This is a genomic window from Virgibacillus salarius, assembly GCF_039521925.1.
In the GTDB taxonomy this organism is placed as follows: Bacteria; Bacillota; Bacilli; order Bacillales; family Amphibacillaceae; genus Virgibacillus; species Virgibacillus salarius.
Genome location: NZ_BAAACY010000011.1, coordinates 1 through 57,671, shown reverse-complemented (window position 1 = coordinate 57,671; position 57,671 = coordinate 1). Strand labels below are relative to the sequence as shown.

Genomic DNA, 57,671 nt, shown 5'->3' with positions numbered 1-57,671 from the left:
ACGATTAGTGACTTTGTTGCAGATCTGCGAGCTCCCACTCCTACAGGTGCTGCAGAGTTAGCGGTTCCGTCAAGACAAGAATTAAAGGATAAGGTTTCCACATTAAAGCGAATGCTCATCAAAGACTTAAATCAGCAGTTAAAGCAACATAAGCAACATCTAAGTAGACTTCGACAGTCATATGCTTTTCGATATCCAGTGCAATTGCTCAAACAAAAAGAACAGGAATTGGATACAAGAACGGATCAATTGAATAAATCAATGACTAATCATTTAGGAGAGGGTCATCAGAACTACCAGCATTTGTATATACGTTTTATTTATCAACAGCCAGTCAAGCAGTTGGAGAGATCTAAACAGCAATTAAAACAACTAATGAAGCAACAGCAAAACATAATGCAACAGACTATCACACAAAAATCAGAAAGATTAGCAAATAATCTGGATAAGTTAAGTTTACTAAATCCTTTAGAAATTATGAAAAGAGGTTTTTCCATTTCTTATTCTGAAGATGGAACTATTATTAAATCAGTAAGTCAGGTAAAGAAAGCTGATCGAGTTACTGTAAAGATGATGGATGGAGATATTACTTGTGATGTTGTAAGGGTAGAGGAGGAATAATAAAAATGTCGGACAATGAACTTTCCTTTGAGGAAGCAATGGCACAGCTGGAGAAAATAGTAGAAAAGCTGGAAACAGGGGACGTACCTTTAGAAAAAGCGATTGATTACTATCAAGATGGAATGAAGCTATCTAAACTATGTAATGTTAAGCTAATCCACGTAGAAGAAAAGATGACAAAGATTATGAATGAGCAAGGGGAACTTGAACCTTTTCATATCCAGGAGGAAGAATGACAGTGTTGCGTAATATGAAAGATTATTTACAGGAATACAGACAATTGATTGATAAAACCCTTCTGGAAAAATTGGATACCATCCAAATTCCTGAAACGTTAAAACAATCAATGATTTATTCTGTTAAAGCTGGCGGAAAACGATTAAGACCAATTTTATTATTAGCAAGCTATGAGGTTTATGGAAAGAAAACGGCTATTACACTGACAACTGCGGCAGCTTTAGAGATGATCCACACTTATTCACTCATTCATGACGATCTACCCGCGATGGATGATGATGACTATCGACGAGGAATGTTGACAAATCATAAAGCTTTTGATGAGGCAACAGCAATTTTAGCTGGTGATGCATTGCTTACATACAGCTTCGAACTAATAGCTAATGATTCTCAATTGACTGCTGATCAAAAGGTAGAAATACTCCAGGTATTAACAGAAGCAAGTGGGCCTAAAGGTATGGTAGCTGGGCAAATTTTAGATATGCAAGCAGAGAATCAACCGGTAACCCTAGAGGAGCTTGAACAAATTCATGCACATAAAACAGGTGAACTATTACGGTTTGCGGTCTATGCTGGGGCATTTCTTGGAGGAGCATCAAGGACAGAACTCATGCATCTAAAAGAATTCTCTTATTATTTGGGATTAATTTTTCAAGTTCAGGATGATATTCTAGATATAATGGGAGATGAAACAAAGCTTGGTAAACCTGTCGGTAGTGATGAATCAAATCAGAAAAGTACCTATCCAAAATTGCTAGGGCTTGAAGGTGCTATCGAAAAGAAAACGTGGTATGTAGATAAGGCTAAAGCGGCATTACAAAAAGCTAATGCACAAGAATCGGTGTTAATGGATTTAACGGAGTATTTTAGTCAACGAGACCATTAAAATCAGAAATAGAACTTTCCTTTTAAATATGCTATAATTAAACTAACAAAGGAATGGTGCAGTATTCTAGTCAGTTCTCCGTACCTGAAGGCGGGCCTAAAAATCCGCCAAAGGGCACATCGATGAAGTTCCTTGTGTAGGCTTGAGGCGCCCAGCCTTGGGTCTATGCTGGGAGTTAAGGTTTTCGGGCGATCCACAAAGGCATGTGGGCGTTGACCCGATTACCGCGGAGGCCCATCTCTGTAGTGATAGCTAAGCCTAGTTATCATTATGGAATGGGGTATGAACCTGCAGATATGGTAAGGGACACCTAATATGCAGCGTAGCCTGCCTTGAGTGGTGCCTGAGGGGATTAGAGTCTTAAAATAACAAATTAGATGGCCACTAGTTTGCTTATTTTCATCTCTATGAAATCAGCACTGCAAAAGAGGCTAGGGAGCGGTTAAGAACTGTTGAGGAAATCTCCTAGACTGTTCGTATGACATATAAAAGGGATTATAGTGTGGACTAAGTGGTAATCCAGTCTAGCTTTTGGCGACGAAGCTAAGTTGATTTTAAAGGGGAACCGCCTTTCGTGGCAACACGGGGTAGTCAACTGGGAAAACCTACTGGACCTAAGCCACAGTTTTTACCTTTTACATGACCATTCCTTCTCTTACATAAAAAGAATGAATATCTTATATAATAGAGGTATGAAATGAAATCACACGTAAAACGATCGATTAAATTTAGTCTAACTATTGCCGTTATCACTTTTGTGTTAGCGGCTATTTTTTCAATTATCTCGTCATCTATATTGAGTGGAGTTATTTGGATAATTGGTTTACTTCTTGTATTTATGATAGTATTTGTCGGCGTTGTATTTGATATGTTAGGTATTGCTTCTACAGCTGCTGATGAGGCACCGTTTCATGCAATGGCCGCAGAAAAAGTAACAGGCGCTAAAGAAGCGGTTATCATTATCCGAAATGCTGATAGGTTTGCTAGCTTTTGTAATGATGTGATAGGAGATATTTCAGGTATAGTGAGTGGAACAGCTTCAGCCATTGTTGTATTACAAATGGCAAATTTATTAGGACATGGAGAAGGATCGACCGTTCAAATAACGATTTCTGTTCTACTGACAAGTGTAGTTGCTGCTATTACTGTTGGAGGTAAGGCGCTAGGCAAATTTTTTGCGATAAATGCCTCAACCTCGATTATTTTCTTCGCTGGAAAAGTAATATCTGTTATAGAAAATAAATTAAAAATAAGAATACTACCCAAAAATTAGTAATAAAGGAAACGACTAATGAGTAAAAAAAAACGATTAGATGTATTATTAGTAGAAAAAAACTTAGTGGAATCGAGAGAACGAGCAAAACGTATGATCATGGCTGGCCTTGTATTTAATGAACATGAACGATTGGACAAGCCAGGAATGAAGATTGATGAAGAAACTCCGTTAACCGTTAAGGGTAAATTACTACCGTACGTTGGTAGGGGAGGACTGAAGCTAGAAAAAGCATTGCAAACATTTGATATCTCTACTGAAAATAAAATTATGGTGGATGTTGGTTCATCAACCGGAGGATTTACTGATTGTGCTTTGCAAAATGGGGCACAACTATGTTATGCCATTGATGTTGGTTATAATCAGCTCGATTGGAAGTTACGAAATGATGATCGTGTAGTAGTTATGGAACGTACAAACTTTCGATATGTCACCCCTGAAATGTTAACACAGGGTAAACCAAATTTTGCTACAATTGATGTTTCATTCATATCTTTAAAGCTTATTTTACCAGTCTTAAAACGATTACTTACTGACAACAGTGATATTGTTGCTTTAATTAAACCTCAATTTGAAGCTGGGAAAGAACAAGTAGGAAAAAAAGGTATTGTTCGAGATGAAAATGTACATCAGTCTGTATTGTCAACCATTGTTGATTTTGCTATGAGTGAATCATATGATCTATTTGATATAACTCACTCACCGATTACTGGCGGTGATGGCAACATAGAATTTCTGGCACACTTTGGCTGGCAAAAAGAAAAAAAAGGAATTACAGTTACGGATGTCGAAATAGAAGATGTAGTTAAAAAGGCACATGCTGAACTACAAAAAGCAGAGAGAAAGTAAATGAGCTTGAAATGGGAAATGGGGGCGCCCTATGAGTAAGGTACAACGTCATATAAAGATTCGTGCATTAATTACAGAAAATGAAATAGAGACACAGGATGAACTTGTCGATCACTTAAAACGCTTAGGTTATAATATTACACAGGCGACTGTTTCACGTGACATAAAAGAATTGCACTTAGTAAAGGTTCCAGCAACGAACGGGAAATACAAGTATAGCTTACCTGCTGATCAAAGATTTAATCCGTTAGATAAGTTAAAGCGATTAATTATGGATGCATTTGTGAAAATTGAACATGCTAGCCATTTTATTGTGTTAAAAACGTTGCCTGGAAATGCCCATGCTGTTGGTGTGTTAATTGATAATTTGGATTGGGAAGAGATCATGGGGACAATTTGTGGAGACGATACATGTTTAATCATTTGCAGAACAGAAGCAGACTCGGAAATTATTAAAGAACGTTTTATAGAGATGCTGTAGAGTTGGGATGAGGTGAGTGATGGCGTGCTAACAGAGTTATCTATACAGGATTTTGCTATAATTAATAAAATTTCAATTACCTTCCATGATGGTCTCACTGTATTAACCGGAGAGACAGGTGCTGGGAAATCCATTATTATAGATGCAGTGCAATTACTTGCGGGTGGAAGAGGTTCCGTTGAGTTTGTCAGGTATGGAACGAAAAAAGCTGATATTGAAGGTTTGTTTACAATAGATGATAAGTCGCATGCTATTTATGAAATCGGAAGACAGTATGGTATTGAAATTCAAGATGAGCAAATTGTTCTTCGGCGTACGATAACTGCGAATGGGAAGAGTATTTGTCGCGTAAATAGCAAGCTAGTTACATTGGCAATACTACGTGAATTTGGAAAAGCGCTAATTGATATTCATAGCCAGCATGAAACACAATCACTAATGGACCCAGATAATCATATTGATTTATTGGATCAGTATAATGCTGCACAAATAGGACGAGCTAAAGAAGAGTATATTCGCTTATATGAGGAATTAAGTAATTTAAAAACTCGTTATCGCAAACTAAGCGAAAACGAGCAAGAAACAGCACAGCGGCTTGACTTGCTTGAATTTCAAATGACGGAACTGGCATCTGCGGATTTGGAGCCTAACGAGGATCAAAGGTTAGAAGAGGAAAGAAGCTCTTTAGCCAATTATGAACGCATTTACGCTGCGTTACAAATAGCCTATAACGCTCTATATGGTGATCAAAAAGGGCTTGAATGGGTTACAACTGCACAAACAGCTTTACAGGATAATGGTAGGTACGACACATTTATTGCTGGAAAAGCAGAGGAAATTGGGAATTATTTCTTTGGCTTAGAAGAGCTAACCCATGATTTAGGAAATTATCTAGAGTCTATGCAGTATGATCCAGAGCGGTTAAATGAAATAGAAGCTCGACTTAGCGAAATTAACCGCTTAAAGAAAAAGTATGGCTCAAGCGTTGATGAAATATTAGAGTACATGGCTAAAATTGAAGAGGAAATGGAAGAAATAAAAAATAAGGATTCCCATTTATCAAAATTAGAAAAACAAATAAATGAAAAAGCAAAGGATGCTTATTTAGAAGCGGAAGAATTACACGCGCTTCGTTTAAAGGCAGCGAATGCTTTAACGAAAGAAATTCATGATGAATTAAAAGGACTATATTTAGATAAAGCTGCATTTTCTGTATCATTCGAACATGAAAACATGGATCAATATATCCGTAGTGATGAATATCATGCAATAAATCTCCATCAAAAAGGATATGATCAGGTTAAATTCATGATTTCTACGAATCCGGGCGAGCCATTAAAAGAACTAAGTAAAGTTGCTTCTGGTGGCGAACTGTCACGAATTATGTTAGCACTTAAAAAGATATTCGCTAGAAATCAAGGTGTTACGAGTGTTATATTTGATGAGGTAGATACAGGTGTGAGTGGCAGAGTAGCACAAGCTATAGCAGAGAAAATTCATCATATTTCTAAGGAATCACAGGTGCTTTGTATCACACATCTCCCACAAGTAGCTGCAATGGCTGATACGCATAAATTAATTGAAAAGCAGACACAGAACGATCGAACGCATACGATGGTTAGTGAATTATCAATCGATTATCAAATAAATGAATTAGCAAGAATGATTACGGGAACCAAACTTACAGATACAGCCGTAGAGCATGCACGTGAAATGTTGGAAATGGCTGTGAATTATAAATCAAAAAAGAAGCATAATATGAAGGATAAAGCCAGAAAATAGAATATCTGGCTTTTTTATATGCATTGGTATTTACTTTATTCCATCGTTAGTAATATCATACATGTATTTTTGTTACCCTCCGCAAGAAGTCTACATATACATACGAAAGCTTCTTAAACAAAGGTAATGTTAGGTAGCACACTTATGTTTCACCAGTTTAAAACAAATGCTAGTAGGTCAAATTAGGAGTACAGAAAAACACAAGTGGTTTTGGGTTGGAACGAGGAGAGTGAAATAATTTGAACGGGAAACAGACAAGAAAATTTCGATTTTGGATAGGTTTTGTGCTCCTTATTATTGTGTTTGCATTTCCTTTTTTTGCCCCGATTCAGAAGTATTTATCGATCCCTAGCGAGATTATCACGCTAAATAATAATGCTCCAATTACGTTGCCGACGCTAGGAGAAAATGTCGACCTAAAAGGCTCAACAAAAACAATACAAACTACAAATTCAAATAAAGTTTATGCCAATGATTACGAGAAAAGTCAAGCATTTTATGAATTTGCAGGTTTACCAATAAAGAATGTTGATGTAAATGTTTTAGACGATTTAAAGGTTATTCCTGGTGGACAATCCATAGGTGTACAGCTACACACAAAGGGTGTTTTAGTTGTTGGACACCATTTAGTTAATGGTAAGCAAGGAGAAACTTCCCCAGGAGAAAATGCAAATATAAAAGTAGGGGACGTTATCTTAGAGATAAATGGAAATGAGATAAAAAAGATGAAGGATGTTAAACCATATGTAGAAAAAGCAGGTGAAGAAAGCAATTCACTTGATATCAAGTTAAAAAGAGGAAAAGAAACGATAACAACAAAGCTAAAGCCTACGCTAGATAGTATGGAAAACGACTATAAAATCGGGCTCTATATTCGAGATTCGGCAGCAGGTATTGGAACAATGACGTTTTATGAACCTAAATCAAAAAAATACGGTGCATTAGGACATGTGATTTCAGATATGGATACAAAAAAACCGATTGAGATCTATAATGGTTCTATCGTTCGTTCATCAGTAACGTCGATTGAAAAAGGAAATAACGGAATTCCGGGAGAAAAACAAGCAAAATTTTCTGCGGAAGATCATAAAATAGGGTCGATTACAAAGAATAGCCCTTTTGGAATATTTGGCAAATTAAACGATGAAATGTCTAATGGAAAGTGGGATGAGCCTATGCCTGTTGCTTTATCTCATGAAGTAAAAGAAGGCCCTGCAAAAATCTTGACTGTTGTTGAGGGTGAACAGGTTCAAGAGTATGACATTGAAATTGTAAGTAGCGTGCCGCAAAAATTTCCTGCAACCAAAGGAATGGTTATACAAATTACAGATGAAGAATTGCTTAATGAAACTGGGGGAATAGTACAAGGGATGAGCGGAAGTCCAATCATTCAAAACGGAAAAATTATCGGTGCTGTTACCCATGTTTTCGTAAATGACCCTACATCTGGTTATGGTGTTCATCTTGAGTGGATGTTACAAGATGCGGGTATTGATATTTATAAAAAAGAAAAACAAACAAATAAAGCTAGTTAAAGGCTTGACTTGTATGGAGTATTCCATTACAAGTCTTTTTCTTTTTTGTCTTAACATATAGCAATATTATTTCTAATAATCCGAAAACTTTTGTCCAATCTTTATTAAATGTGGTATAATTAGGTAAATATTTTTCGACATGAGTGTCTATAAATATCGAATCATATCGTAAAAAGGAGAAAACATGAGTAAATTAAAGAAAATATTAAAAAAACCAAAGTTTTTTAAATAAAAAAAGGATATTTAGCAATTGTGTAGAATATGTAAAATAGTGAAAAGTTTTGTACTACATAAAAGGAGGAGCTTTTGTGGAAAAAATTTCAGTATGTTTGGTCGACGACAATCGGGAATTAATTCAATTAATGGAGGATTATTTCGAAGAACAGGGAGATATTGAGGTGATCGGAACGGCATATAATGGGAGAGACTGTCTAACAATGCTAGAGGAATTAGAACCGGATGTATTAGTGTTAGATATTATTATGCCACATGTAGATGGTCTTGCTGTATTAAATACGATACGTTCTTCATCTGGAAAAGTACCTCATGTTATTATGCTTACAGCGTTTGGACAGGAAGAGGTAATGAAGAAAGCCGTAGACTTAGGAGCATCTTATTTCATTTTAAAGCCATTTGATCTAGATAATTTATCAGAGCAAATCAGGCAAGTACAAGGTCATAATGCAATATCTACTGGTGTGTCAAAAGTGAATCGTAAAGAGAAGAAAAAACAGGATTTAGAAGCAAGTATTACCAATATTATTCATGAAATTGGTGTCCCTGCTCACATAAAAGGCTACATGTATTTACGAGAAGCGATAACGATGGTGTATAATGATATTGAATTATTAGGTTCAATTACCAAGGTACTATACCCTGATATTGCAAAAAAATATAATACAACAGCATCCCGAGTAGAACGAGCTATTCGCCATGCTATCGAAGTGGCTTGGAGTCGTGGGAATATTGATTCCATTTCCGCTCTATTTGGTTATACCATAAGTATTACAAAGGCAAAACCTACCAATTCTGAGTTTATTGCGATGGTTGCCGATCACTTACGACTTGAGCATAAAGCCAGTTGAACGATTTATTATAATAAATTGTAAGCATACTTTAGGGTAGTCCAAAATAACCGTAGACTCCTTTAGGCAGAAGAGTGTTTTTTACGTGCGAGGTATTGTTGCTGAAGGCTTTCCTATCCAGAGAGACAGTACGAGTCCGAAAGAAATTGCTAACTGAGGAGGCTATGGGTCATTCTCGCGGAAAGCGAAGCATGTTGACGAGGGATGAATGAACTATCTGTCACCACAAAATCCACAAACCAAAAACCCGAACTTTATCTATAAAGTTCGGGTTTTATATCGCTAAAAATGCTTTCGACCCATTCTTTTGTTAGTGTTTTTATTCAAAAAAGACATGGTACAGTGACTTTACAGCTTTATCTAAGTCTTCAGCTTTGATACCGAACATCATCGATACCTCAGATGAACCCTGGTTAATCATTTCGATATTTACATTAGCACTTGCAATAGCTGTTGTTGCTTTTTGTGCAAGGCCAATGGTTCTAACAAGACCCTCTCCAACAATCATAATCATAGCTAAGTTTCGATGAATGGAAATTAAATCTGGATGTAAGTCTGCTTGAATTCTTTGTAATATTTTTTTTTCTTTTGCAATTGGCAGCCCACTTTCACGAAGAATGATAGACATATCATCAATACCTGAAGGTGCATGTTCAAAAGAGATACCCTCATCCTCAAGAATATGAAAAAGCTTTCTACCAAAGCCAATTTCTCTGTTCATCAAATACTTGCTAATATAAATACTACAGAAGCCTGTATCACTAGCAATTCCAACAACACACTTCTCGCTTGGTTTCTTTTCAGAAACAATATATGTACCAGGTGCTTCTGGGTTATTCGTATTTTTTATACATACAGGTATTTCATCTTTGTATGCAGGAATTAATGCTTCATCATGGAAAACAGAAAAGCCAGCATAGCTTAACTCACGCATTTCTTTATAAGTTAATGTAGTGATCTTTTGAGGATCTTTCACGAACGCCGGATTGACGGAAAATACAGAATCAACATCAGTAAAATTTTCATAAAGACCCGCTTTGACTCCTGCAGCTACAATGGATCCAGTTATATCTGAACCTCCACGAGAGAAGGTTATTAATTTTCCATTTTTCGTATACCCGAAGAAACCTGGTATTACTAAAACTTCTTCGCTGTCTCTAAGATTGTAAATTTTTTCATAACTTTCAGGTAATATTTTTGCATTTCCTGGTTCATTACTTACTAAGATACCTGCATCTTGGGGGTTTACATATTTAGCTGAAATACCAATATGATTAAGGTAAGCACTTAAAATTTTTGCCGAACTATCTTCACCTATCGATTTCAATGCATCCATTTTTTCTGGGTCTGAATTTTTACTATGCAAAATAGATTGGATGGACTGAGAAATACTTTCAAGAATTTCTCCTGATATATTTAATTCCTCGACAATTTCATTGAAGCGTTGCATGATAGGGTAGACATATTCATCTGTTTGTCCATTATTACAATGCACTTCACCTAATTCAATCAGCATGTCAGTTATCTTCCTATCTGATTTGAATCTTTTTCCTGGAGCTGACACTACAATAAATCTTCTTTGAGGATCAGCTTTTATAATATTCCCTACTTTCCTTAATTGTTCTGCATTTGCTACAGAACTCCCCCCAAATTTTGCTACTTTCACGCTAATTCCTCCCGATGATATTTTTAATTAAAATCATAACATAAATTCAGTTTTTTTTGCACATTGCGAAAGGTGAAAGAATTTGTTTATTTAGGATGAAAAAATAAAAGATGGGAAAAATATCCCATCTCATGTTACTTATTCATCCTCTATTATTTTTTTCTGCTCTTGCTTTAAGCGTTGCCTTTTACGGTCTCGATGTATAATAAATCCGCCGATAAAGGCAATTCCAGCAAGAAATAAAATAAATCCAACAAAAAATTGCACACCTGTATAAATGAAAATCGGATAAAAGGAATCAAATAATGCATCTCGCATAAGCTTTATTCCGATTGCAGATATGACTCCAGGAATGAATAATGTGAGTGCGGCGATGATTCTAATCATTATATTTCCCCTTATGTATGCTCTTTCTTAAGTATAGCAGAAGATTATATAAAAAGGAATTAGTGGAGAGAATCGGTTTGCTAAATCGTGCAGACTGACGTATCATAGTACTATGCAAAAAAATGCAAGGTGGGATGAAATGAAGCGGGTACTAATTGTTGGTGCTGGTAAAGGTGGGAGTATCCTTCTAAATATCTTATATGCTACACAGACAATGAAAATAGTAGCAGTAATTGATACAAACAAAGATGCGCCTGGCTTAAAGTTAGCTAGAAAATATAACATCCCAGTAGGCGTGGAGTGGACAAGTTGGATTCATCAGGATATTGATATAATAATTGAAGCAACTGGTGACGATCAGGTATTAGACAAATTAATTGAGCTACGAAATCGAAAAACGGTAGTTATTCCTGGAAGTGTCGCATATATTATTTCCGAATTATTTGATGAGAAGGAAACATTGTTGGAGAAAGTGAAGCTTCAGATGCGTAATCAAGCACTCATTTTAAATAATATAAGAGACGGCATGATTGTTATTAATAATGAAGGAATCGTTACGTTTGTCAACAAAGGCGCTGAAAAAATTGTAGGGAAAGAGAAACGAGAATTTGAAGGTAAGTCGATCGAGAGTGTAATTGCAAATACAAGGTTGCCGAAGGTATTACGTAATCGACGTAGAGAGGTTAATCAAAAATTAACGCTGGAAAATAAAAAACAAGTTATTACAACGCGAATACCGATTATTAATGCAGATGACTTATTAGTTGGTGCTTTTGCAGTATTTAAAGATATTACGGAAGTCATGAATTTGGCTGAAGAAAACACAGACCTAAAAGAAATTAAAACGATGTTGGAGGCGATTATTCATTCTTCTGATGAGGCAATTAGTGTAGTAGATGAAAATGGCTTTGGGATTATGATCAATCCAGCATATACAAGAATCACTGGATTAGAAGAATCAGATGTTATAGGCAAACCAGCTACTACAGATATTTCTGAGGGAGAAAGCATGCATATGAGAGTACTTCAGACTCGAAGAGCTGTCCGAGGTGCTACGATGAAAGTTGGCCCTAAAAAGAAAGAGGTATATGTGAATGTAGCTCCAATTATTGTGGATGGAAAAATGAAAGGTAGCGTTGGTGTACTTCATGATGTTTCCGAAATACACGCACTGACAACTGAGTTAAAGCGAGCAAGACAAATTATTCGGAATTTGGAAGCGAAATATACCTTTGATGATATTATCGGAACCTCTTCTGAAATGAAATTAGCCCTAGAGCAAGCTAAAGTAGGGGCAAAAACACCAGCAACTGTTTTACTTCGTGGTGAATCAGGAACAGGTAAAGAGTTATTTGCCCATGCTATACATAATGAGAGTGACCGCAAGCACCATAAATTTATAAGAGTCAATTGTGCCGCCATTGCAGAATCCATTTTAGAAAGTGAATTATTTGGATATGAAGAAGGGGCTTTTTCAGGAGCTAAGCATGGTGGCAAAAAAGGCTTATTTGAGGAAGCGAATTATGGAAGTATATTCCTAGATGAGATTGGCGAACTTTCTTTAAATATGCAAGCAAAATTATTACGAGTACTTCAAGAAAATGAAATTGTAAGAGTAGGTGGCACACAACCAATATCAATTAACGTTAGAATAATTACCGCCACAAATGTAAATTTAGAGAAAGCGATCATGGCGAAAACATTTCGTGAGGATCTTTATTATCGCTTAAATCGATTACCCATTTTCATTCCCTCCTTAGAGGAAAGATTGTCTGATTTACCGGTCTTAACGGAGCATATTATTTTGAAGATTAATCAAGATTATGGGAGAAATGTTCGGTTTGTCTCAGATGAAGTATTAGCTGAATTAAAGAGATACCATTGGCCAGGTAATATCCGAGAGCTCGAGAATGTGCTTGGACGAGCAATGATATACATGGATATGAATGAAGAAATCATTAAGCTAAAGCACCTTCCAGAATTAGCAACAAAGACGGAGAGTATTTCCCATCATAGCGAACAGCTTACGACTGATTTACCGTTACAAAAAGCTGTTGAACATTATGAAAAACAATATATACAACACGTTTTTGAAAAAAATCATTACAATAAAACGAAAACAGCAAAAGATCTCCATATTTCGATAAGAAATTTATACTATAAAATGGATAAGTATAAAATTGAAAGAAATAACCTGCAATAATTTGCATTGTTGCAATAATTTGCAAGGTGGTTGCACTACAAATTGAAGCGTTTTCATTGTTTGTAGGTTGGCACGGTTTTTGCTTAATTATATTTGGGGCAGAGATAGGAGGTATGTATGGAATCGTTAAACGAATTAAAAGCTAAAGTAAAAAAAGGAAGAAAGCGAACCGTATCGGTGGTAAATGCGGCTGATAAGGAAGTGCTTCTGGCAGTGAAAAAAGCACTCGAAGAAGATTTATGTACTTTCTTGCTATTTGGGGATGAATCGAAAATAACCGAATTAGCAACTGATATAGGTTTAATACCTAGTCAATGGAATAGCGACATGACTATTCGTCATGTAGAAAATAATCATGAGGCTGCTAAGCAAGCAGTTCTCTCTATAAATGATAAGGCATCAGATATCCTTATGAAGGGGAAAATAACTACAAAAGATATCTTGAAAGCTGTATTAAATAAAGCATATGGCCTTCGTGCAGGAAAAGTATTATCTCATGTCGCGCTTTTTGAAATCCCTAATCAGCAAAAAGTAGTGTTTCTAACAGATGCAGCTATGAATATTGCGCCAGATTTACAACAAAAGGTTGAGATTATTCAAAACGCAGTTCAAGTTGCTAGCGCTGTTGGTATTAATGTCCCGAAAGTTGCTGCTATCACTCCTGTTGAGGTGGTAAACGAGGCTATGCAGTCGACGATGGATGCTGCTGTATTAACCCAAATGCAACAAAGAGGCCAAATAAAAGGATGTCTGATTGACGGTCCATTAGCTTTTGATAATGCAGTGTCGTATCAAGCAGCTCAGCAAAAAGGGATCAAATCAGAGGTAGCTGGTAATGCAGATATACTATTAGCACCATCTATAGAAGCGGGAAATGCACTATACAAGTCTTTTGTTTATTATGCTAATGCAAAAGTGGCAGCTATTATCAGTGGTGCAAAAGCACCGATTATACTTACATCACGAGCAGATTCAGCTGAAAGTAAAGTATATTCACTTTCTTTAGCTCTTGTATCAGCTCATACATTTTAGGAGGAATAAACATGGAACTATTTACTTATATGGAAAAATATGATTATGAACAATTAGTATTTTGTCAAGATAAAAATTCTGGTTTAAAGGCTATTATCGCTATTCATGATACAACTTTAGGGCCAGCTCTTGGTGGAACAAGAATGTGGACATATAAATCGGAAGAAGAAGCGATTGAAGATGCATTACGCTTAGCTAAAGGTATGACATATAAAAATGCTGCAGCTGGATTAAATTTGGGCGGTGGAAAAACAGTAATTATTGGTGATCCAAAAAAAGATAAGAATCCAGAAATGTTTCGGGCATTTGGAAGATATATTCAAGGATTAAATGGAAGATATATTACGGCGGAAGATGTAGGAACTACTGTTCATGACATGGATTTAATTCATATGGAAACAGATTTTGTAACAGGTATTTCTCCAGAATCAGGTTCATCTGGTAATCCATCTCCGGTAACAGCGTATGGTGTTTACAAAGGAATGAAAGCTGCTGCAAAAGAGGCATATGGTGATGATTCTTTAGAAGGTAAAACCATTGCAATCCAAGGAATTGGTAATGTAGCTTATGCACTTTGCGAATTTTTACATGAAGAAGGGGCTCAATTAATTGTTACAGATATAAATAAAGAAGCAATTAATCGAGCTGTTGAAGCTTTCGACGCAACAGCTGTTGATCCGGACGATATCTATGATGTTGACTGTGATATTTACGCTCCATGTGCATTAGGAGCTACAATTAATGATGATACAATCTCTAGATTAAAAGCGAAAGTCATTGCAGGCTCAGCCAATAACCAATTAAAGTCTTCAAAGCATGGAGATATTATTCATGAACAAGGAATCGTTTATGCTCCTGATTATGTCATTAATTCTGGTGGTGTAATAAATGTAGCGGATGAATTACATGGTTATAATCATGATCGCGCAATGAAAAAAGTGGAAACCATTTACGACAGTCTACAAAAAGTATTTGCTATTTCCAAAAGAGATAACATTCCAACCTATGTAGCGGCTGATCGGATGGCTGAGGAGAGAATTGAGTCTGAACGTAATTCTAGAAGTCAATTCTTGCTGAATGGACATCATATTCTTAGTAGAAGATAAGGTACAACTTAGACAACGGAGGTAAAATGTATTGCTAGCTAAGTTTAGAAATCTTGTGATAAACCCTGGCTCTACTTCTACAAAGATAGGGGTTTTTGATAATGAAACATGTATTTTTGAAAAAACAATTCGTCATCAATCCGATGAATTAAACCAATTTCCATCCATTATCGAACAGCATATGTATCGAAAACATATCATTCTTAATCAGCTTGATTATGAAGGGATAAATATATCTAAATTAAGTGCTGTCTGTGCTCGCGGCGGATTACTTCAGCCGATCGAGGGTGGAACATATGAAGTGAACGAGCAAATGCTAACTGATTTGCGAATTGGCTATAATGGTGAACATGCCTCCAATTTAGGGGGCATCATAGCAAATGAAATTGCTCTAAACCTTAATATTCCTGCATATATTGTTGATCCAGTCGTAGTCGATGAACTTGCGGAAATTGCTAGGTATTCTGGTTTTTCTGAAATACCAAGAAAGAGTATTTTCCATGCTTTAAATCAGAAGGCAGTTGCTAGAAAAGTCGCAAATGATATGAATAAACAATATGAGGATTTGAATTTCATAGTAACGCATATGGGTGGTGGCATAACTGTCGGAGCACATCAACGTGGGAAAGTAGTTGATGTAAATAATGGGTTACACGGAGAGGGACCATTTTCACCGGAACGCGCAGGTACTGTACCAGCAGGGGATTTAATTGCACTTTGTTTTTCAGGGCAATATTATAGAGAAGAAGTAATGAAAAAGATTGTAGGGCAAGGTGGAATGATGGGTTATCTTCATACAAGTGATGCCATCGAGGTAGAACGACGGATTGCTTCAGGCGATGAAAAGGCAAAGGAAATATATGAAGCAATGGCTTATCAGGTAGCTAAGGAAATAGGTTCCATGAGTGCAGTGTTATCAGGGGACGTTGATCGAATTGTTTTAACTGGAGGCCTTGCACATGGAAAATCGTTTACTGAGTCGATTATTCGACGGATCAATTGGATAGCTGATACGGTTGTCTACCCAGGCGAAGATGAGCTACAAGCTTTAAATGCTGGTGTTATTCGGATACTCAGAGGGGAAGAAATAGCAAAAACGTACCCTAATTAGAATTTGATAGAGGAGTGTTGAAAAATGGCTAAGGATTACGATTTGGTAATACTTGGAGGTGGTACTGGCGGCTATGTAGCAGCCATAAGAGCCTCTCAGCTAGGGATGCAAGTAGCAGTTGTTGAAAAGGGAGAATTGGGTGGTACATGTCTCCATCGTGGTTGTATTCCGTCAAAATCATTATTGCGAAGTGCTGAAGTCTATAAACAAACTAAAAACGCTTATGAATTCGGTGTGGAAACGAAGGACACAAAGCTTGATTTCACGAGAGTTCAAAAAAGAAAAGGAGCTATTGTCGATCAGCTTCATCAGGGTGTCCAAGGGTTAATGAAGAAGGGGAAGATTGATGTTTATAATGGATACGGAAGAATACTAGGACCAAGTATATTTTCTCCGATGCCCGGAACGATTTCTATTGAATATGCGAATGGTGATGAGAACACCATGCTAGTTCCAAAAAATGTTTTGATTGCAACTGGATCTACTCCAAAAACGTTGCCTGGTTTAGATATTGATCATAAAACGGTATTAAACTCTGATGACGCATTACAGTTAGAAGAGCTACCAAAATCAATTATTATTGTTGGTGGAGGCGTTATTGGCATAGAATGGGCGTCGATGCTGGCGGATTTTGATGTGGAAGTAACTGTCATTGAATACTTAGAAGATATTCTACCTTCTGAGGACACTGCTGTTGCCAAAGAAGTAGAAAGATTATTGAAGAAAAAAGGAATTAATTTTGTCAAAGGTGCAAAAGTACTAGCTGATACACTTTTAAAAGAAGATGGAGTTCAAATTGAAGCAGAAATCAATGAAAAACATCAACGCTTTCATGCAGAGAAAATGCTTGTTTCTGTAGGTAGGAAAGCAAATACAAATAACATTGGCTTGGAAAATACAGATATTATTGTAGAGAACGGATTTGTCCAAACGAATTCATTCTATCAAACAAAGGAAGCACATATTTACGCAATTGGTGATGTGATTGGTGGTATGCAGCTAGCGCATGTTGCTTCCCATGAGGGAATTGTCGCTGTGGAGCATATGGCTGATCAGAACCCAATGCCAATTGATTATTCACAGGTAGCGTCATGTATCTATTCTAGTCCAGAAGCAGCAAGTGTAGGTTTAACTGAGAAACAAGCAAAAGAAAATGGATATGAAGTTAAAATAGGCAAATTTCCTTTCCAGGCAGTTGGTAAAGCACTGGTTTATGGTGAAGCTGATGGCTTTGTAAAGATAATTGCAGATAAGCAAACGGATGATATTTTAGGTGTACATATGGTAGGTCCTCATGTGACTGATATGATTTCAGAAGCTGGCCTTGCTAAAGTGCTGGACGCTACACCTTGGGAAGTGGGACACACCATCCATCCACATCCAACTTTAGCAGAAGTGATTGGTGAAGCTGCACTTGCAGTAGATGGTAAACAAATACATGGTTAATTTATAAAAGGAGGGACTAAGTGATGGCACAAAATCGCCACAAAGCTTTAGGGCTTACAGATGAAATGGTATTAGAAATGTATAAAACAATGCTCTTAGCAAGGAAAATTGATGAAAGAATGTGGTTGTTAAATCGAGCCGGTAAAATCCCATTTGTTATATCATGTCAGGGACAAGAGGCAGCACAAGTAGGGGCTTCTTTTGCATTAGATCGGAAAAGTGATTATGTTGCACCTTATTATCGTGATATGGGCGTTGTATTGGCCTTTGGGATGACAACGAAGGAATTGATGCTATCTGGGTTTGCCAAGGCTGAAGATCCCAATTCTGGTGGTCGTCAAATGCCAGGTCATTTTGGGCAGAAGAAAAATCGAATTCTGACAGGCTCGTCTCCTGTTACGACTCAACTTCCCCATGCAGTTGGCGTAGCCCTTGCTGCTAAAATGAAAAAAGAACCGATTGTTTCATTTGTTACACTAGGAGAAGGCTCATCTAACCAGGGGGATTTCCATGAAGGTTTAAATTTCGCAGGAGTTCACGACTTACCTGTTATTACAATGGTAGAAAATAATAAATATGCTATTTCGGTTCCGATTGAAAAACAAATCGCAAGTAAAAATGTAGCTGACCGGGCACAAGGCTATGGAATGCCTGGATATACTGTAGATGGTAATGATCCACTTGCTGTTTATGAGGCTGTGAAAGCTGCACGGGACAGGGCTTTAGCTGGAGAAGGTCCAACGTTAATTGAAGCGGTGTCCTATCGGTTAACTGCACATTCAAGTGATGATGATGATAGATTATATCGTGAAAGTGAAGAAGTAGATGAAGCAAGAAAGAAAGATTCTGTTATTACCTTTGCTAAGTATTTGAAAGATGAGGGCATATTAACAGAGGAAGTAGAAAAACAAATAAATGATGCAATTAATGCGGAGGTTAATGAGGCTACAGATTATGCTGAGAATGCGGACTATGCGCCTGCCGAAGATGCTTTAAAATACGTGTACGAAGAGTAGAAAGGGGGAAATTGTCATGCCAGTAATGTCATATATCCAGGCAGTAACAACTGCTTTGAAAGAAGAAATGAAACGAGATGAAAATGTATTTGTTTTAGGTGAAGATGTAGGTAAAAAAGGTGGCGTATTTCGTGCTACTGATGGACTATTTGAAGAATTTGGAGAGGAACGTGTTTTAGATACACCATTAGCGGAATCTGCTATTGCAGGTGTTGGAATTGGTGCTGCAATGTACGGGATGAGGCCTGTAGCTGAAATGCAATTTGCTGATTTTATCATGCCAGCTGTAAACCAAATAATATCAGAGGCAGCTAAAATTCGCTATCGCTCAAATAATGATTGGAATGTACCAATGACGATTCGTGCTCCCTATGGAGGCGGCGTGCATGGAGCATTATACCATTCCCAATCAGTTGAATCGGTATTTGCCAATCAGCCTGGGCTAAAAATAGTGATGCCATCAACACCATATGATGCTAAAGGATTATTAAAGGCTTCTATTCGTGATAACGATCCAGTATTGTTCTTTGAACACAAACGTGCATATCGTTTATTAAAAGGAGAAGTACCCGAGGATGACTATGTATTACCGATTGGTAAAGCTGATGTGAAACGTGAAGGCTCAGATATTACCATTATTACGTATGGGTTATGTGTTCATTTTGCGCTTCAAGCGGCTGAAAAGCTAGCGGAAGAGGGTATTGATGCTCATATTCTAGATTTAAGGACAGTATACCCACTGGATAAAGAAGCCATTATTGAAGCTGCTAAAAAGACAGGCAAGGTTTTACTTATAACCGAGGATAATAAAGAAGGTAGTATTATCGGTGAGGTAGCAGCAATTATAGCAGAAAATTGCCTGTTTGATTTGGATGCGCCAGTTCAACGACTTGCTGGACCGGACGTACCAGCAATGCCATATGCGCCAACAATGGAAAAATATTTTATGATTAATCCAGACAAAGTGGAAAAAGCAATGCGGGAACTTGCAGAATTTTAATTAAAGGAGGTAGACCACAAATGGCGAAAGAAAAAATTAATATGCCACAATTGGGTGAGAGTGTTACAGAGGGGACGATTAGTTCTTGGCTCGTTAATGTTGGAGATAAAGTGAATAAGTATGATCCTATTGCTGAAGTAATGACAGATAAAGTAAATGCAGAAGTGCCATCCTCCTTTACTGGAACAATTAAGGAATTAGTTGCTCAAGAAGGGGACACCATTGCAGTTGGAGATTTAATGTGTTATATCGATACGGAAGCAAGTAGTGCTGGTGCCGCAAAAGGTTCAGAACCGAGCAAGGAGAATAAGCAGCAAACCGATATGGACAGCTCTAATGATGCAAAAGATCAGTCTATGAAAAAACGTTATTCTCCAGCTGTATTACGAATGGCGCAAGAAAATAATATAGATCTTGAACAGGTAGAAGGCACAGGTAAAGCAGGTAGAATTACTAGAAAGGATATCGAAAAGCTAATTTCTTCTGGTAAGATACCAGCTCCTACAGAACATGACAATAAAGCTGTAACACCAACTGTTGAAAATAAACAAGCAAAAGAATCTCCGTCGAAACCACAGCCGACTATGCAAACAGGTGATATCGAAATCCCAGTTACAGGAGTGCGTAAAGCGATCGCCCAAAATATGGTTCGATCTAAACAAGAAATTCCTCATGCTTGGATGACTGTTGAAGTAGATGTAACAGATCTTGTTACATACAGAAATAAAATAAAGGATTCGTTCAAGCAAAAAGAAGGCTACGGATTAACATTTTTTGCATTTTTTGTGAAAGCTGTAGCTCAAAGCTTAAAAGAATTCCCACAACTAAATAGTACATGGGCAGAAGATAAGATTATTCAGCGTAAGGATATTAATTTATCGATCGCGGTAGCGAAAGACGAAGAATTATTCGTGCCTGTGATTCATCATGCAGACGATAAAAGTATAAAAGGAATTGCTAAGCAAATTCATGAACTAGCAATAAAGGCAAGAACTAACAAATTAACTGGCGATGATATGAAGGGCGGTACATTTACCGTTAATAATACTGGTTCCTTTGGTTCTATCCACTCCATGGGCGTTATCAATCATCCACAGGCAGCAATTTTGCAGGTTGAATCTATTGTGAAGCGACCAATGATCGTTAATGATATGTTTGCAGCTCGTGACATGGTTAATTTATCCTTATCTTTAGATCATCGTATATTGGATGGTCTTGTTTGCGGCAACTTCCTCGCACGTGTGAAAGAAATTTTAGAGAATATGAATGAAAATACAATTAATGTGTATTAGAACAATATAATTCCTTGTTCGGAGAACGTATTTAATTGAAATATCAAACTGATGCTGGTATCCTATCTATAGTATAAAAGTTACTTCAAGTGAGGGGTTTGATTTTTAATGGATTTTAACATATTTATGAATGATGTTGTAGATGCTGCGCGTAAGGATATTAGAGAGGCTGGTTATCAAGAACTAACAACACCTGAAGAAGTGGATCAAGCACTTACTAAAGAGGGTACAACGTTAGTAATGGTTAATTCAGTATGTGGATGTGCTGGTGGAATCGCAAGACCAGCTGCTGCTAATTCCATACATTATGATAAACGCCCAGATCAATTAGTGACAGTATTTGCTGGCCAAGATAAAGAAGCAACAGAAAAAGCAAGACAATATTTTGAAGGTTATCCACCTTCTTCACCTTCATTTGCCTTTTTGAAAGATGGTAAAATAGTAACCATGTTAGAACGACATGATATTGAAGGACATAGTGCTATGGATGTCATAAGTAAGCTTCAAACGATATTTGATAAGCATTGTGAAGAAGTCTAAAAATTGTTTGATTAGATATGAAATGAGGGCTGTCTCTATGTTATCGTAGGTCAGCCTTTTTTTCCGGTAACCTGAGTGGAACGGTAAAGGAGAATGGAACGTGAAGATAGGCTATCGAACTATTAAAACAGCTATAGGAACACCTATTGCTATTTGGATAGCTCAATTATTAGGAGTAACAAATTTTGTATCAGCTGGTATTCTTACCATTTTATGTATCCAACCATCACGAAAACAATCTTTTTTAAGTGCATGGAATCGCTTTTTAGCATGTATTATTGCATCTATTCTGTCCATTCTATTTTTTCATTATATAGGCTATCATCCAGCAGTGGTTGGCTTATTACTAGCAATCTTTATCCCAATAACGGTGTATTTAAATATTACACAGGGTATTGCAACAAGCTCAGTTATTATTTTAAATTTATACGGTGCACATTATTTAGATTATGATTTCTTAGTTGATCAATTTCTATTAATAATCATTGGTATTGGAACTGGATTATTACTAAACTTATATATGCCAAGCCTAGATAAAAAGTTAAAAGAAAAGCAACGAGAATTGGAAGAAAATTTTCAGTCCGTGCTATATGAAATCGCATTATATGTACGCAATAGGAATATTGTATGGGATGGAAATGAAATAACAAGAATTGAACAGCTACTGGTCGAAGCAGCGGACTTAGTAGAGCGTGATAAAGAAAATCATATATTACGCAATAAGCACCCATATCGTGATTATTTTCGTATGCGATCAAGACAATTTGAATTATTACAGCGAATGCTTCCACTTGTAACTAAATTGCCCAAAAAAGACTCGATAACGGAAAAAATTGCCTCCTTCTTTGAAGGGCTATCGAAAGCTGTACATCCTGGGAATACAGCAATTATCTACCTAGAGGAATTAGAGCAATTGCGAAAGGATTTCGATAGAGAGGACCTTCCATGTTCGAGAGAAGAATTTGAAACGAGAGCAAACCTTTTTCGATTATTACATGATATTGAAGACTATCTATTATTGAAAAAAAGGTTTAAAGAAAGTGATGTTAGACCTAAGAGAAGAACAAGCAAAGAAGCATAAAGACTGGACCCATGTGTGGTACAGTCTTTTTTAATAGTCTAGGAAAACCGTGTAGATAAATATGAGCGCGTTGAGCTGCGACTAGCTCCAGCGCCCAGAATCTAGCCGACTTCACGAATCGTCCTAATCTAAGTCATCAGCGGTTCGCAAAATCACCGTGATTCCTTTAACTCCGCTGACTCGCTCCAGTCGCTACGTTTCTATTTGGGCGCTTGCGCTTTTGTTCATTTTATGACGTAATTCGTTATGGACAAACATTAGTAAGCGGTATAAGTTCAGGAAATTCTGAGCTAGTGTCCTTCTTAATGATATCCCATAGTTAATATTCTTATATAAACAATGCTAGACCTGCTGTCAAAGTGGATAGGAGCATTGCAATTATCATAATATATACAATAATTTTCGTTCTTCGAGCACGCTTTGATTTTTGGGACATACAAATCCTCCTTCACTCCTAAAATACTACGTTTATTTTACCTTGAAAACTACTTTTGGACAAGTGGTAATAAACATTTATCTCACTATTTAAGCGTTTTTCAGCTCCAATGTTCTTTCTCGTGAAAATGATCAATAAGCTAGTATAGGTGATTGCTTATTGATGAATCAACATACGAATGTATTTCACATGTAACTTGTCGTAAAACCCTCACATCAAGCAATAAAATGAAATCACTAATGATAAGTGAGGAAACGACTGCCAGTAAATGTCCGATTGGTTCGGGCCTACATGGAAGTAGGTCACAAAGGCGTTGCCACAGGACGTGGCGATTTAAGCCTTTGTACGTATTTGTTTTAGTAAAAGCTGGATGGAAGTTTCACTTTATATAAACATACAAATAGGGGGCTGAAAATGAATTCGTCTGATACGAAAGCTGTCAATCACATTACGCATATTGGAATAGCAGTTAAGAATATAGAGGAATCTTTGCCTTTTTACATGATGTGTTTAGGTCTTAAGTTGACACAAATGGAAACAATCGATTCGCAATCCATTAGAGTGGCCTTTTTAAAAGTGGGAGAAGCTTATTTAGAATTAATCGAACCAATCACCACAACTTCTACAGTAGCTGAATTTATTAACAAACGAGGAGAAGGCTTGCACCATATTGCACTAGCAGTCGACGATATCCAGCAACGGGTAGACCTTTTGAAGCAGAAAGGTATTCAGGCAATAGATGAAGAAATACAAATAGGAGCTGATGGGCAACAAATAGCATTTCTTCATCCAAGTGTAGCAAATGGTGTATTATTTGAATTATGTCAGGAGAAGTGAACATCGTGGATATGTATGATAAAATCACGGAATTATATGAAAAGAGAAAGCAAATAAAGCTTGGTGGTGGAGAAGAGCGGATTCGTAAACAACATGAAAAAGGGAAATTAACAGCAAGGGAAAGAATTAAAGTGTTACTAGATAAGCAATCTTTTGTAGAAATAAATCCTTTCATGAAACAGAGAGTTTGTTCTTCGTGTAACAGCATAGCCGTTGATAGTAATGGTGAGGGTGTCGTAACTGGCTACGGAAAAGTTAATGGTAGATCTATTTACCTATTTGCTCAAGATTTTACCGTTTATGGTGGAGCACTAGGAGAAATGCACGCGAAGAAGATTACTGCTGTTATGGACTTAGCTGCAAAAAATAGAATTCCGATTGTAGGATTAATTGATTCTGGTGGTGCTCGTATACAGGAAGGTGTATCTTCTTTAGATGGATATGGTCAAGTTTTTTACAGAAATGTTAAGTATTCTGGTTTAATACCTCAAATATCGGTAATTATGGGACCAAGTGCAGGTGGAGCAGTTTATTCACCAGCGCTTACTGATTTCATTATAATGGTTAAACAAACATCACAAATGTTTATTACGGGTCCGAAAGTAATAGAGAAAGCTACTGGAGAGCAAATAGCAGGAGAGGAACTGGGGGGAGCTTCCAGTCCACAATAAACAGAGTGGAAATGCTCACTTTCAAACAAATACGGAAGAAGAAGCATTGGAAACCGTTCGTCAATTAATTCATTATTTGCCTGCTTTTGATCAAGAAAAAGCAGAAGATATTGCAAATTACTGTGAATTATCCAATGGAAGTGATTTAATAGAGATAGTTCCTTTTGATAGCAGATCACCTTATGATGTAAAAAAAGTAATAAACAATATAGTTGATTCAGGTAGTTTCTTTGAGGTGCATCAACATTTTGCTAAAAATATTGTTGTTGGATTTGCAAAAATTAATGGGCAAACGGTTGGGATGATTTGTAATCAACCAAAGTATTTAGCTGGTGGATTAGATATCAATTCAAGTGATAAAGCGGCTCGGTTTATTCGTTTTTGTGATGCATTTGATATAGCCTTGGTAACCATAGAAGACGTTACTGGATTTATCCCAGGTATTAAACAGGAACATGATGGAATTATACGTCATGGCGCTAAGCTACTTTACGCATATGCAGAAGCAACGGTTCCAAAAGTAACAGTGATTCTGCGAAAAGCATATGGTGGTGCCTTTGTGGCATTAAATAGTAAATCACTTGGAGCAGACATTGTCTATGCATGGCCGAATGCAGAAATCGCTGTTATGGGGGCCGAGGGAGCTGTCCCTATTATGTTTGCTAACGAAGTTGATACGAGTCATGATCCGGATCAGTTACAAGCAGAAAAAATACGTACATATCTGCAACGTTTTGCAAATCCTTATGAGGCTGCTAGTTTAGGAATGGTGGATGATATTATTGATCCTCGTGACACCAGATTAAAGCTAATTGAAGCTTTGGAAATGCTCCAAAATAAAACAGAGGATCGTCCTAGTAAGAAACACGGTAATATCCCAATATAATTGATGTATAGGAGGATTTGTTTTGCTAATTAATGAAGAACGTCTTTTAGAAGAATTTTTTGAACTAGTTAAAATTGATTCTGAGACAGGACAAGAAACAGAAATAGCAAAAGTGTTAAAGGAGAAGTTCTCTAATTTAGGATTAGAGGTTATAGAGGATGCCAGTAAATCAACAACAGGGCATGGTGCTGGTAACTTAATTTGTAATTGGAAAGGCACCAAAGATAGTGTAGACCCAATCTACTTTACCTCACATATGGATACTGTAGTTCCTGGTAAAGCCATTAACCCTAGTATTAAAGATGGTTACATTATTTCGGATGGAACCACCATTTTAGGTGCGGACGATAAAGCGGGTTTGGCCGCAATTCTAGAGACTATCCGTACAGTTAATGAAAATAATTTAGAGCATGGTGATGTTCAATTTGTAATAACTGTAGGTGAAGAATCTGGTTTAGTAGGAGCGAAGGCACTGGATCCATCCATGCTCCATGCAAAATACGGTTATGCAATAGACAGTAATGGAGATGTAGGTGATATCGTTGTAGCCGCACCTACCCAAGCAAAGGTATTTGCCGTAATTAAAGGAAAAACAGCTCATGCTGGCGTAGCTCCTGAAAAAGGAGTGTCAGCTATAACCTTAGCTGCGAAGGCAATAGCTAAAATGCCACTCGGAAGAATTGATGATGAAACAACAGCTAATATTGGTCGATTTGAAGGCGGTAAGCAAACGAATATCGTTGTAGATCATGTCGAGATCTTAGCTGAGGCCCGGTCATTGGATCCGAAAAAAATGGAAGTACAAGTTAAAAAAATGAAGGATGCTTTTGAAAATACTGCTAAAGAATTTGGTGGTACCGCTGAAGTATCGGTTAAGGTCATGTATCCTGGATATAAACAACAGGAAGGCGATTTAGTAGTTGAAGTTGCACGTAATGCTGCCAAGGCCATTGGTCGAGAAAGTAAATTGCTAAAAAGTGGTGGGGGTAGTGATGCAAATGTTATAGCAGGTCACGGAATCCCGACTGTCAATCTTGCTGTTGGTTATGAAGAAATCCACACAACAAATGAACGGATCAAAGTAGAAGATTTGGTTAAAGTAACAGAGTTAGTTACAGCAATTATCCAGGAAGCAGCAAAAAATTAACAAAGTAAACCCTTTAAGTGCAACGCTTAAAGGGTTTTTTCTTTGGTATGTTATAATGGATTAAAAGTGATATTAAATTGTCCGTATTAAGGAGCAGTATATGTATGACGAATCAAGCTACGAAGCGAAGAGTTATCTTCCATATTGATATGAATTGCTTCTATGCTTCAGTTGAGATGGCGTATAACCCGAAACTTAAGGGCAGGCCTGTAGCCATTGCTGGTAATCCTGAAGAGAGACGAGGAATTGTTGTAACAAGCAGTTATGAAGCAAGGGCTAAAGGGGTAAAAACGACAATGAATCTATGGGAGGCTAAAAAACTATGTCCTGAATTAATTGTCCTACGCCCTAATTTTGAACGCTATCGAACAGCCTCTAGAGAGATTTTCAAAATGCTTTCAGAAATAACTCCATTTGTACAACCCGTATCTATCGATGAAGGCTATATGGATGTAACGGAAAGTAAAGGAATGGGTACACCTTTAGATATAGCAGCCAATTTACAGAAAAGAATAGCTAGAGAGCTCGATTTGCCATGCAGTATTGGGATAGCACCAAATAAATTTCTTGCAAAAATGGCATCCGACATGAAGAAGCCAATGGGAATTACAGTATTAAGAAAGCGTGAGATGCCCTCAATGCTGTGGCCGTTACCAATTGAAGAAATGTATGGAGTAGGAGGGAAAACAGCCACTAAATTAAAAGGAATAGGGATAGAGACAATAGGTGATCTTGCGCGTGGGAATGTCTACGAATTAAAACAAATACTTGGAATTAATGGTGAACGACTAAAAAATCGAGCAAATGGTGTGGATCAACGTCCTGTAGATCCTGATGCTGTCTATGAATTTAAAAGTATTGGTAACTCAAAAACACTACCGCAGGATACTACAGATGAAACAGAAATTAGAGCATTGATGCATTACCTCGCCGAAAATGTAGCACGTCGATTAAAGCGAAAACAAGCAGTTGGACGTAGCATACAAGTAATGATTCGCTATCATGATCGGAGGACTATTACACGAAGCAAAAAATTAAGAAACTATATTGAGTCAAAAGAAGATATCTTAATAATCGCAAATGAATTATTGCAAAAGCATTGGAATCTAGAACCAATTAGACTATTGGGAATTACTGTACAGGATGTAGAAGAGAAGCAAAATATTGCACAGCAACTCGATCTATTTTCATATGAAAAAGTGGCGGGAAAAGAAAAGTTATATAAAACGATTAATGAGCTATCTGAGAAATACGGAAAAAATCCGTTTATCTCATGGAATACTACCAATACGGATAATCAAAGTCCAAGTACGAGCTTTCAAAAAGATTTCTTGGATGATTTTAAGCGTTAAAATGAGGCAGGTACATATTGAGCTAAATACTTGTCTTAACAAGATAGTAGGCTATAGAAAGCACCATTTTATATGAAATGATGAAATTAACAATGTAGTGGAAATCAGCTATATTTCAATATTTCTACACAGATTGCTGATTTAAATAGTATAGTTGAATAATGAATAATATACAAGATGATCCAATTAAAAGCCGAACTAATTCGATTTCTCCAGTGGTGATTATCCCTAGATGTTAGATTTTTACTCTAACTACCAGGGCCCGCACCAGTGTGTTTCGAATTTAAGTTCGGCTTTTTCTTTAATGTATATTACTCGAGATTTTTACATTGTCATTATTTCATAATTTTATTTATAATTGTTTGTGACAGTTTTCCACCGGGATAACGGAATGGAATATCAAATTTTGTTGTTTGTTTTAAGATGCTCTTCTTATGAGAAAACGTATTAAAGCTATATTTTCCATGATATGCTCCCATGCCACTTGCACCAACACCACCAAACGGAAGATGTGGATTAGCTAGATGGTAAAGTGTATCATTTATACTACCACCACCGAATGATAAGTACTGCATAATTTGTTGTTGCGTATTTTCATTTTCTCCAAAGTAATATAAAGCTAGAGGTTTTTCTTGCATTTTAACTACTCCAACTGCATCTTCTATATCCTTAAACGTAAGTACCGGAAGGATTGGTCCAAATATTTCTTCCTGCATAATTGGATCGTCCCACGTGATTTTGTCAAGAATCGTAGGTTCAATTTTTAATAGGTTTCGATTCGATTCACCGCCATGTAGAATAGTTCCTGTAGATAAATAAGTATGTAACCGATCGAAATGCTTTTCGTTGATGATTCGGATATAGTCTTTATTTGATAAAGGGCTTTTACCATAGAAGCTCTTCATATATTTCTTCATGGCTTTTAATAATTTAAATTTAACCTTTTCGTGTACATATAAGTAATCTGGAGCAACACAAGTTTGGCCAGCATTCGTAAATTTACCCCAGACAATACGCTTTGCTGCTAGATTAATATTAGCATCTTTATCAACGATAACGGGGCTTTTACCTCCCAATTCAAGTGTTACAGGAGTTAAGTGATTACTTGCTTCTCTCATAATAATTTTCCCAGTCTGGGTACTACCAGTAAAGAAGATATAATCAAAACGCTGTTGTAAAAGCTCCTGAGCAATTTCTTTTGCGCCTTCAATGACTGTTAAATAAGATGGATCAAAGTATTCCCTAATCATTTCACGCAATAATGCTGAAGTAGCTGGTGCATCTTCAGAAGGTTTAATTACAGCACAATTACCTGCAGCTAGTGCACCAATTACTGGTGCGAGCGCTAACTGTAAAGGATAATTCCAAGGTGCCATGATCAGACAAACTCCGTAAGGCTCCTTCATAATAAAGTTTTTTGTTCCTTTATGGGTGATTGGAGCAGAAACCTTAATAGGTTCCATCCAATCTCTTAAATGCTTCAGTGTATGATCTAATTCGGTTATTAAAAATCCTAATTCAGTTGTTAGTGTTTCATGTTTGGATTTATTTAGATCTGTTTTTAATGCTTTATATATAGCAGGTTCATTTTCCTTTAGCATACTTTTAAGTTTCTGAAGTTGTTCTTTGCGGCTATTAAAATTCATCGTATTGCCATTTAAGAAAAATGCTCGTTGGTCAGCAATAATCGATTCAATTTGTGACATAGAAAGCCCTCCTTTAATTAATCAAAAAACTAGAGAAGTCATATGCAATTTCTGTATGTGGGAAGATCATTTGGGCCTCCTGTAAAAGTTGCTCATTTTCTTCCTTTTGGTATCTTGATGAGATATGAGTAAGTATTAGGCGCTTGCAGTTGCCTTTTTTGGCAAGTTCTGCAGCTTGCGTCGTTGTTGAGTGGAAATATCGCTTAGCAAGAATAGACTTATCATGGCTAAATGTGGCTTCATGAACTAGAACGTCAGCATCTTTAACCAAAGATATGTAATTTGTTGAATACCTTGTATCACCTAATATAGCTACTACTCTCCCTTTTTTATCCTGTCCAATAACATCTTTTCGATAAATTTTCCTACCAGCTTCCGTTACCACAACTTCATTTTCTTTTATTTGTTTGTAAATAGGTCCAGGTTTAATCCCTATGTCTTTTAATTTATTTACTAGTAATTCTCCAGGTTTATCCTGCTCCATAATACGAAATCCAAAACTAGGAATTGCGTGATCTAACGCTTGTATATGGACTGAAAAGTGACTATCTTTCACTACCATATTATTCTCAATTTCCACAAACAATAATGAATAATTAAGATGAGTATCACTTACACCTAAACTCGTTTCAACAAATTGCTGAATTCCCTTAGGACCATAAATAGTTAACGGATCTTCACCACCTTGAAAAGATCGACTACTTAAGAAGCCAGGTAGACCAAAGATATGGTCACCATGCAAATGAGTGATAAAAATTTTATTAATTTTTCTTGGCTTAATTGATGTATGGAGAATTTGATGTTGGGTTGCTTCTCCACAGTCAAATAACCAAACACTATTTAATTCTTGTAGCATGGAAAGTGCTACGGATGACACGTTTCTTTGTTTGGAGGGTACACCTGCTCCTGTTCCAAGAAAAATCAACTCCATCGTATAACCTCCAGTATTATTTCCAGCCTCTGATATATTGCTTAGGTGCCTTTAAGTCATAGTTTAATTCAGCAGCTGCTTCTTTAGCCCAATAAGGATTTTTCAGTAATGACCTACCGATAAAGACTAAGTCTGCTCGTTTGTTTTGAATAATCTCTTCAGCTTGTTTTCCTGAGGTAATTAAACCAACTGCTCCAGTAGCAATAGAGACATCTTGTTTAATTGTTTCACAGCGTCTAAGTTGGTAACCCGGGTAAGTATTGATCGTTGCAGGGACGACTCCACCAGAGCTGCAATCAATTAAGTCGACACCGTCCTCTTTTAACTGAGAACAAAAGTAGAGTATATCTTCTAGGCTATTTCCGTTGTTATCGTACTCATCTGTGGAAATTCGTACAAAAATTGGCCCATTCCAAACAGTTTTGATCGAAGCAATAATCTCTTTTAAAAAGCGGTATCGATTCTCTTTACTTCCTCCATATGCATCCGTACGGTGATTAGTCAATGGTGATAAAAATTGATTAATTAAATATCCATGTGCTCCATGTATTTCTATAACATCGAACGAAGCTTCAGCGGCACGTCTCGCACCGTCTTTGAATGCATTAATTGTATCGTCAATATCATTTTGTGACATTTCTAGCGGCTCTTGGAAAGTATCATTAAATGCGATAGCAGACGGTGCATAAATAGCAGAAGATAGTTCAGCTTTTCTTCCTGCATGGGCAAGCTGTATAGCCGTCTTAGCTCCGTAACTATGTAGTTCTTCATTCAGTTGTTTTAATCCTAAAACATGGTCATCACTCCATATGCCTAAATCTTGTGCGGAGATCCTACCTTCCATTTGGACTGCTGATGCTTCGAGCATAATTAACCCAATTTGACCAACGGCACGAGAAATATAATGTGTTTTATGAAATGACGTAAGCATTCCATCTTCCTGTATACACGAATACATACACATTGGAGACATAACAATTCGATTCTTTAATGATACATCTTTTAGTTCAATTGGTGAAAATAATTGTGATGACTTGCTCATTTTTGGCCTCCTATATTAATTAATCGGTTACTGATTCTCGATAATGAAATGCCAGATCAGGTACATCTGTGAAAATTCCATCAACCTGATGGTTGAACGATCGCATAATTCTTACTGGTTTATTTACGGTATAGATTCTTAATTTCATATTTTCTTTATGAATATTTTCGACTAATTCACGGTGTAAGAGTCGATATTTCAGATGGAGTGCATTAGCTCCAAGCTCTTTAGCTACACGGATAGGACTTTTATATCGTTTGGACGTTAGAAAAGCGACCTCAAGAGAATTAGAATATTCTTTCAACCTCTTAACGCTATTTGGATTAAAAGTCGAAATTGTGGTACGATTTAATAACTGATAGTTAGAGATTGCTTGATAAACAATAGATTCTATATCTGTATAATCTATTTTATTATTTTTTAGTTCAATATTTAAATATAAAGGCTTATCTTTAATCCAATTGAGAAACTCATCAAGTGTAGGTATCTTAATTCCCTTAAATTCAGGTGAAAACCAGCTACCTGCATCCAATTCTTTTAATTCTTGATAGGATAATTTACTTACAAGACCTACCGAATTGGTTGTACGTTTTACATTTTCATCATGTATAAGTACAGGGATATTATCTTTTGTTAACTGTACATCAGTTTCAATCCCATCTGCATTCATATGATACGCTTTCTGAAAAGCAGGCATTGTATTCTCAGGTGCATATTTGCTAGCACCACGATGTGCAAATATGTTGGTTTTCAATCTTATCCACCTCTTTAGTTGCATTTGACATCACACAAAGTCCTGTTGAGCAATGCTCTCATTCGATCGTGCTTTACTTTTAATCATTGTGTTTGATTTTCATGTAAAAGTCAATGTCTTATAAAGTTTGTAATTTATACTAAATACTGGAGGGATACGCTTGAAAACATGGCAAACAAAGGAAGAACTTACGAATCTGTTATGCTCACTCGTCAATTATCAAAGTGTAACTGGATCTTCAGCAGAGATTGCTTTAGCAGAGTATATGTATCATTTGTTAGAACAAAACCAATATTTTCAAACAAATCCTTCGTATTTAAAGCTTCATGGTTTGGATGATGGCAGAAGGTTACTGACGGCCTTTGTTAAGAGTAAAAATGAAACTGACAAAACGATAATCTTGTTAAGTCACTTTGATGTTGTGGATGTTGAAGATTTTGGATCACTACAAAACCTTGCATTTCATCCAAAAGCATTGACAAAAGAATTGTATAAACAAAAGGAACGATTATCTAAAGCGGTTCAGCAAGATATGGAGACTGGAGACTGGTTGTTTGGAAGAGGCACAATGGATATGAAGGCAGGTTTAACAGTACACCTTTCTATGCTCGAGAAAGCAATTGACGGTGAGTTTGATGGTAATATACTATTACTTACTGTTCCGGATGAAGAAGTCAATTCAAAAGGAATGTTAACAGCTTTACCTATACTCCATGAATGGAAGGAAAAGCAGAAGCTAACATATCTGGCATGTTTAAACGGTGAGCCAATGTTTAGCAAATATCCTGGCGATGAAGCTTATTATGTATATACTGGTTCAATTGGAAAAATATTACCGGGATTTTATTGTTACGGTAAAGAGTCGCATGTGGGAGAACCTTTTTCAGGCGTTAATCCTAATTTAATGATTAGTTTCTTGTCACAACAGCTAGAGCTTGATGAAGCTTTTATAGAAAGAATTGGTGATGAAGTAACGCCTCCACCAGTTAGTCTGATGCAACGAGATTTAAAAGAGAATTATTCCGTAAAGACCCCTCAATCAGCAATTGCCATGTATAATGTCTTATATATGAAACAATCCTTACATGATATAAATTTAAAATTGCTTCAAGGTGCGATGGACGCTGCCCAAAATATAGAGCACTATATCCAGGAAAAAGCGGATCATTTCTCTGAAATTGCCACCGATTTTACCATGCCGCTAATTAAAGTTAATGTAATGATGTATGAAGAATTATATCAGGAAGCTGTCAAACGTTATGGACAAGCAGAGATTAATCGTAGGCAGAATTTATTGGTTAGTCAACGCACAGAGGAAGATAGGGATTTTTCTACATTACTTGTCCAGGATTTAGCATCTATGTGTAAAGATTTAGCTCCAATGATCATTTTATTCTATTGTCCACCGTTTTACCCAGCAGTTTCTTCAGGAACAGATCCATACATTCAGCAAGTGATGAAGGAAATTACGACGTATACGAAAGAGAAATATCAAATTAACTTAACTGTATCGGAGTTTTTTACTGGTCTGTCAGATTTAAGCTTCGTTGGACCTCCTTCAACGCTAGGAAGTTTAAAAAACTATACGTCTAATATGCCATTACAAAATAATGGTTTTGAAATTCCGGAAGATGTCATGGAACAATTAACGATGCCTGTTTTAAATATAGGTCCGTTAGGAAAAGATCCTCATCAATGGACAGAGCGACTAGAGATCACGTATAGTTTTGAGTATTTGCCGAAAATAGTAGAAAGAGCAATACATCGTTTGTTTTGTAACTGAATAAATTGAGATGCGTATGATCAATCCGTCGAGGTACCGAAAGAGTTTATCCAAAATGATAGTAATTAATCGACAATGTGGGTGTGACAAGGTAAAATAGATTAAAAATGAATGATCATTCATTTTGGAGGAATGTAAGTATGAAAGTAATGGATAAAACGATTAGTCAAATAACGGTACCCACCCCTTTTGCAGTAGGTGATGTTCATATCTATCTGTTAAAAGGCGATTTGCTTTCTATCATAGATGCAGGTGTAAAGACAAAGGAAGCTTGGGAGACACTCAAAGAACAACTAAAGCGAATGGGTTATTTTCCAAAAGACATTGAACAAGTGATTTTAACGCACCATCATCCTGATCATATAGGATTAATTGATCAGTTTCCCAGAGCAGAGCGTATAATTGCACATGCTAATGTGGATCCATGGATCCAACGTGATGAATTATATCTTCAGCATTATAAGCAATTTTTTGAGAAGTATTTTTCGCTTTCTGGCATACCAGAAACATTTCTTCCGTATTTAAATAAATTGAGTGCGCCATTAAATTATGTAGGAAAAGGTGAACTAACCCGTTTTATAGATGAAGGAGATGAACTTCCTGGTCATCCAGGTTGGCAAGTGATTGATACGAAAGGTCATGCGCAAAGTCATCTTTCTTTTTTACGTAAAACCGATCGGCTACTAGTTGGGGGAGATCATATATTAGAGCATATTTCTTCTAATCCACTTATGGAACCACCATCACCGTGCGAGTCGATCGAATTTAGACCAAAGCCTATGCTTCAATATCGCCGTAATTTACAAAAATGTATTGATTTGCGAGTGGACTGTGTGTTACCAGGACATGGTCAGGTGGTACAAAAACCTAAGAGCTTAATCGAAAACAGACTAAAAAAACAGCAGGAAAGAGCAGATAAGGTCTTTGATTTATTAATAACTCAGCCGCAAACACCGTTTCAATTATGCACACAAATATTTCCAAGGCAATTCAAAAATCAAATCGATCTCACGATGTCTGAAACAATTGGCCAATTAGATTATTTAGAGAACGAGGGACGTATTACTAAAAAAACGGAGGATGGAAAGCTTATTTATTATGCAAACTAAGATATCAGGTAAAAAGATTATCATTACTGGAGCTTCAAGTGGCATTGGAGAGAGGCTAACATGGCACATTGCGAAAAATGGTGGTATACCAATTATATTGGCTCGTTCTATAAATAAATTAGAAAAGATCAAGGAGCAGATAGAGAAACAATTTTCTGTAGAATGCTATGTTTATAAGGTGGACTTAGGGCATCGTAAAGACCGTACACAAGTGATAGCCAATATCTTAACTGAACATCAAAAAATCCAAGGTCTAATAAATAATGCGGGAATTGGAATTTTTGAAGATGTCATGCACATGAATGAAGAAGATATTGAGCGAATGTTTCAATTAAATGTTCATGCGCTAATCCAAATAACGAAGCAGATACTTCCTTATTTTGCTACACTTGAAGGAGAAGCACACATCTTTAATATCGCTTCACAAGCTGGAAAGCTTGCTACGCCAAAGGCAGCGATCTATAGTGCAACCAAGCATGCAGTATTGGGTTTTACTAATGGGCTTCGACAAGAATTAACGGATAGTAAAATAGAAGTAACTGCCGTAAATTTAGGACCTGTTCAAACTAATTTTTTTCTTTCTGCAGATCCCGATGGAACCTATCAAAAGAACGTTCAAAAATATATACTTGATCCAGATCAGGTGGCACAAAAAATCATTCGTTATTTGTTTGTAAAGAAACGAGAAATCAATTTACCATGGTGGATGGATGCAGGAAGCAGATTATATCAGGTGCTTCCTGGACCTATGGAACGAGTATTAAAAAAGCAGCTTGCCAAAAAATAATTGAGGGTTGACGTAAAGATGAAGAACAATGAAATTGAGCTTAATATATCTAAAAAAGCAAAAGACAAATTAGCAGAGTTAGAGAAGCAACACGATCCTTATTTGTTATTTTGGTATGATATAGAAGGCTGTGGCTGTAGTGTGAACGGAATTCCGACGTTACGCTTAACAGATCAACAGAAAACCAACTATCAACAAATAAAAAACAAAGATTTTACGGTATATGTTGAAAACCAACAAGCCATATTTTTTGCGAAAAAGATGAGGTTAGATTATAACAAAGGAATGTTTCGTCTATCGAGTCCTGAAGGAATTCTTAATCCGTATATTTCCCCAGACGACATTATTAAATAAAGGAAAGCTTTATTCACCTTTTCAAAGGTCGATACAAAGGAATTTTAGATAAAGAAAGAGGTTAGGACAAAACACAATTTCTTTACTCAAAATACGAATAATCATGTTATCACGCCGCACCGTGAAACTATACTCGTTTTCCGCGGGCACGGCCTCAGCTAAATTGGTAAAGAAAAACACGTTACCACGTGAATCTTCAGACTCGTGCGGTTCCCGCCAGAGTCTCGCTTATTTCAGGTGCTAATGAATTGTTCTGATCAATAAACGAACGATAATTAAGTTAAACCTAATTATCGTTCGTTTTTAATTATTTCTTCATTCTTTTGTCTCAGCTTCTTTTATCATACTCTAAGAAATTATAGAGTTTGCCCATACGGATAATTATGGGCGTGTTGAGCCGATTCTAGCTCCAGCGCCCAGGAACTAGGCGACCGCCCTAATCTAAGTCATCATCGGCTCGCCAGCACACCGTGATTCCTTTATCTCCGTTGACTCGCTCCAGTCGCTACGTTTCTATTTAGGCGCTTGCGCTTTTGTTTCTATTGATCCACATACAACAGCAGTAAGACCCTACAGATTGAAGTTTCACTTTATTTGAAATGGTGAGGCTCCCTATCGAAAGGAAGACATCCAATGGGTCCATGAATCCTAACAGATGACAGGTGGGTGGACACGTCTACATAACTAGTACGAGTGTTTTTAACTCTATTTGCTAACACGAACCAAGGAAACCTCTTATCTATGTGCTTGATAAGTAACTGGTTTAGTGATTTTTTTTAGGTTATGATACGTATCATCCTGTAATTCTTTGTTAAAGTCGCCGTTGATATTTTCTTTTAATTGATCAATTGAGCTAGCTCCGAAAACTACACTAGCAACAGCCGGATGCTTTAGTATATAGCGGAAAGATAGCTCATTTTTATTAGAGCTAAGTTTGGTTAGCTCGTCATTTATAGATTGTAATTCTTTATAGGAATAATCTAAATATCCTGTTTCTCCTTTAGCGGCGATTTGCTTCGCTGCTTGATTACTTAACATTCCTTTTGCTAATGGACCACGAGCTAGAACGCTAATGTTATTTTCATCTAAAAGATCAAGTATTTCTTCTTCTGGTCGGCGATCCAATAAATTGTATTGCATCATTATACCATCCATCGCAGAGCGTTTTACATATTCTCGAATAACGTTTGGGCGAATAGAAGATATACCGTATGCTCGGATTAAACCTTCTTTTTTAAGTATTTCAAAAGCTTCTATTGTTTCATCAATTGGATCGTCAATTGTCCCACCATGTAGCATATAAAAATCGATATAGTCCGTATTCAAGCGTTTTAGACTGGCTTTAACACCTTGTTGGATGTGTTCTTTCGAAGGGTCCCAATACCATTTTCTCGTCTCTCTATTAAAATGATTTCCGACTTTTGTTGTAAGCACTACATCTTCTCGTCTGTGTTTAATAGCCGATCCAACAATTTCTTCATTATCTCCAAAATCATATAAATCAGCTGTATCTAAATGATTGATTCCATGCTCTAATGCCATATCAATCATGCTTTTTGCTTTAGCAGTGTCTTTTCCAAGTGACATACACCCCAGCGTAAGTTGAGAAATATATATGTCTGAACTTCCAATCTGATTTTTTTTCATTTTAGCTAGCCTCCATTCCAATGTTTATGGTATATGTTTATTGTAAATTGAAGTAATTGGTAAAACAATTAATTGAAATGACCGCAGTATAAATATGCTAGAATAGAAACAGAAATTTGGTTGAAGGGTGATAGTAATGAAGAAATTTGAAGAAAAGACAATTAGTTCGGAAGTTATTTATGATGGGAAAGTTGTACATTTAAAAGTGGATGATGTTGTATTGCCTGACGGTAAGACGGCAAAACGTGAAATCATAGATCATCCTGGTGCTGTGGCAATAATACCAATAACGAAGGATAATAAAATTGTATTTGTTGAACAATATCGTAAGCCACTAGAAAAATCGTTAATTGAGATACCAGCAGGAAAGTTAGAAGTTGGAGAAGATCCCGAAGAAACAGCGATTAGAGAATTAGAAGAAGAGACAGGCTACACAACGAAAGATCTTTCTTTTGTTACTTCCTTTTATACTTCGCCAGGGTTTGCGAATGAACGAATGTATATTTATATCACAGATACGTTAGAGTTAGTTGATCAACCAATAGCGGGCGATGAAGATGAATTTATTAGTATTAGAAAGTTAACACTTGAAGAAGCAAAGCAACTAGTGGAACAGGAAGAGATTCATGATGCCAAAACAAATTACGCAATCTTATATTTACATGCACTGGGGATGAAATAATTGCTTAAGCCGTATTTTTCTGATTTACACATTCATATTGGCCGAGATAAGTACGATCATCCCGTCAAAATTACCGCTTCAAAAAATTTAACGCTAACGAGTGTGTTAGAGGAATCCAGTCGTAATAAAGGTATGGATTTAATAGGTGTTATAGATTGTCAGGCGCCCGCTGTACAACAGGAGATTATGGAATTAATTGAAGAAGGCAAAGCATATGAATTGGTTGATGGAGGCATTCGGTTTGAAAAAGTTACTTTAATTCTCGGTTCAGAAATCGAAGTCTATGATGAAGCTTGTCAGGGCCCGATTCATGTACTTTGTTATTTTCCAACCTTGCAATACATGCAACAATTTTCTGCATGGCTACGTCAGCGAATGAAGAACATTGGTCTAAGTTCTCAGAGGTATTACGGTACAGGAAAAGAGCTGCAATATAAAGTAAAGCAGCTAAAAGGAATATTTATTCCAGCTCATGTGTTTACGCCATTTAAAAGCTTGTATGGGAAAGGTGTGGAGCAAACATTATCAGAGGTATTTGATCGTGATTTGATTGATGGAATAGAATTAGGTTTAAGTTCGGATACTCATATGGCAGATCAAATTCAAGAACTACATGATTATACGTTTCTTTCTAACTCTGATGCACACTCCTTAGCAAAAATAGCAAGAGAATATCAAATAATATGTATGATGGAGCCTTCATTTAACGAATTGTATTTGGCACTGCACCAACAGCAGAACAGAAAAATTGCCCATAACTACGGTATGAATCCGCGACTAGGTAAATATCATAAAACGGTGTGTAATCAATGCTTTTCGGTCGTTTCGTTAAATGTTCAAAACTGTCCTCATTGTTTTTCGAACAAACTTATTAAAGGTGTGTCGGATAGAATCTTAGAATTAAAAGACATAAGTGCTCCTACTAATGATAGGCCACCATATACGTACCAAGTTCCATTAGAGTATCTTCCTAAATTGGGAAAGAGAACGTATGAAAAACTGTTAACTGCGTTTGATACGGAAATGCAAGTGATTCATCACGCAACTTTCGAGGAATTAACCTCGGTGATTCCAAGCGATTTAGCTCATGCAATTATTCAGATGCGTCAAGGCAAGCTAAAGATTATCGAAGGCGGTGGAGGTAGATACGGTACGATTAAATTAACCTAAATTCATCTAGTAGGATAATAGAAAACTTGGTATTTTTAATTGGAATTCTTCATAGTTTTTAGTATAGCAGTATATTGAATGGAGGATTCCAATGTACAAAAATAAAACACTTCTAATGACTCATGTAAAAGAACATGCCACGATTTATCTTTTTATGGTTATTTTATTTCTAACAGGGATTATATTTGGAGCTATCCTCGTTAATAGTATGAATTTTATTCAAAAACAGGATCTATTCTTTTATTTAGAACGATTTTTTGGACAAATTGCTGATAATCAAGAAATGGAACGCATGGATATTTTTAAAAGTAGCTTCTTGTACCATACTAAATATTTGCTACTATTATTTATATTAGGACTTTCAGTAATTGGCTTGCCATTGGTTTGGGTGTTAATTTTTATTAAAGGGCTTGTAGTGGGATTTTCTGTAGGGTTTATTGTCAATCAGCTTGGTTTTGATGGATTATTATTGGCGGCACTGTCGATTGCACCACAAAATATGTTAATTATTCCTATTTATATTACCGCCGGAAGTTTATCCATGATTTTCTCATTGACCTTATTGAGTAAATTATTTACAAGAAAAATGGCACAACCTGTATTCCAGCCATTTGGTAAATATGTAACATTATTTTCATTTCTAGTCGCCTTCTCTTGTATAGCTGCTTTACTAGAATCTTTTGTTTCCAATGAAGCAATGCAAATGTTAATCCGATCATTTTACTAATAATCAAACTTAAACTATAATTATTATAAATATAAAATAATAATATTTTATTTTGACACACTTTTAATCGGTGCATATAATAAAGGTGGGATATGAGGGAGGGAACCTGTCATGGAACATCGAATTGATCGGATAAAAAAACAACTGCATTCGCAAAGCTATAAGCTTACTCCTCAACGAGAAGCGACTGTTAGAGTCTTGCTGGAAAGGGAAGACGATCATTTAAGTGCAGAAGATGTATACCTGCTTGTTAAGGAAAAAGCTCCAGAAATTGGTTTAGCTACAGTATATCGTACATTAGAATTATTATCAGAACTAAAGATTGTGGATAAAATAAATTTTGGTGATGGTGTATCACGCTATGATCTTCGTAAAGAAGGAGCTAAACATTTTCATCATCATTTGGTATGTACGGAATGTGGTTCAGTAGAAGAAATCGAAGATGATTTACTCGAAGATGTGGAGAAAATTGTTCAAAATGAATGGGGATTTCAAGTAAAAGACCATCGTTTAACTTTTCATGGCATCTGTAAACAATGTCAGGCTGTTACTATGAACGCTTCTAGTTAGCTAGTTACCATGCAAGTTTTGCTAGTTAGCGTTTCCAATACTTACTAGCAGCCTTTTTTTATTTAAAAGAAAATAATTTACAAACCAAGTTAAAAGCGGTACATTGTAATTACAGATTTTTTCCCATTTGAATGATAGTATTATGTATATTGTTCTTCTTTTCTGGCATATCTTTTAATAGGATATATTATGATTAGAGGAGCACAATAAATGAAAAGAATACTGTGGGATATGGTAAAGGTGTTCGTCATCTTTATTGCGTGTACATTTTTATTTTATTTTGGTTTACGAATAATGCATGCAGAATATGAACAATATCATCGATATGATCCACCAGAGGGACCAGCAGTAAAAGTATTTAATGAAGAACCAACTTTTTTTGATCGATTGAACTTATTTTTCCGGCTAGGAGAGTAAAAGATGATTTCAGATATTGCAGAGGATTTTTATCACTATTTATTAATTGAAAGAGGATTATCAGATAATACATTAACTTCTTATCGACGTGACTTAACAGCATATATAGATTTTATTAAAACCTCTGTAAACAAAGCTAACTGGGAACAAGTTACAAGAAATGATATTACCAATTTTCTTTATGTGTTAAAAGACGATGGGAAATCCTCTGCGACAATTGCGCGTCATATTTCATCTATTCGTGCATTTCATCAATTTTTAATTCGGGAGCAAGTCGTAACACATGATGCTAGCTTACATATTGAAACACCTAAGAAGGAACGAAAGCTTCCAGATGTATTATCGATCCAAGAAATAGAAGCATTATTAAGTTTACCTTCAGATACTGCATTACATATACGTAATAAAGCAATGTTAGAACTACTATATGCTACAGGTCTTCGAGTAAGTGAAATGATCCATTTAAAAATATCTGATCTTCATTTAACCATGGGGTTTGTACAGTGCTTTGGAAAAGGAGCGAAGGAACGGATCGTTCCTCTAGGTAATGTTGCTATCCAGGCAGTGGAAAACTATTTGCAGCAAGCCCGCGGTAAGTTAATTAAACGCCAAGGAGATAGTAATATTTTATTTGTCAATCAGCACGGTAAACCGTTGACACGCCAAGGATTTTGGAAAATATTAAAAAAAGCAGCGCTTGAAGCAGGAATTCATAAGAAAATTACACCGCATACATTAAGGCATTCATTTGCAACTCATTTACTTGAGAATGGTGCAGATTTGCGTTTAGTTCAAGAAATGCTTGGACATGTTGATATATCTACAACCCAAATTTATACACATGTTACGAAAGCTAGATTAAAAGATATATATATGAACTATCATCCAAGAGCATAGCTTTTTATTTTTTTAAGTCGTCTGACATCCTACAACGAATTATAGACATACTTCATGGCTATCGTGGGAATATAATATTTAGGAGGGATATACCATGAAAAATTTCAAGCGTGTATTTTTAATTGTATTGGACTCAGTGGGAATTGGAGAAGCACCTGATGCTGATAAATTTAATGATAAAGGCGCTGATACACTTGGCCATATTGCGTCGCATATGAAAGGTCTACATATGCCAAATATGGGAAGGTTGGGTTTAAGCAATATTCGACCAATTGCAGGAATTGATAAAGCGGATTCACCGAAAGCACATTATACAAAGATGCAGGAAGCCTCCAACGGAAAAGATACGATGACTGGTCATTGGGAAATTATGGGCTTGCATATCGAACAGCCTTTCAGAACGTTTCCTGAAGGATTCCCTGAAGAATTAATTGAAGAGCTAGAGGAAAAGGCTGGGCGGAAAGTTATTGGTAATAAACCAGCTTCAGGTACAGAAATCATTAAAGAATTAGGCGCTGAGCATATGGAAACAGGCTCCTTAATTGTATATACCTCTGCTGACTCTGTATTGCAAATAGCTGCCCATGAGGATGTTATTCCCATTGAAGAGCAATATCGTATATGCAAAATTGCGAGAGAACTAACGTTAGATGAGAAGTATATGGTCGGTCGGGTGATTGCTCGCCCATTTATTGGGAAACCAGGGGCGTTTGAGAGGACCTCTAATCGACATGATTATGCACTCAAACCTTTTGGGAAAACTGTCATGAATGAATTAGAAGAAAATAATTATGATGTTATTGCTCTAGGGAAGATTTCAGATATTTATGACGGTGAGGGAGTCACTGAAGCGATTCGAACGAAGGATAATGATGATGGGATGACACAGTTAGTTACATCAATGAAGAAGGATTTTACTGGAATTAGCTTCTTAAATTTAGTTGACTTTGATGCAAAATATGGTCATCGTAGAGATCCTCAAGGTTATGGAGAAGCATTGGAGGCCTACGATGCTAGACTGCCTGAAGTTCTTGCAGGAATGAAGGATGATGATTTATTAATTATTACAGCTGATCATGGAAATGACCCTATACATCACGGTACGGACCATACTCGGGAATTTGTTCCTTTGTTGGTACATCATAAAGGTATTGTCGAAGGAAAAGAATTACCATTACGTCAGACATTTGCAGATATAGGAGCTACAATTGCTGATAATTTTGAGGTGAACATGCCTACGTATGGAATAAGCTTTCTAAAGGATATTAAACCTAAGGGGGATTTATAAAATGAATTATAGCGCAGTTCGAGAAGCAAGTGAATTTTTGCAGCAGAAGCTAGATAAGAAACCAGAGATTGGTTTGATTCTTGGCTCTGGACTAGGAGTACTGGCAGAGGAAATAGAAAGCCCAATTACTATTCCATATAAGGATATTCCTGATTTTCCAGAATCCACTGTTGCTGGTCATAAGGGACAGCTAGTTGCGGGAACATTAAAAGGAAAGCAAGTTATTGCCATGCAAGGGCGTTTTCACTATTATGAGGGTTACACAATGCAACAAGTAACTTTTCCAGTTCGGGTAATGAAAGAACTAGGTATTGAATCTATTATTGTTACAAACGCAGCTGGCGGTATAAATGAAGATTTCAAGCCTGGTGATTTGATGTTAATTTCCGATCATATCAATAATATGGGAGATAGTCCGCTCATTGGTAAGAATGATGAACATTTAGGAGTCCGTTTTCCAGATATGTCCAATGTCTATGATAAATCGCTAATTGCACACGCGGAGGCATGCGCAAAAGACATTCAATTACATGTACAAAAAGGTGTATATGTAGGAAATACTGGCCCAGCTTATGAAACACCAGCAGAAGTACGTATGCTTCGTACGTTAGGTGGGGATGCAGTCGGTATGTCTACGGTTCCTGAAGTGACTGTAGCTGGACATGCAGGTATTCGTGTGTTAGGAATCTCTTGTATTTCTAACATGGCTGCGGGAATCTTAGATCAGCCTTTAACGCATCATGAAGTAATAGAAACAACAGAGCAAGTAAGAGAATCCTTCTTAACATTTGTGAAAAAAGTAATAGAAACATTACCCCAAAATGATTAAAAGGTGATAAAAAATGAGAATGTATGACATTATTGAGAAAAAACGCAATGGTCAAGCCTTAACAACAGAAGAAATTAACTATTTTATAGATGGCTATACCAATGGTAACATTCCAGATTATCAGGCTAGTGCATTGTTAATGGCTATTTATTTTCAAGATATGACGGATGATGAACGTGCGCAAATTACCAAAGCGATGGTAGAATCTGGCGATCAAATCGATTTATCTGAAATTGATGGGATTAAAGTAGATAAGCATTCAACTGGTGGTGTTGGTGATACGACTACATTAATTTTAGCACCATTGGTGGCCTCTTTAGGCGTCCCAGTTGCTAAAATGAGTGGAAGGGGCTTAGGTCACACTGGTGGAACAATTGATAAACTAGAAGCCGTTCCTGGATTTCATGTAGAAATAACTAACGATGAATTTATTGAGCTTGTCAATAAAAACAAGGTAGCTGTAGTGGGCCAATCTGGGAACTTAACTCCTGCTGACAAAAAATTATATGGATTAAGAGACGTTACTGCAACAGTCAATTCAATACCACTAATTGCTAGCTCCATCATGAGTAAGAAAATTGCTTCAGGCGCTGATGCCATCGTTCTAGATGTAAAAACTGGCGCAGGTGCCTTTATGAAAGAACTAAATGATGCCAAGGCATTAGCAAAAGCAATGGTAACCATTGGAAATAAAGTTGGAAGAAATACGATGGCAGTAATTTCTGACATGAGCCAGCCGTTAGGAAATGCAATTGGTAATGCACTAGAAATTAATGAGGCTATTGACACATTACAAGGCAAAGGGCCAAAAGATCTTACGGAGCTTTGTTTAACATTAGGAAGTCAAATGGTTGTTTTAGCTGAGAAAGCCGAAACCCTAGAAGAAGCCAGAGCAAAACTTCAAGAAAATCTGCATAATGGCAAGGCATTAAATCAATTCAAAACATTTCTATCTTCACAAGGTGGAGATGCAACAGTTGTAGATCAGCCACATTTGCTGCCTCAAGCTTCCTTTAAAGTAGACCTGCCGGCCAAAAAGGGAGGAACAGTTGCCGAAATCATTGCTGATGATATTGGTACTGCAGCAATGATGTTAGGTGCTGGAAGAGCTACAAAAGAATCAGAAATTGACCTTGCTGTTGGACTAGTATTGCATAAAAAAATTGGAGACAAGGTTGAAGCTGGTGAGTCTTTATTAACCATTCATTCCAATTCTGAAAATGTAGATGAAGTGAAAGAAAAACTATATGCAAGCATAACCATTTCTGAAGAGATAATAGATGCACCTACGTTAATATATGACACAGTTACTAAATAAAATAATTTGCCGCTAAATTAATAGATCTAAACATGTAATCTCTCTGTTTGTAAATGTGACGAACAGAGAGATTTTATTTGAGTATAGGAAATTATAAAATTAGCGCATGTGGATCAATATGGACGAGCTGCGTTCAGCACCAGCCTTCAGAAACGAGGCGACTTCACGAATCGCCCTAATCTAAGTCATCATCGGCTCGCAAGCACACCGTTATTCCTTTATCTCCATTGACTCGCTCCAGTCGCTACGCTTCTAGACGGGCGCTTCCGCTTTTGTTCTTGTTACAGTGATCATTTTTAACGATCTTTACTCATGAATAAACGTATATTGGGAACTGCAATTGGTTATGCTGAATGTATATAGTTTATTTTAGGTAGACAGGATCCTAACGCTCGAATTAACAATACACTTACCGAGAAAGGACAGCCTGTAAAAAACGAATTGTTTGTTTACAGAATATCTGTAAATAGACGTTTGGCATAAAGGTTTCTGAACATCGATCTTTTCATGTTCAAGACTTAGCGTTTGCTACCTTTGTTCGCATGATTTCAGAAGTGAAAATAAGATAACTTCCTTCTGAAAAAGGATTCACTTTATTGGAGGGTATAAGGATGAAAAGAGGTCTTTTGGTTGTTAGTATGGTTATCACGTTGTTAATTCATCTAAGCTCACCTGTTTTTGCAGAGGAAACGGGTTCTGACACGGAAAAGCTTGCAGAGAATACTAAATCGGCAATTCTAATGGAGAGAGACACAGGTGAGGTTTTATTCGATAAAAATGCACATGAGAAATTACCACCTGCAAGTATGACGAAAATAATGACATTGCTTTTAATTATGGAGGCTCTGGATGAGGGAAAATTAAAACTGGATGAAACGGTACGCGTTAGTGATCGCGCTGCGTCTATGGGAGGTTCTCAAATTTTCTTAGAATCAGGAGAAGAAATGAGTGTGCAGGATTTACTTAAGGGCGTAGCTGTAGCATCTGGAAATGATGCTAGTGTAGCACTAGCTGAAAGAATTGCTGGTAGCGAAAAAGCATTTGTCAAAAAGATGAATGATAAGGTCAAGGAATTAGATTTAAAGGACACGAAATTTCAAAATGCAACTGGTTTACCTGCCGAGGATCATTATAGTACATCTTATGATATGTCAATAATGGCAAAGGAATTATTAAAGTATGAATCCATTACAGACTATACATCCATTTATGAAGATTATTTACGTAAGGGGCAGGATAATGAATTTTGGCTTGTTAATACAAATAAACTAGTGAAATTCTATCCAGGTGTTGATGGCCTAAAAACTGGTTATACAAATGAAGCGAAGTATTGTCTGACGGCTACAGCTGAAAAAGAGGAAATGCGAGTCATTGCCGTTGTTATGGGGGCAAAAACAACAAAAGAACGGAACGCTGCTGTTTCAGGAATGTTGGATTTTGCATTTAATCATTATCAAACCAATAAATTATTTGAGAAGGGCGATAAAATAACCGATCTTAAGCTGTTGAAGGCTGATAAAACAATAACAGATGTTGTGGCATCCGAATCTATTAGTACACTTCATAAAAAAGGTGAATCAATGGACGATATAGCAACCGAAGTTAACGTTCACCATGCATTATCTCTGCCGATTTTTAGAGGGGATAAAGTAGGCGAGTTAATAGTTAAAAATGGAGATGAAATTATCTCTCGAACAGATTTAACGATCAAAGAAACAATAGATAAAGCATCGTACTTTACTTTGTTAAAGAGAACCTTGCAAAGAATGGCGAAAAATGAATAAAACATACTATTTTAACCGAATAAGTTCTTCTTTTGTCATGTAGCAGGAATCGACCCATCAAATCAAGAAATGAAATAAATACAGTTTTTGTATAAAAAGGAGGAAAGACTATGGGTCTTAGTTCAACATTTGCTATTAAAGAAGATGTCTTGATCGTCAGACTCTCTGGTGAATTAGATCATCATGAAGCAGAGTTATTACGAAATGAGTGGAAAGAGATTATGTACAAAAATGATGTAAAGCATGTGTTATTAAATCTTGAAGCAATGACTTTTATGGATAGCTCAGGGTTAGGTGTTGTGTTAGGCAGATATAAGGAAGTATTACAACTTGGTGGAGAAATGGTCGTATGTTCTATTTCTCCGCCGGTTAAACGTTTATTTGAAATGTCAGGATTATTTAAAATTGTTCGTCTTGAGGAGAATGAAGCATTTGCATTAGAGACTTTGGGGGTGGCATCATGAAAAATGAAATGGCAGTGCAATTTGCTAGTATTAGCGAAAATGAATCATTTGCTAGAGTTACCGTCGCTGCTTTTGTCAGTCAGGTTGACCCAACGATGGACGAGCTAACAGAAATAAAAACTGTAGTTTCTGAAGCTGTCACAAACTGCATCATTCATGGTTATAATAATGAAGCACATCATCAAGTATATATTACCTGTGCATTAATAGATGGTGAAGTGGAATTAACGATAAAGGACGAGGGAATTGGAATTAGCGATGTGGACGAGGCGCGCCAGCCGCTTTATACTTCCAAGCCAGAATTAGAAAGATCGGGGATGGGCTTTACGATTATTGAGAATTTTATGGATACTGTTGAGGTCATATCCATACCTGATAAAGGAACAACCGTACACATGACTAAGCAGCTTACGAAAAGCAAAACGGTGTGTTCATAGTGAAAGGTTCTGCCTATGAATGTTAACGTAAAAGGTGATAACAGAAACGAGACCTTGACGGATGAAGAAGTAAAAGGACTAATCGACAAAAGTCAAAAGGGAGATAAAGCAGCACGAGATATATTAGTAGAAAAAAATATCCGTCTCGTATGGTCCGTTGTACAACGATTTATAAATAGAGGATATGACCCCGATGATTTATTTCAAATTGGAAGTATTGGTTTAATAAAATCAATAGATAAGTTTGATCTTTCGTATGATGTACGCTTTTCAACTTATGCAGTACCAATGATAATCGGTGAAATCCAACGGTTTATTCGAGATGACGGTACTGTCAAAGTTAGTCGTTCTCTTAAAGAGACAGGTAATAGAATCCGTAAAAAGAAAGATGAATTAACAAAACAACTAGGCAGATCACCAACCGTGAACGAGATTGCAGATGCGTTAGAAATTTCTTCTGAAGATGTTGTTCACGCTCAAGAAGCTGGAAAATCACCACAGTCTATTCATGAAACAGTATTTGAAAATGATGGAGATCCAATTACTCTACTAGATCAAATATCAGATCAGGATTCAAAATGGTTCGAAAAACTAACCCTGCAAGAAGCTATTAGGGGGTTGAGTGAAAGAGAAAGATTAATTGTTTACTTGAGATATTATAAAGATCAGACACAATCAGAAGTAGCAGATCGACTTGGGATATCGCAAGTTCAAGTATCTAGGCTGGAGAAAAAGATTTTACATGAGATGAAAGTAAATATTGATTCATAAAATGGAAAAACATTCGTAAGTACGAAAATACAGAAAAAATAATGCTGTTTATCTCTACAAGTTCAAAAGAAATTAATATTTGTAAAAACCGAACGATAATCCGATTATACGAAGTTAATATCCGGATATTAGTTCGGTTTTTATCGTTTATTTTATTAAAAGAGGAATGTATATTGGTCAGTTAATCATAGCTGATTATGTTCTTCCTGAAACCTTTCCCGTAAGTATAATTAGCTTAGAATTATTATTCGTTTTTACATATATTCGATTTAGCGATGTCCAAACCTGTATTAGTAATTCTTCGTGATAATTATTGCAATAATGACAAATACTAGCTATAGATTAACGCAATAAGGGATGATTTTATGGCAGAACAGGTATATTTACGAATGAAAAAAAATATGGAGATAATAGGTTATCAAGAATTAAAGCTTAAAGATATTGCATATCTTTCGACTAATGCGTCAGAGAAAGAAAAGCTGGAAAATTTACCTATTTATCGAATAACAAAAAAAGATAAAAACATTGTAATCCTTGACAGCTTTTTAATTATAGAGCATTTAAATCATGATTTCACCAACCTGGAATTCCAACTAATCGGACCACCGCAAACCATAATACGTATCCAAGAGAAAAAGAAGTCACCATCCGTAATGATTGCAATTGGTGTTTGGATTCTTTTATTCGTTGGGACAGCGATGACGATTATGAATTTCCATTATGATGTGAGTATGCAGGAAGTTCACCAAAAAATTCATTACTTACTAACAGGTCAAGAAAAAGAATTTCCATTATGGCTTCAAATTCCCTATTCGTTTGGATTAGGTATTGGCATGTTATTGTTCTTTAACCATTGGTTTAATAAACGGTTTAATGAAGAGCCCAGCCCCTTAGAAGTAGAAATTTATAACTATCAGCAGGATCTCGATAATTATGTGATTCATTATGAGAATAAATTAAACGATGCCCCCCCTCCTAAATAGCCTCATCGAATTAATTATTGGCTTTGCTGGTGGTCTTGCTGTTGGGGGTGGTTATGTAGCATTTATTACTGTCTTAGGTATTGTTCCTCGGCTTATTCAACTGAGTAAAACAGAACCATTTCTTAATATTTATGCGGCATGTATTTTGCTTGGGTCACTTTTTGGTACGTTTTTGTCATTCACTAATATTACCTGGAATTACTCCTTTGTATTTATTATGATCTGGGGTATATTACAAGGAATATTTAACGGAATGCTTGCTGCAGCATTAACCGAGGTTTTAAATGTATTCCCAATACTATATAAACGAATAGGTATTGAAAAGCACACAATGTGGCTATTAATGGCAATTGTGTTTGGTAAAATAGCTGGATCGATATTTCAATGGGTTTATTTTGTAAAACAATAAGAATCGAGGCGATACATGATGAATAATAAAGATAAGAAAATACCAATCTCTCCAAAAATAAAGGATACAGAAAACTATTTAAAAAAACGACTTGGTATCGGTGTATCGTTTGATCTGGGGTTTCGTGAAATTGTACTTTTGAAAAGAAAGGTACAAATATATTATGTAACTGGTTTATGTGATTCCATCATCATTCAAGATTTAATAAAAGAATTAGTGAATTTAAATGATCATGAGTCAAATAGCAAAAAGCTACCAGAGATTATAGAAAATCGTTTACTCCATCAACAGGTGAATCAAGCAAAAACAATGGATGAAGCAGTGGATCAAATGCTATCAGGACTCATTGTTGTGTTTGTAGATGGTGAGGATTACGCATTTATTGTTGACGTTAGGAATTATCCGGGAAGAACCCCAGAAGAACCTGATACAGAACGTGTTGTTCGTGGTTCACGTGATGGATACACGGAAAACATTATTGAAAATACTGCTTTGACTAGAAGAAGGATTCGAGATGCTAGACTACGGAATGAAATGTTAAAAGTGGGTGAGCGATCAAAAACAGACGTATGTCTTAGTTATATTCAGGACGTTGCGGATGAAGGATTAATACATCTTATAAAAGAACGAATTGAGGCAATTGAAATTGATGGTATCTCGATGGCAGATAAAACAATTGATGAATTTATCATAAATCGTAAATGGATACCATACCCACTCGTTCGTTATACAGAAAGACCGGACGTAGCAGCTAATCACCTACTGGAAGGTCATGTATTAATTACGGTTGATACATCGCCCAGTGTGATCATATTACCAACGACTTTTTTTCATCATTTACAGCATGCTGAAGAATATCGACAAACACCAGCCATCGGAACGTTTGTGCGTTGGATTCGATTTTTTGCAGTTTTTGCTTCCATGTACTTGTTACCATTATGGTTATTATTTGTAATGGAGCCGGAGCTATTACCAAAAGAGTTGGCTTTTATCGGGCCAAATGAAGACGGTAATATATCTATTCCGGTTCAAATTGTAATGGCGATGGTCGGAATTGAATTTTTACGAATGGCAGCAATCCATACGCCAAATCCGCTTTCAACCTCGATGGGATTGATTGCTGCTGTATTGATTGGACAAATTGCTATTGATGTGGGAATGTTTAGTCCGGAAGTAATCCTCTATGTCTCTATAAGCGCAATTGGATCTTATGTAACACCAAGTTATGAGCTTAGTATCTCGAATAAAATTGTTAACATCCTGTTTGTTATTATTACCGGCATGTTTGGACTTTATGGGTTTATTGGGTTATTCTTGGTTCACCTCATCGTATTAGCAAGCTTAAAATCCTTAAAAACACCTTATTTATGGCCGTTTATGCCATTTAATGCAAAAGCCATGCTACATACGATTGTGCGAATCCCTATGCCGTTTACAAATAGTCGACCTAGTATTGTCCACCCGAAAAATAATTACCGTCAACCCTCAAAAAAATAGAACAAATAAACATACTAATGGTAGTGGGTAAAGTCATCAACCAATGATTTCACCCATTATTTTTCTTTTAGAGTTATAGTGAGACTAGTTTTAATCGTTCGAATTATGATGTGAATAATATACTTTTGAGCCATCCTCTTTTCATTTATATTTTATTATGATAAAGTTTTTAATTATAAATTCAGAAAACCATTATGGAGGACTTTCACAATGATTATTGATAACCATCCATTTGAGGTAAACGACAAAGGGCATCTAGTTATAGGTGGGGCAGATGCTGTCGAACTTGCACAAAAGTATGGCACACCACTATATGTCTATGATGTAAATATAATACGTAACAATTGCAAAGCATTTATCGAGACCTTTGATAAAATGGAGGTTACAGCTAAAGTTGCCTATGCAAGTAAAGCTTTTTCAAGTATTGCTATGTTACAAATAATGAAACAGGAGAACATGTGTTTAGATGTGGTTTCTGAGGGCGAATTGTACACAGCGCTGCAAGCAGAATTTCCAACTGAAAAAATCCATCTCCATGGAAATAATAAAAGTTTGAATGAGCTGCGCATGGCAATTGAAAACGATATTGGTTGTATAGTGGTTGATAATTTTCGAGAAATTGAGCTTATTGGAAGATTATTAAAGGAATATAACAAGCAAATGGATGTTTTAATGCGTGTTACACCTGGAATAGAGTCGAAGACGCATCAATACATAATGACTGGTAATGAAGATTCAAAATTCGGCTTTAATCTGAATAACGGCCAAGCTGAAGAAGCCTTTAAATTATTGTGGAATCATGAATTTATTAAGTTTAAAGGATTACATTGCCACATAGGATCACAAATCTTCGAAACAGATCGTTTCTTGATCGCTACAGAGGTATTATTCCAAGAACTTAAAAACTGGAAGAATACGTATGGATTCATACCTGAAGTATTAAATCTAGGTGGAGGTTATGGAATTCGCTATACTTCAGAAGAATCGCCAATTTCTTATGATATCTATGTTAAAGAACTGGTGACAGAAGTCAAAAAACATGTACAAATGCTAGCAATACCAATGCCTGAAATATGGTTAGAGCCAGGAAGAGCTATTGCTGGAAATGCAGGACTAACACTATATACAGTAGGTGCTATTAAACATATCCCTGGTATTAGAAATTATGTATCTGTCGATGGCGGTATGACAGATAACTTAAGGCCAGCGTTATACCAAGCTAAATACGAGGCTGTAATAGCAAATAAAGCCAGTGCTCCTCCAATCAGCGAAGTATCAATCGCTGGTAAATGTTGTGAATCAGGCGACATGTTAATTTGGGATCTTCCTCTTCCGAAAGTAGATCATGGCGATATTCTCGCTGTTTTTTCAACTGGTGCGTATGGATATTCGATGGCAAATCACTATAATCGTTTTGCTAAACCAGCTGTCGTTTTTGTAGAGGATAGCCAAGATAAATTAGTTGTTAAACGTGAGAGCTATCAAGATATTATTAGTCACGATTTAAGTTACGAATAGTACTGATGTCAACAACAATTCTTTTCTTTCGTTAAATTAAGTGATAAAATGTACGATAGTTGAAAATAGAAAAGGAGACTTAAACATGGCTAAAAAAGGATATATTGTAATGGAAAATAATAATAAAATTGAATTTGATTTATATGAAGACGCAGCACCAAATACAGTTGCTAACTTTGAAAAATTGGTGAATGATGGATTTTATAATGGTTTAACATTTCATCGTGTAATTCCAGGTTTCGTAAGTCAAGGAGGCTGCCCAAATGGTAACGGAACTGGTTCAGCAGGATATACGATTAAGTGTGAAACAGAAGGTAATCCACATAAACATTTAGAAGGATCACTATCAATGGCTCATGCTGGCAAAGATACAGGAAGCTGTCAATTTTTCATTGTACATGAGCCACAACCACATCTTAACGGGGTTCATACCGTTTTTGGACAAGTGACATCTGGTATTGAATTTGCTAAATCAATGCAAAATGGCGATGTGATGAAGGAAGTAAAAGTGTACAGCGAATAGGTTTGTTTTTCCTAAAGGATGGAATAGATGGAATTGATAATGCTTGTTTATTTACTAGCAATAATTGCTCCAATTAGTATATTTATACATGAATTTGGCCATGCTATAGCTGCATGGTTGGTTGGTGCAGACCGAATCTATATATCTATTGGGACAGGCAAAAAAGGAATATCCTTTAATTTCAATAAATTTTATATTACGCTGTTTCCACTATTTTTCTTGGGTGGGATCGCATTAAGTGAGCGGACTCCTAGTTATCGACCACGTGAAAAGATTCTTATTTCGCTGTTTGGCCCAGTTATGAGTGGATGTGTATCTGTTATACTTTGGGCTATTCATCAGAGCCATCCTAACCCCTTTATTCATCTATCGATGTTATTTAACGGTTGGATAGCTTTAATGAATTTGTTACCTTTTGCATACAAAGGGAAACAGACAGATGGGTATAAAATGTTACGGCTTGTACGAAAGAAAAAATGGATTAACAAATAACATTCACATATAAATAGTAATTCTAAATTTGACAAATACGTTTTTACATGCATAAATATAATTACAAACTCCAACTGTAGCTTATGGAATAATACTACAGAAATTTACAACGTCTAACTACGCGGAATATAATTAACTTCCCAAAGTTTTCATAAGTTATAACGTTAATGAGGGGTATCTATGTTAATACGCTTTAAGAAGAACTTAGAAAAAATTGCAATGGGTTTATTATCTTTTATGCCAGAAGAAAAAGATGTAAAAAAATTGCAACAAACGATAAAAGAATATGAAACAAATCCAGATTGGCATCTTTATTTGTGGAAAGAAGAAGATATTTTAGGTGCTATAGGGGTTAGGGTTGAAGGCGAAATTAACGCTGTTATTCAGCATGTTTCTGTGAACCCTTCACATCGTAATCTCGGGATTGGCAAAAAGATGATGAACGAAGTAACTCGCCTTTATCAGGATAAATATGCTGTTTGTGCTGAAGAGGAGATACAGCATTTTTATTCAAAATGCGATGCATTTAAGGAAGAGAAGGATAAGGAATAAAAAGCCAGCCCTATATTGGGGCCGGCTTTTATTTTCGTGTGCTGGTTAACATGTAAGTTATTTACTTAGAGCCAAGCAGCACCGACAATAATTAATAAAATGAACAATACAACGATTAACGCGAATCCTCCGCCGTATCCATATCCACCACTCATGATGAAATACCTCCTTTTTCTTCTTAGCATAAATGTTTTGTGATAACATTTATCTTACATTAATAACGTATGACGGTAGATCAATTCGTGTATGGGCGTTTATAATTAATGATATAATTTTTGAATGAAGGGACGGAATAAGTTGAATCAAGCTTACCAGGTTAAATTAGATACATTTGAAGGCCCGCTTGATTTATTACTGCATTTGATTAATCAATACGAGATTGATATTTATGATATTCCGGTTGCAACAATTACAGAGCAGTATATGACTTATATTCATACAATGCAACGCCTTGAATTAAATATTGCAAGTGAATATTTAGTTATGGCAGCGACGCTTGTTGAGATTAAAAGTCAAATGCTACTACCAAAGCCCGAGTTAGAGGAAGAATCGGAGGAATATATGGAAGACCCACGGGAAGAATTGATGCAGCGATTAATAGAATATAGAAAGTATAAGGAAGCAGCTGTCCAGCTACAGGAGAAGGAAATAGAAGCAAATCAGATTTTCACAAGGCCACCTATCGAATTTGATAATTATGTACAGGAAGTCCCTGCAGTCGTTCAAGGTGATACCTCCGTATATGATATGTTAAATGCATTGAATAAAATGTTAGAGCGAAAGAAATGGAATCAACCACTAGATACAAAAATTAAGCGAGCAGAAATATCTATTGAGCAAAGAATGGAAGAGGTTTTACGTGTTGTAAATGAAGCAAAGGATGGAATATTATTTGATGATCTATTTACATATCAATCACGATCACACATCGTTGTAACATTTATTGCTCTTTTAGAATTAATGAAAGAGAATCAAGTATATTGTGAACAAACGGAACAGTTGGAAGCTTTATATGTGTATAACATGGAGGAATAAAGGTGGAAATTACGAAATTAAAGGCAATTGTTGAAGGTCTGTTGTTTGCTTCAGGAAATGAAGGAATAACGATTAAACAGTTGTCTAAAGTATTAGAAATTACGGAAGCAACAGTCGAACACTTAATTGAAGAGCTTAAGTATGACTATGACAATACCGATCGGGGCATTATGATCATGCAGGCTCATGAAGTATATCATTTAACAACAAAACCAGAGCATAGTCCTTATTATAAAAAGCTGTTAGAAACTCCTCAAACGACAAGGATGTCTCAAGCCGCGTTAGAAACTCTTGCAATTATTGCCTATCAGCAGCCAATTACAAGAACAGAAATAGAAGAAATTAGAGGAGTAAAGAGTGATCGACCAGTTCAAACGCTTCTTTCTCGGCTTTTAATTGAAGAGGTGGGGAGAAAGGATAGCGTAGGAAAACCCATATTATTTGCTACCTCTAAAGAGTTTTTAACTTATTTTGGTTTGACATCACTTGAGGAGTTACCACCACTTCCAGAAAATACAGAGTCAGATGAGCTGGAATCGGAGGCGGATTTGTTTTTTGAACGATTCAGCGAAAACCTATCGAATAGAAATACAGACTAATTTAATATGCTATATGTTGCTTTAAAGTAACGAATGTACTGATTCATTTAAATAAAAAGCACGTTGCAATATACCTTCAACTGGAAGTGCAAGTTCCTTGAAGAAGCGGCAAGCGTTTTTTTGTAGTCTAGGAAATTATAAAAATTGCCTATGTAGATAAATATGGGCGTGTTGAGCCGTGTCCAGCTCCAGCACCCAGAAACGTAGCGACTTCATGAATCGCCCTAATCTAAGTCCTCATTGGCTCACAAGCTCACCGTGATTTCCTTTATCTCCATTGGCTCACTCCAGTAATTACGTTTCTAATCGGGCGCTAGCGCTTTTGTTCTAAGTTAAGAAAGTATAAAATCAGTGCAATGACTGCGTACAGCCAAGTAGTTATTTTGAAATGTTTGATGTATATTGGCAATGCTCCGACGAATTGCTTCGCTTTCCGCGGGCACGGGCCTCAACTAACTTTGCAAAGAAGAACACGTTGCAAAGTGGATTTTCGGCTCGCGCAATTCCCGCAGGAGTCTACGTAATTCGTCTCCGCTATGAGAAGGTGCAACAATTCTTGTCATAAGTAAATAGGTTGACTTTTTTTACAATGGGTAAAGTGAAAATCGCTATCCGTGAGTATAAAAGCAGCTGTGTTA

The 57,671-nt window shown here is 36.4% G+C and carries 57 protein-coding genes and 1 pseudogene (1 of these 58 running past the window's edge); 49 read left to right on the top strand and 9 right to left on the bottom strand.

Going from position 1 to position 57,671, the window contains the following annotated elements; all coding sequences use genetic code 11:
• The 9 genes from xseA to spo0A all read left to right on the top strand — a co-directional run.
• Positions 1 to 621, top strand: partial view of an exodeoxyribonuclease VII large subunit gene (xseA, locus tag ABDZ84_RS02290; RefSeq protein ID WP_026681111.1) — the 3' end only. 720 nt of this gene lie to the left of the window's left edge; only the last 621 of its 1,341 coding nucleotides appear in the window; its start codon lies off the left edge, out of view; the stop codon is at positions 619 to 621.
• Positions 622 to 626: 5 nt separating this feature from the next.
• Positions 627 to 857, top strand: a complete 231-nt coding sequence (locus ABDZ84_RS02285) for an exodeoxyribonuclease VII small subunit (RefSeq protein ID WP_343779811.1) — start codon at positions 627 to 629, stop codon at positions 855 to 857.
• 2 nt (positions 858 to 859) lie between these two features.
• On the top strand, positions 860 to 1,744 hold the full coding sequence (locus ABDZ84_RS02280; protein ID WP_281950161.1) for a polyprenyl synthetase family protein: 885 nt from the start codon (positions 860 to 862) through the stop codon (positions 1,742 to 1,744).
• Positions 1,745 to 2,441: 697 nt separating this feature from the next.
• Positions 2,442 to 3,017, top strand: a complete 576-nt coding sequence (locus tag ABDZ84_RS02275; protein ID WP_121605065.1) for a hypothetical protein — start codon at positions 2,442 to 2,444, stop codon at positions 3,015 to 3,017.
• Between the two features lie 18 nt (positions 3,018 to 3,035).
• A complete protein-coding gene (locus tag ABDZ84_RS02270) occupies positions 3,036 to 3,866 on the top strand; it encodes a TlyA family RNA methyltransferase (RefSeq protein WP_026681107.1) in 831 nt (276 codons plus the stop codon).
• Between the two features lie 31 nt (positions 3,867 to 3,897).
• Positions 3,898 to 4,347, top strand: coding sequence for a transcriptional regulator AhrC/ArgR (ahrC, locus tag ABDZ84_RS02265; RefSeq protein WP_026681106.1), 450 nt, complete (start codon positions 3,898 to 3,900; stop codon positions 4,345 to 4,347).
• A 24-nt stretch (positions 4,348 to 4,371) separates the two neighbouring features.
• Positions 4,372 to 6,129, top strand: a complete 1,758-nt coding sequence (gene recN, locus ABDZ84_RS02260; RefSeq protein ID WP_121605067.1) for a DNA repair protein RecN — start codon at positions 4,372 to 4,374, stop codon at positions 6,127 to 6,129.
• A 239-nt stretch (positions 6,130 to 6,368) separates the two neighbouring features.
• Entirely contained in the window at positions 6,369 to 7,664 is a 1,296-nt protein-coding gene (gene spoIVB, locus ABDZ84_RS02255) for a SpoIVB peptidase (RefSeq protein WP_051388309.1), read from the top strand.
• A gap of 308 nt (positions 7,665 to 7,972) precedes the next feature.
• A complete protein-coding gene (spo0A, locus tag ABDZ84_RS02250; RefSeq protein WP_026681103.1) occupies positions 7,973 to 8,749 on the top strand; it encodes a sporulation transcription factor Spo0A in 777 nt (258 codons plus the stop codon).
• Positions 8,750 to 9,068: 319 nt separating this feature from the next.
• Here the strand turns inward: spo0A and ABDZ84_RS02245 are convergent, their stop codons facing one another.
• Both ABDZ84_RS02245 and ABDZ84_RS02240 read right to left on the bottom strand, forming a co-directional pair.
• The gene (locus ABDZ84_RS02245) at positions 9,069 to 10,415 is read right to left on the bottom strand and encodes an aspartate kinase (RefSeq protein WP_026681102.1); all 1,347 of its coding nucleotides are present in this window, start codon (positions 10,413 to 10,415) and stop codon (positions 9,069 to 9,071) included.
• Between the two features lie 138 nt (positions 10,416 to 10,553).
• Positions 10,554 to 10,802, bottom strand: coding sequence for a DUF2627 domain-containing protein (locus ABDZ84_RS02240; RefSeq protein WP_026681101.1), 249 nt, complete (start codon positions 10,800 to 10,802; stop codon positions 10,554 to 10,556).
• A gap of 139 nt (positions 10,803 to 10,941) precedes the next feature.
• On the opposite strand from ABDZ84_RS02240, the gene ABDZ84_RS02235 reads away from it, so the two are divergent.
• From ABDZ84_RS02235 to ABDZ84_RS02190, 10 genes are all read left to right on the top strand, one after another.
• Positions 10,942 to 13,005: a sigma-54-dependent Fis family transcriptional regulator gene (locus ABDZ84_RS02235; protein ID WP_026681100.1), complete on the top strand. Its 2,064-nt coding sequence runs from the start codon at positions 10,942 to 10,944 to the stop codon at positions 13,003 to 13,005.
• A gap of 117 nt (positions 13,006 to 13,122) precedes the next feature.
• Positions 13,123 to 14,037 carry a phosphate butyryltransferase gene (gene yqiS, locus ABDZ84_RS02230; protein WP_343779801.1) on the top strand — a complete coding sequence of 305 codons (915 nt, stop codon included), beginning with the start codon at positions 13,123 to 13,125 and terminating at the stop codon, positions 14,035 to 14,037.
• An 11-nt stretch (positions 14,038 to 14,048) separates the two neighbouring features.
• Positions 14,049 to 15,143 carry a branched-chain amino acid dehydrogenase gene (bcd, locus tag ABDZ84_RS02225; protein ID WP_026681098.1) on the top strand — a complete coding sequence of 365 codons (1,095 nt, stop codon included), beginning with the start codon at positions 14,049 to 14,051 and terminating at the stop codon, positions 15,141 to 15,143.
• A 31-nt stretch (positions 15,144 to 15,174) separates the two neighbouring features.
• Positions 15,175 to 16,254, top strand: a complete 1,080-nt coding sequence (gene buk, locus ABDZ84_RS02220; RefSeq protein ID WP_343779799.1) for a butyrate kinase — start codon at positions 15,175 to 15,177, stop codon at positions 16,252 to 16,254.
• Between the two features lie 24 nt (positions 16,255 to 16,278).
• Entirely contained in the window at positions 16,279 to 17,700 is a 1,422-nt protein-coding gene (lpdA, locus tag ABDZ84_RS02215) for a dihydrolipoyl dehydrogenase (RefSeq protein WP_026681096.1), read from the top strand.
• 23 nt (positions 17,701 to 17,723) lie between these two features.
• Positions 17,724 to 18,716, top strand: a complete 993-nt coding sequence (locus ABDZ84_RS02210; RefSeq protein ID WP_026681095.1) for a thiamine pyrophosphate-dependent dehydrogenase E1 component subunit alpha — start codon at positions 17,724 to 17,726, stop codon at positions 18,714 to 18,716.
• Positions 18,717 to 18,732: 16 nt separating this feature from the next.
• Positions 18,733 to 19,716 (top strand): alpha-ketoacid dehydrogenase subunit beta, encoded by a 984-nt coding sequence (locus ABDZ84_RS02205; protein WP_026681094.1) that lies wholly within the window; start codon positions 18,733 to 18,735, stop codon positions 19,714 to 19,716.
• Positions 19,717 to 19,736: 20 nt separating this feature from the next.
• Complete coding sequence (locus ABDZ84_RS02200; RefSeq protein WP_026681093.1) at positions 19,737 to 21,008, top strand: dihydrolipoamide acetyltransferase family protein; 1,272 nt, start codon at positions 19,737 to 19,739, stop codon at positions 21,006 to 21,008.
• Between the two features lie 108 nt (positions 21,009 to 21,116).
• Positions 21,117 to 21,548 (top strand): BrxA/BrxB family bacilliredoxin, encoded by a 432-nt coding sequence (locus ABDZ84_RS02195; protein ID WP_026681092.1) that lies wholly within the window; start codon positions 21,117 to 21,119, stop codon positions 21,546 to 21,548.
• A gap of 100 nt (positions 21,549 to 21,648) precedes the next feature.
• Positions 21,649 to 22,629 carry an aromatic acid exporter family protein gene (locus ABDZ84_RS02190; protein WP_026681091.1) on the top strand — a complete coding sequence of 327 codons (981 nt, stop codon included), beginning with the start codon at positions 21,649 to 21,651 and terminating at the stop codon, positions 22,627 to 22,629.
• A gap of 328 nt (positions 22,630 to 22,957) precedes the next feature.
• Here ABDZ84_RS02190 and prli42 read toward each other — a convergent pair whose 3' ends face one another.
• Positions 22,958 to 23,065 (bottom strand): stressosome-associated protein Prli42, encoded by a 108-nt coding sequence (gene prli42 / locus ABDZ84_RS02185; RefSeq protein WP_121605068.1) that lies wholly within the window; start codon positions 23,063 to 23,065, stop codon positions 22,958 to 22,960.
• A gap of 414 nt (positions 23,066 to 23,479) precedes the next feature.
• Between prli42 and mce the strand changes: the two genes are divergently transcribed.
• The 4 genes and pseudogenes from mce (at position 23,480) to ABDZ84_RS02165 (ending at position 27,958) form a co-directional block, all read left to right on the top strand.
• Positions 23,480 to 23,902, top strand: a complete 423-nt coding sequence (gene mce, locus ABDZ84_RS02180) for a methylmalonyl-CoA epimerase (RefSeq protein WP_026681090.1) — start codon at positions 23,480 to 23,482, stop codon at positions 23,900 to 23,902.
• Between the two features lie 5 nt (positions 23,903 to 23,907).
• A pseudogene (locus tag ABDZ84_RS02175) lies at positions 23,908 to 25,459 on the top strand (acyl-CoA carboxylase subunit beta).
• 22 nt (positions 25,460 to 25,481) lie between these two features.
• Positions 25,482 to 26,606, top strand: a complete 1,125-nt coding sequence (locus ABDZ84_RS02170; protein WP_026681088.1) for a M20/M25/M40 family metallo-hydrolase — start codon at positions 25,482 to 25,484, stop codon at positions 26,604 to 26,606.
• Positions 26,607 to 26,710: 104 nt separating this feature from the next.
• A complete protein-coding gene (locus ABDZ84_RS02165) occupies positions 26,711 to 27,958 on the top strand; it encodes a DNA polymerase IV (protein WP_343779789.1) in 1,248 nt (415 codons plus the stop codon).
• Between the two features lie 335 nt (positions 27,959 to 28,293).
• On the opposite strand, the gene ABDZ84_RS02160 is transcribed toward ABDZ84_RS02165, so the two are convergent.
• The 4 genes from ABDZ84_RS02160 to ABDZ84_RS02145 are packed head-to-tail and all read right to left on the bottom strand — an operon-like array spanning position 28,294 to position 32,391.
• The gene (locus ABDZ84_RS02160) at positions 28,294 to 29,664 is read right to left on the bottom strand and encodes an aldehyde dehydrogenase (RefSeq protein ID WP_026681086.1); all 1,371 of its coding nucleotides are present in this window, start codon (positions 29,662 to 29,664) and stop codon (positions 28,294 to 28,296) included.
• Between the two features lie 13 nt (positions 29,665 to 29,677).
• Positions 29,678 to 30,595, bottom strand: coding sequence for a ribonuclease Z (gene rnz, locus ABDZ84_RS02155; protein ID WP_026681085.1), 918 nt, complete (start codon positions 30,593 to 30,595; stop codon positions 29,678 to 29,680).
• 16 nt (positions 30,596 to 30,611) lie between these two features.
• A complete protein-coding gene (gene namA, locus ABDZ84_RS02150) occupies positions 30,612 to 31,637 on the bottom strand; it encodes an NADPH dehydrogenase NamA (RefSeq protein ID WP_026681084.1) in 1,026 nt (341 codons plus the stop codon).
• Between the two features lie 19 nt (positions 31,638 to 31,656).
• Positions 31,657 to 32,391, bottom strand: a complete 735-nt coding sequence (locus tag ABDZ84_RS02145; protein ID WP_026681083.1) for a glycerophosphodiester phosphodiesterase — start codon at positions 32,389 to 32,391, stop codon at positions 31,657 to 31,659.
• A gap of 160 nt (positions 32,392 to 32,551) precedes the next feature.
• Between ABDZ84_RS02145 and ABDZ84_RS02140 the strand changes: the two genes are divergently transcribed.
• The 4 genes from ABDZ84_RS02140 to ABDZ84_RS02125 all read left to right on the top strand — a co-directional run bounded on the left by ABDZ84_RS02140 (position 32,552) and on the right by ABDZ84_RS02125 (position 36,424).
• Positions 32,552 to 34,174, top strand: a complete 1,623-nt coding sequence (locus ABDZ84_RS02140) for a M20/M25/M40 family metallo-hydrolase (protein WP_121605073.1) — start codon at positions 32,552 to 32,554, stop codon at positions 34,172 to 34,174.
• Between the two features lie 140 nt (positions 34,175 to 34,314).
• Positions 34,315 to 35,283, top strand: coding sequence for an MBL fold metallo-hydrolase (locus tag ABDZ84_RS02135; RefSeq protein ID WP_343779782.1), 969 nt, complete (start codon positions 34,315 to 34,317; stop codon positions 35,281 to 35,283).
• Complete coding sequence (locus tag ABDZ84_RS02130; protein WP_343779780.1) at positions 35,273 to 36,070, top strand: SDR family NAD(P)-dependent oxidoreductase; 798 nt, start codon at positions 35,273 to 35,275, stop codon at positions 36,068 to 36,070. Before ABDZ84_RS02135 ends, ABDZ84_RS02130 begins: the two co-directional genes overlap by 11 nt.
• A gap of 18 nt (positions 36,071 to 36,088) precedes the next feature.
• Positions 36,089 to 36,424 (top strand): iron-sulfur cluster biosynthesis family protein, encoded by a 336-nt coding sequence (locus ABDZ84_RS02125; RefSeq protein WP_258469524.1) that lies wholly within the window; start codon positions 36,089 to 36,091, stop codon positions 36,422 to 36,424.
• Between the two features lie 735 nt (positions 36,425 to 37,159).
• Here ABDZ84_RS02125 and ABDZ84_RS02120 read toward each other — a convergent pair.
• A complete protein-coding gene (locus ABDZ84_RS02120) occupies positions 37,160 to 38,071 on the bottom strand; it encodes an aldo/keto reductase (RefSeq protein WP_166530824.1) in 912 nt (303 codons plus the stop codon).
• 136 nt (positions 38,072 to 38,207) lie between these two features.
• Between ABDZ84_RS02120 and ABDZ84_RS02115 the strand changes: the two genes are divergently transcribed.
• The 20 genes from ABDZ84_RS02115 to ABDZ84_RS02020 all read left to right on the top strand — a co-directional run bounded on the left by ABDZ84_RS02115 (position 38,208) and on the right by ABDZ84_RS02020 (position 55,399).
• Positions 38,208 to 38,753, top strand: a complete 546-nt coding sequence (locus ABDZ84_RS02115; RefSeq protein WP_026681077.1) for an NUDIX hydrolase — start codon at positions 38,208 to 38,210, stop codon at positions 38,751 to 38,753.
• Positions 38,754 to 39,923: an endonuclease Q family protein gene (locus ABDZ84_RS02110; RefSeq protein WP_166530825.1), complete on the top strand. Its 1,170-nt coding sequence runs from the start codon at positions 38,754 to 38,756 to the stop codon at positions 39,921 to 39,923.
• 91 nt (positions 39,924 to 40,014) lie between these two features.
• Positions 40,015 to 40,650 carry a stage II sporulation protein M gene (gene spoIIM, locus ABDZ84_RS02105; protein ID WP_166530826.1) on the top strand — a complete coding sequence of 212 codons (636 nt, stop codon included), beginning with the start codon at positions 40,015 to 40,017 and terminating at the stop codon, positions 40,648 to 40,650.
• A gap of 111 nt (positions 40,651 to 40,761) precedes the next feature.
• Positions 40,762 to 41,220 carry a ferric iron uptake transcriptional regulator gene (fur, locus tag ABDZ84_RS02100; RefSeq protein ID WP_026681074.1) on the top strand — a complete coding sequence of 153 codons (459 nt, stop codon included), beginning with the start codon at positions 40,762 to 40,764 and terminating at the stop codon, positions 41,218 to 41,220.
• Positions 41,221 to 41,430: 210 nt separating this feature from the next.
• Complete coding sequence (locus ABDZ84_RS02095; RefSeq protein ID WP_026681073.1) at positions 41,431 to 41,637, top strand: YqzK family protein; 207 nt, start codon at positions 41,431 to 41,433, stop codon at positions 41,635 to 41,637.
• Positions 41,638 to 41,640: 3 nt separating this feature from the next.
• Complete coding sequence (gene xerD / locus ABDZ84_RS02090; RefSeq protein WP_026681072.1) at positions 41,641 to 42,534, top strand: site-specific tyrosine recombinase XerD; 894 nt, start codon at positions 41,641 to 41,643, stop codon at positions 42,532 to 42,534.
• A 94-nt stretch (positions 42,535 to 42,628) separates the two neighbouring features.
• On the top strand, positions 42,629 to 43,822 hold the full coding sequence (deoB, locus tag ABDZ84_RS02085) for a phosphopentomutase (RefSeq protein WP_343779770.1): 1,194 nt from the start codon (positions 42,629 to 42,631) through the stop codon (positions 43,820 to 43,822).
• 1 nt (position 43,823) lies between these two features.
• Positions 43,824 to 44,651 carry a purine-nucleoside phosphorylase gene (locus tag ABDZ84_RS02080; RefSeq protein WP_026681070.1) on the top strand — a complete coding sequence of 276 codons (828 nt, stop codon included), beginning with the start codon at positions 43,824 to 43,826 and terminating at the stop codon, positions 44,649 to 44,651.
• A gap of 13 nt (positions 44,652 to 44,664) precedes the next feature.
• Positions 44,665 to 45,969: a pyrimidine-nucleoside phosphorylase gene (locus ABDZ84_RS02075; RefSeq protein ID WP_026681069.1), complete on the top strand. Its 1,305-nt coding sequence runs from the start codon at positions 44,665 to 44,667 to the stop codon at positions 45,967 to 45,969.
• Positions 45,970 to 46,580: 611 nt separating this feature from the next.
• Positions 46,581 to 47,753 (top strand): D-alanyl-D-alanine carboxypeptidase family protein, encoded by a 1,173-nt coding sequence (locus tag ABDZ84_RS02070; protein WP_026681068.1) that lies wholly within the window; start codon positions 46,581 to 46,583, stop codon positions 47,751 to 47,753.
• 110 nt (positions 47,754 to 47,863) lie between these two features.
• Positions 47,864 to 48,217 (top strand): anti-sigma F factor antagonist, encoded by a 354-nt coding sequence (gene spoIIAA / locus ABDZ84_RS02065; protein ID WP_026681067.1) that lies wholly within the window; start codon positions 47,864 to 47,866, stop codon positions 48,215 to 48,217.
• Complete coding sequence (gene spoIIAB, locus ABDZ84_RS02060; protein WP_026681066.1) at positions 48,214 to 48,654, top strand: anti-sigma F factor; 441 nt, start codon at positions 48,214 to 48,216, stop codon at positions 48,652 to 48,654. Before spoIIAA ends, spoIIAB begins: the two co-directional genes overlap by 4 nt.
• A gap of 15 nt (positions 48,655 to 48,669) precedes the next feature.
• Complete coding sequence (gene sigF / locus ABDZ84_RS02055) at positions 48,670 to 49,425, top strand: RNA polymerase sporulation sigma factor SigF (protein WP_026681065.1); 756 nt, start codon at positions 48,670 to 48,672, stop codon at positions 49,423 to 49,425.
• Between the two features lie 365 nt (positions 49,426 to 49,790).
• Complete coding sequence (locus tag ABDZ84_RS02050) at positions 49,791 to 50,408, top strand: stage V sporulation protein AA (protein WP_026681064.1); 618 nt, start codon at positions 49,791 to 49,793, stop codon at positions 50,406 to 50,408.
• Positions 50,389 to 50,817, top strand: coding sequence for a stage V sporulation protein AB (locus ABDZ84_RS02045; RefSeq protein WP_121605078.1), 429 nt, complete (start codon positions 50,389 to 50,391; stop codon positions 50,815 to 50,817). The genes ABDZ84_RS02050 and ABDZ84_RS02045 overlap by 20 nt, the downstream gene beginning before the upstream one ends.
• Before the next feature lie 18 nt (positions 50,818 to 50,835).
• Positions 50,836 to 52,314: a spore germination protein gene (locus tag ABDZ84_RS02040; protein ID WP_121605079.1), complete on the top strand. Its 1,479-nt coding sequence runs from the start codon at positions 50,836 to 50,838 to the stop codon at positions 52,312 to 52,314.
• Positions 52,315 to 52,524: 210 nt separating this feature from the next.
• Entirely contained in the window at positions 52,525 to 53,832 is a 1,308-nt protein-coding gene (gene lysA, locus ABDZ84_RS02035; protein ID WP_121605080.1) for a diaminopimelate decarboxylase, read from the top strand.
• Between the two features lie 85 nt (positions 53,833 to 53,917).
• The gene (locus ABDZ84_RS02030; RefSeq protein WP_026681062.1) at positions 53,918 to 54,355 is read left to right on the top strand and encodes a peptidylprolyl isomerase; all 438 of its coding nucleotides are present in this window, start codon (positions 53,918 to 53,920) and stop codon (positions 54,353 to 54,355) included.
• Positions 54,356 to 54,382: 27 nt separating this feature from the next.
• Complete coding sequence (locus ABDZ84_RS02025) at positions 54,383 to 54,847, top strand: M50 family metallopeptidase (RefSeq protein WP_026681061.1); 465 nt, start codon at positions 54,383 to 54,385, stop codon at positions 54,845 to 54,847.
• A gap of 180 nt (positions 54,848 to 55,027) precedes the next feature.
• Positions 55,028 to 55,399, top strand: a complete 372-nt coding sequence (locus ABDZ84_RS02020) for a GNAT family N-acetyltransferase (protein ID WP_026681060.1) — start codon at positions 55,028 to 55,030, stop codon at positions 55,397 to 55,399.
• Positions 55,400 to 55,464: 65 nt separating this feature from the next.
• Here ABDZ84_RS02020 and ABDZ84_RS02015 read toward each other — a convergent pair whose 3' ends face one another.
• Positions 55,465 to 55,554 (bottom strand): YjcZ family sporulation protein, encoded by a 90-nt coding sequence (locus ABDZ84_RS02015; RefSeq protein ID WP_021291215.1) that lies wholly within the window; start codon positions 55,552 to 55,554, stop codon positions 55,465 to 55,467.
• A 142-nt stretch (positions 55,555 to 55,696) separates the two neighbouring features.
• Here ABDZ84_RS02015 and ABDZ84_RS02010 point away from each other — a divergent pair, with 142 nt between their 5' ends.
• Both ABDZ84_RS02010 and scpB read left to right on the top strand, forming a co-directional pair.
• Positions 55,697 to 56,434, top strand: a complete 738-nt coding sequence (locus tag ABDZ84_RS02010; protein ID WP_026681059.1) for a segregation/condensation protein A — start codon at positions 55,697 to 55,699, stop codon at positions 56,432 to 56,434.
• A 2-nt stretch (positions 56,435 to 56,436) separates the two neighbouring features.
• Positions 56,437 to 57,033, top strand: coding sequence for an SMC-Scp complex subunit ScpB (gene scpB, locus ABDZ84_RS02005; RefSeq protein WP_026681058.1), 597 nt, complete (start codon positions 56,437 to 56,439; stop codon positions 57,031 to 57,033).
• Positions 57,034 to 57,671: the final 638 nt, after the last annotated feature.

Excerpts from the sequence above, each read along its gene's own strand:
- ABDZ84_RS02285 (WP_343779811.1), top strand. The coding sequence starts at position 627 with ATGTCGGACAATGAACTTTCCTTTGAGGAAGCAATGGCACAGCTGGAG.
- ABDZ84_RS02275 (WP_121605065.1), top strand. The coding sequence starts at position 2,442 with ATGAAATCACACGTAAAACGATCGATTAAATTTAGTCTAACTATTGCC.
- ABDZ84_RS02270 (WP_026681107.1), top strand. The coding sequence starts at position 3,036 with ATGAGTAAAAAAAAACGATTAGATGTATTATTAGTAGAAAAAAACTTA.
- ahrC (WP_026681106.1), top strand. The coding sequence starts at position 3,898 with ATGAGTAAGGTACAACGTCATATAAAGATTCGTGCATTAATTACAGAA.
- ABDZ84_RS02240 (WP_026681101.1), bottom strand. The coding sequence starts at position 10,802 with ATGATTAGAATCATCGCCGCACTCACATTATTCATTCCTGGAGTCATA.
- ABDZ84_RS02235 (WP_026681100.1), top strand. The coding sequence starts at position 10,942 with ATGAAGCGGGTACTAATTGTTGGTGCTGGTAAAGGTGGGAGTATCCTT.
- yqiS (WP_343779801.1), top strand. The coding sequence starts at position 13,123 with ATGGAATCGTTAAACGAATTAAAAGCTAAAGTAAAAAAAGGAAGAAAG.
- bcd (WP_026681098.1), top strand. The coding sequence starts at position 14,049 with ATGGAACTATTTACTTATATGGAAAAATATGATTATGAACAATTAGTA.
- lpdA (WP_026681096.1), top strand. The coding sequence starts at position 16,279 with ATGGCTAAGGATTACGATTTGGTAATACTTGGAGGTGGTACTGGCGGC.
- ABDZ84_RS02210 (WP_026681095.1), top strand. The coding sequence starts at position 17,724 with ATGGCACAAAATCGCCACAAAGCTTTAGGGCTTACAGATGAAATGGTA.
- ABDZ84_RS02205 (WP_026681094.1), top strand. The coding sequence starts at position 18,733 with ATGCCAGTAATGTCATATATCCAGGCAGTAACAACTGCTTTGAAAGAA.
- ABDZ84_RS02200 (WP_026681093.1), top strand. The coding sequence starts at position 19,737 with ATGGCGAAAGAAAAAATTAATATGCCACAATTGGGTGAGAGTGTTACA.
- ABDZ84_RS02195 (WP_026681092.1), top strand. The coding sequence starts at position 21,117 with ATGGATTTTAACATATTTATGAATGATGTTGTAGATGCTGCGCGTAAG.
- prli42 (WP_121605068.1), bottom strand. The coding sequence starts at position 23,065 with ATGTCCCAAAAATCAAAGCGTGCTCGAAGAACGAAAATTATTGTATAT.
- mce (WP_026681090.1), top strand. The coding sequence starts at position 23,480 with ATGAATTCGTCTGATACGAAAGCTGTCAATCACATTACGCATATTGGA.
- ABDZ84_RS02165 (WP_343779789.1), top strand. The coding sequence starts at position 26,711 with ATGACGAATCAAGCTACGAAGCGAAGAGTTATCTTCCATATTGATATG.
- ABDZ84_RS02160 (WP_026681086.1), bottom strand. The coding sequence starts at position 29,664 with ATGTCACAAATTGAATCGATTATTGCTGACCAACGAGCATTTTTCTTA.
- rnz (WP_026681085.1), bottom strand. The coding sequence starts at position 30,595 with ATGGAGTTGATTTTTCTTGGAACAGGAGCAGGTGTACCCTCCAAACAA.
- namA (WP_026681084.1), bottom strand. The coding sequence starts at position 31,637 with ATGAGCAAGTCATCACAATTATTTTCACCAATTGAACTAAAAGATGTA.
- ABDZ84_RS02135 (WP_343779782.1), top strand. The coding sequence starts at position 34,315 with ATGAAAGTAATGGATAAAACGATTAGTCAAATAACGGTACCCACCCCT.
- ABDZ84_RS02130 (WP_343779780.1), top strand. The coding sequence starts at position 35,273 with ATGCAAACTAAGATATCAGGTAAAAAGATTATCATTACTGGAGCTTCA.
- ABDZ84_RS02125 (WP_258469524.1), top strand. The coding sequence starts at position 36,089 with ATGAAGAACAATGAAATTGAGCTTAATATATCTAAAAAAGCAAAAGAC.
- ABDZ84_RS02120 (WP_166530824.1), bottom strand. The coding sequence starts at position 38,071 with ATGAAAAAAAATCAGATTGGAAGTTCAGACATATATATTTCTCAACTT.
- ABDZ84_RS02115 (WP_026681077.1), top strand. The coding sequence starts at position 38,208 with ATGAAGAAATTTGAAGAAAAGACAATTAGTTCGGAAGTTATTTATGAT.
- spoIIM (WP_166530826.1), top strand. The coding sequence starts at position 40,015 with ATGTACAAAAATAAAACACTTCTAATGACTCATGTAAAAGAACATGCC.
- fur (WP_026681074.1), top strand. The coding sequence starts at position 40,762 with ATGGAACATCGAATTGATCGGATAAAAAAACAACTGCATTCGCAAAGC.
- ABDZ84_RS02095 (WP_026681073.1), top strand. The coding sequence starts at position 41,431 with ATGAAAAGAATACTGTGGGATATGGTAAAGGTGTTCGTCATCTTTATT.
- xerD (WP_026681072.1), top strand. The coding sequence starts at position 41,641 with ATGATTTCAGATATTGCAGAGGATTTTTATCACTATTTATTAATTGAA.
- deoB (WP_343779770.1), top strand. The coding sequence starts at position 42,629 with ATGAAAAATTTCAAGCGTGTATTTTTAATTGTATTGGACTCAGTGGGA.
- ABDZ84_RS02080 (WP_026681070.1), top strand. The coding sequence starts at position 43,824 with ATGAATTATAGCGCAGTTCGAGAAGCAAGTGAATTTTTGCAGCAGAAG.
- ABDZ84_RS02075 (WP_026681069.1), top strand. The coding sequence starts at position 44,665 with ATGAGAATGTATGACATTATTGAGAAAAAACGCAATGGTCAAGCCTTA.
- ABDZ84_RS02070 (WP_026681068.1), top strand. The coding sequence starts at position 46,581 with ATGAAAAGAGGTCTTTTGGTTGTTAGTATGGTTATCACGTTGTTAATT.
- spoIIAA (WP_026681067.1), top strand. The coding sequence starts at position 47,864 with ATGGGTCTTAGTTCAACATTTGCTATTAAAGAAGATGTCTTGATCGTC.
- spoIIAB (WP_026681066.1), top strand. The coding sequence starts at position 48,214 with ATGAAAAATGAAATGGCAGTGCAATTTGCTAGTATTAGCGAAAATGAA.
- sigF (WP_026681065.1), top strand. The coding sequence starts at position 48,670 with ATGAATGTTAACGTAAAAGGTGATAACAGAAACGAGACCTTGACGGAT.
- ABDZ84_RS02050 (WP_026681064.1), top strand. The coding sequence starts at position 49,791 with ATGGCAGAACAGGTATATTTACGAATGAAAAAAAATATGGAGATAATA.
- ABDZ84_RS02045 (WP_121605078.1), top strand. The coding sequence starts at position 50,389 with ATGCCCCCCCTCCTAAATAGCCTCATCGAATTAATTATTGGCTTTGCT.
- ABDZ84_RS02040 (WP_121605079.1), top strand. The coding sequence starts at position 50,836 with ATGAATAATAAAGATAAGAAAATACCAATCTCTCCAAAAATAAAGGAT.
- lysA (WP_121605080.1), top strand. The coding sequence starts at position 52,525 with ATGATTATTGATAACCATCCATTTGAGGTAAACGACAAAGGGCATCTA.
- ABDZ84_RS02030 (WP_026681062.1), top strand. The coding sequence starts at position 53,918 with ATGGCTAAAAAAGGATATATTGTAATGGAAAATAATAATAAAATTGAA.
- ABDZ84_RS02025 (WP_026681061.1), top strand. The coding sequence starts at position 54,383 with ATGGAATTGATAATGCTTGTTTATTTACTAGCAATAATTGCTCCAATT.
- ABDZ84_RS02020 (WP_026681060.1), top strand. The coding sequence starts at position 55,028 with ATGTTAATACGCTTTAAGAAGAACTTAGAAAAAATTGCAATGGGTTTA.
- ABDZ84_RS02015 (WP_021291215.1), bottom strand. The coding sequence starts at position 55,554 with ATGAGTGGTGGATATGGATACGGCGGAGGATTCGCGTTAATCGTTGTA.